This is a genomic window from Streptomyces sp. NPDC044002, assembly GCF_056434525.1.
The window spans coordinates 101,428-157,295 of sequence record NZ_JBWKEZ010000005.1; the positions used below are offsets into that span (position 1 = coordinate 101,428).

The 55,868-nt window shown below is 74.3% G+C and carries 51 protein-coding genes and 2 pseudogenes (2 of these 53 only partly in view); 27 read left to right on the top strand and 26 right to left on the bottom strand.

The genetic code is table 11. The features are described 5' to 3' along the window. Together AC07A6_RS05455 and AC07A6_RS05460 are read left to right on the top strand one after the other, a co-directional pair. Positions 1 to 298: the final stretch of a sensor histidine kinase gene (locus AC07A6_RS05455; protein ID WP_478776273.1), read on the top strand. The gene continues 2,228 nt to the left of window position 1, outside the view; 298 of the gene's 2,526 nt are visible here — the last part of the coding sequence; the start codon falls outside the window, past its left edge; the stop codon is at positions 296 to 298. 843 nt (positions 299 to 1,141) lie between these two features. Then, a complete protein-coding gene (locus AC07A6_RS05460; RefSeq protein ID WP_478776188.1) occupies positions 1,142 to 1,432 on the top strand; it encodes a hypothetical protein in 291 nt (96 codons plus the stop codon). A gap of 320 nt (positions 1,433 to 1,752) precedes the next feature. On the opposite strand, the gene AC07A6_RS05465 is transcribed toward AC07A6_RS05460, so the two are convergent. Continuing rightward, positions 1,753 to 2,358 (bottom strand): TetR/AcrR family transcriptional regulator, encoded by a 606-nt coding sequence (locus AC07A6_RS05465; protein WP_478776189.1) that lies wholly within the window; start codon positions 2,356 to 2,358, stop codon positions 1,753 to 1,755. A gap of 193 nt (positions 2,359 to 2,551) precedes the next feature. On the opposite strand from AC07A6_RS05465, the gene AC07A6_RS05470 reads away from it, so the two are divergent. Further along, positions 2,552 to 3,064, top strand: a complete 513-nt coding sequence (locus AC07A6_RS05470) for a hypothetical protein (protein ID WP_478776190.1) — start codon at positions 2,552 to 2,554, stop codon at positions 3,062 to 3,064. Between the two features lie 372 nt (positions 3,065 to 3,436). Here the strand turns inward: AC07A6_RS05470 and AC07A6_RS05475 are convergent, their stop codons facing one another. Further along, a complete protein-coding gene (locus AC07A6_RS05475) occupies positions 3,437 to 4,402 on the bottom strand; it encodes a pirin family protein (protein ID WP_478776191.1) in 966 nt (321 codons plus the stop codon). A 126-nt stretch (positions 4,403 to 4,528) separates the two neighbouring features. On the opposite strand from AC07A6_RS05475, the gene AC07A6_RS05480 reads away from it, so the two are divergent. The 6 genes from AC07A6_RS05480 to AC07A6_RS05505 all read left to right on the top strand — a co-directional run bounded on the left by AC07A6_RS05480 (position 4,529) and on the right by AC07A6_RS05505 (position 8,839). Further along, positions 4,529 to 5,722: a methyltransferase gene (locus tag AC07A6_RS05480; protein WP_362465019.1), complete on the top strand. Its 1,194-nt coding sequence runs from the start codon at positions 4,529 to 4,531 to the stop codon at positions 5,720 to 5,722. Positions 5,723 to 5,762: 40 nt separating this feature from the next. Next, entirely contained in the window at positions 5,763 to 6,560 is a 798-nt protein-coding gene (locus AC07A6_RS05485; protein WP_478776192.1) for a MerR family transcriptional regulator, read from the top strand. A gap of 106 nt (positions 6,561 to 6,666) precedes the next feature. Beyond that, positions 6,667 to 7,335, top strand: a complete 669-nt coding sequence (locus tag AC07A6_RS05490) for a DUF6230 family protein (RefSeq protein ID WP_478776193.1) — start codon at positions 6,667 to 6,669, stop codon at positions 7,333 to 7,335. Continuing rightward, complete coding sequence (locus AC07A6_RS05495; protein WP_478776194.1) at positions 7,326 to 7,763, top strand: DUF6114 domain-containing protein; 438 nt, start codon at positions 7,326 to 7,328, stop codon at positions 7,761 to 7,763. Before AC07A6_RS05490 ends, AC07A6_RS05495 begins: the two co-directional genes overlap by 10 nt. Then, positions 7,760 to 8,410, top strand: coding sequence for a hypothetical protein (locus tag AC07A6_RS05500; protein WP_362464856.1), 651 nt, complete (start codon positions 7,760 to 7,762; stop codon positions 8,408 to 8,410). Before AC07A6_RS05495 ends, AC07A6_RS05500 begins: the two co-directional genes overlap by 4 nt. A 93-nt stretch (positions 8,411 to 8,503) precedes the next feature. Continuing rightward, the gene (locus tag AC07A6_RS05505; RefSeq protein WP_386271971.1) at positions 8,504 to 8,839 is read left to right on the top strand and encodes a DUF2087 domain-containing protein; all 336 of its coding nucleotides are present in this window, start codon (positions 8,504 to 8,506) and stop codon (positions 8,837 to 8,839) included. Here AC07A6_RS05505 and AC07A6_RS05510 read toward each other — a convergent pair. Continuing rightward, a complete protein-coding gene (locus AC07A6_RS05510) occupies positions 8,812 to 9,576 on the bottom strand; it encodes a metallophosphoesterase (protein WP_362464861.1) in 765 nt (254 codons plus the stop codon). The genes AC07A6_RS05505 and AC07A6_RS05510 overlap by 28 nt on opposite strands. A 234-nt stretch (positions 9,577 to 9,810) precedes the next feature. Here AC07A6_RS05510 and AC07A6_RS05515 point away from each other — a divergent pair. Beyond that, positions 9,811 to 10,443: pseudogene (locus tag AC07A6_RS05515) on the top strand (phosphoribosyltransferase); the annotation flags it as partial. 20 nt (positions 10,444 to 10,463) lie between these two features. Here the strand turns inward: AC07A6_RS05515 and AC07A6_RS05520 are convergent. From AC07A6_RS05520 to AC07A6_RS05540, 5 genes are all read right to left on the bottom strand, one after another. Next, on the bottom strand, positions 10,464 to 11,900 hold the full coding sequence (locus AC07A6_RS05520; protein WP_478776195.1) for a dihydrolipoyl dehydrogenase family protein: 1,437 nt from the start codon (positions 11,898 to 11,900) through the stop codon (positions 10,464 to 10,466). 43 nt (positions 11,901 to 11,943) lie between these two features. After that, the gene (locus AC07A6_RS05525) at positions 11,944 to 12,336 is read right to left on the bottom strand and encodes a thioredoxin family protein (RefSeq protein WP_362464867.1); all 393 of its coding nucleotides are present in this window, start codon (positions 12,334 to 12,336) and stop codon (positions 11,944 to 11,946) included. An 82-nt stretch (positions 12,337 to 12,418) separates the two neighbouring features. Next, positions 12,419 to 13,858 (bottom strand): aldehyde dehydrogenase family protein, encoded by a 1,440-nt coding sequence (locus tag AC07A6_RS05530; protein WP_478776196.1) that lies wholly within the window; start codon positions 13,856 to 13,858, stop codon positions 12,419 to 12,421. Between the two features lie 173 nt (positions 13,859 to 14,031). Further along, on the bottom strand, positions 14,032 to 15,231 hold the full coding sequence (locus AC07A6_RS05535; protein ID WP_478776197.1) for a thiolase family protein: 1,200 nt from the start codon (positions 15,229 to 15,231) through the stop codon (positions 14,032 to 14,034). Positions 15,232 to 16,021: 790 nt separating this feature from the next. Beyond that, complete coding sequence (locus tag AC07A6_RS05540) at positions 16,022 to 17,080, bottom strand: LacI family DNA-binding transcriptional regulator (RefSeq protein WP_478776198.1); 1,059 nt, start codon at positions 17,078 to 17,080, stop codon at positions 16,022 to 16,024. Positions 17,081 to 17,290: 210 nt separating this feature from the next. On the opposite strand from AC07A6_RS05540, the gene AC07A6_RS05545 reads away from it, so the two are divergent. Both AC07A6_RS05545 and AC07A6_RS05550 read left to right on the top strand, forming a co-directional pair. Next, a complete protein-coding gene (locus AC07A6_RS05545; protein ID WP_478776279.1) occupies positions 17,291 to 17,641 on the top strand; it encodes a hypothetical protein in 351 nt (116 codons plus the stop codon). After that, positions 17,572 to 18,534, top strand: coding sequence for an MFS transporter (locus tag AC07A6_RS05550; RefSeq protein WP_478776274.1), 963 nt, complete (start codon positions 17,572 to 17,574; stop codon positions 18,532 to 18,534). Before AC07A6_RS05545 ends, AC07A6_RS05550 begins: the two co-directional genes overlap by 70 nt. Before the next feature lie 1,607 nt (positions 18,535 to 20,141). Here AC07A6_RS05550 and AC07A6_RS05555 read toward each other — a convergent pair. From AC07A6_RS05555 to AC07A6_RS05565, 3 genes are all read right to left on the bottom strand, one after another. Next, complete coding sequence (locus AC07A6_RS05555; RefSeq protein WP_478776199.1) at positions 20,142 to 21,719, bottom strand: sensor histidine kinase; 1,578 nt, start codon at positions 21,717 to 21,719, stop codon at positions 20,142 to 20,144. A 92-nt stretch (positions 21,720 to 21,811) separates the two neighbouring features. After that, positions 21,812 to 22,666, bottom strand: coding sequence for an ABC transporter permease (locus AC07A6_RS05560; RefSeq protein WP_478776200.1), 855 nt, complete (start codon positions 22,664 to 22,666; stop codon positions 21,812 to 21,814). After that, a complete protein-coding gene (locus AC07A6_RS05565; protein WP_362464891.1) occupies positions 22,663 to 23,601 on the bottom strand; it encodes an ATP-binding cassette domain-containing protein in 939 nt (312 codons plus the stop codon). Before AC07A6_RS05565 ends, AC07A6_RS05560 begins: the two co-directional genes overlap by 4 nt. Before the next feature lie 183 nt (positions 23,602 to 23,784). Here AC07A6_RS05565 and AC07A6_RS05570 point away from each other — a divergent pair, with 183 nt between their 5' ends. Then, on the top strand, positions 23,785 to 24,465 hold the full coding sequence (locus tag AC07A6_RS05570; protein WP_386271997.1) for a response regulator: 681 nt from the start codon (positions 23,785 to 23,787) through the stop codon (positions 24,463 to 24,465). 60 nt (positions 24,466 to 24,525) lie between these two features. Here the strand turns inward: AC07A6_RS05570 and AC07A6_RS05575 are convergent, their stop codons facing one another. Continuing rightward, complete coding sequence (locus AC07A6_RS05575) at positions 24,526 to 25,188, bottom strand: GOLPH3/VPS74 family protein (protein WP_478776201.1); 663 nt, start codon at positions 25,186 to 25,188, stop codon at positions 24,526 to 24,528. 232 nt (positions 25,189 to 25,420) lie between these two features. Here AC07A6_RS05575 and AC07A6_RS05580 point away from each other — a divergent pair, with 232 nt between their 5' ends. After that, positions 25,421 to 26,614 carry a cytochrome P450 gene (locus AC07A6_RS05580; protein ID WP_478776202.1) on the top strand — a complete coding sequence of 398 codons (1,194 nt, stop codon included), beginning with the start codon at positions 25,421 to 25,423 and terminating at the stop codon, positions 26,612 to 26,614. Here the strand turns inward: AC07A6_RS05580 and AC07A6_RS05585 are convergent. Next, positions 26,595 to 29,390: a hypothetical protein gene (locus AC07A6_RS05585; RefSeq protein ID WP_478776203.1), complete on the bottom strand. Its 2,796-nt coding sequence runs from the start codon at positions 29,388 to 29,390 to the stop codon at positions 26,595 to 26,597. The genes AC07A6_RS05580 and AC07A6_RS05585 overlap by 20 nt on opposite strands. Before the next feature lie 146 nt (positions 29,391 to 29,536). On the opposite strand from AC07A6_RS05585, the gene AC07A6_RS05590 reads away from it, so the two are divergent. Then, on the top strand, positions 29,537 to 30,001 hold the full coding sequence (locus tag AC07A6_RS05590; protein ID WP_478776204.1) for a type II toxin-antitoxin system PemK/MazF family toxin: 465 nt from the start codon (positions 29,537 to 29,539) through the stop codon (positions 29,999 to 30,001). A 4-nt stretch (positions 30,002 to 30,005) separates the two neighbouring features. On the opposite strand, the gene AC07A6_RS05595 is transcribed toward AC07A6_RS05590, so the two are convergent. Continuing rightward, positions 30,006 to 30,953 (bottom strand): helix-turn-helix transcriptional regulator, encoded by a 948-nt coding sequence (locus tag AC07A6_RS05595; protein ID WP_478776205.1) that lies wholly within the window; start codon positions 30,951 to 30,953, stop codon positions 30,006 to 30,008. 92 nt (positions 30,954 to 31,045) lie between these two features. Between AC07A6_RS05595 and AC07A6_RS05600 the strand changes: the two genes are divergently transcribed. Next, entirely contained in the window at positions 31,046 to 31,759 is a 714-nt protein-coding gene (locus tag AC07A6_RS05600; protein WP_362464912.1) for an NADPH-dependent F420 reductase, read from the top strand. A gap of 67 nt (positions 31,760 to 31,826) precedes the next feature. Here AC07A6_RS05600 and AC07A6_RS05605 read toward each other — a convergent pair whose 3' ends face one another. Further along, positions 31,827 to 32,642 carry a TIGR02452 family protein gene (locus tag AC07A6_RS05605; protein ID WP_478776206.1) on the bottom strand — a complete coding sequence of 272 codons (816 nt, stop codon included), beginning with the start codon at positions 32,640 to 32,642 and terminating at the stop codon, positions 31,827 to 31,829. A gap of 109 nt (positions 32,643 to 32,751) precedes the next feature. Between AC07A6_RS05605 and egtA the strand changes: the two genes are divergently transcribed. The 4 genes from egtA to egtD are packed head-to-tail and all read left to right on the top strand — an operon-like array spanning position 32,752 to position 37,227. Then, a complete protein-coding gene (gene egtA, locus AC07A6_RS05610) occupies positions 32,752 to 34,176 on the top strand; it encodes an ergothioneine biosynthesis glutamate--cysteine ligase EgtA (protein ID WP_478776207.1) in 1,425 nt (474 codons plus the stop codon). Beyond that, the gene (gene egtB / locus AC07A6_RS05615; RefSeq protein ID WP_478776208.1) at positions 34,173 to 35,507 is read left to right on the top strand and encodes an ergothioneine biosynthesis protein EgtB; all 1,335 of its coding nucleotides are present in this window, start codon (positions 34,173 to 34,175) and stop codon (positions 35,505 to 35,507) included. The genes egtA and egtB overlap by 4 nt, the downstream gene beginning before the upstream one ends. After that, positions 35,507 to 36,265: an ergothioneine biosynthesis protein EgtC gene (gene egtC / locus AC07A6_RS05620; protein WP_478776209.1), complete on the top strand. Its 759-nt coding sequence runs from the start codon at positions 35,507 to 35,509 to the stop codon at positions 36,263 to 36,265. The genes egtB and egtC overlap by 1 nt, the downstream gene beginning before the upstream one ends. Further along, positions 36,262 to 37,227 (top strand): L-histidine N(alpha)-methyltransferase, encoded by a 966-nt coding sequence (egtD, locus tag AC07A6_RS05625; protein ID WP_478776210.1) that lies wholly within the window; start codon positions 36,262 to 36,264, stop codon positions 37,225 to 37,227. The genes egtC and egtD overlap by 4 nt, the downstream gene beginning before the upstream one ends. Here the strand turns inward: egtD and AC07A6_RS05630 are convergent. From AC07A6_RS05630 to AC07A6_RS05640, 3 genes and pseudogenes are all read right to left on the bottom strand, one after another. Next, positions 37,119 to 38,081 (bottom strand): lysophospholipid acyltransferase family protein, encoded by a 963-nt coding sequence (locus tag AC07A6_RS05630; protein ID WP_478776211.1) that lies wholly within the window; start codon positions 38,079 to 38,081, stop codon positions 37,119 to 37,121. The genes egtD and AC07A6_RS05630 overlap by 109 nt on opposite strands. Beyond that, positions 38,078 to 38,877: pseudogene (locus AC07A6_RS05635) on the bottom strand (GNAT family N-acetyltransferase). The gene AC07A6_RS05630 and the pseudogene AC07A6_RS05635 overlap by 4 nt, the downstream one beginning before the upstream one ends. A 208-nt stretch (positions 38,878 to 39,085) precedes the next feature. Further along, complete coding sequence (locus tag AC07A6_RS05640) at positions 39,086 to 40,348, bottom strand: extracellular solute-binding protein (RefSeq protein WP_386271985.1); 1,263 nt, start codon at positions 40,346 to 40,348, stop codon at positions 39,086 to 39,088. 165 nt (positions 40,349 to 40,513) lie between these two features. Between AC07A6_RS05640 and AC07A6_RS05645 the strand changes: the two genes are divergently transcribed. Beyond that, on the top strand, positions 40,514 to 40,729 hold the full coding sequence (locus AC07A6_RS05645; protein WP_362464935.1) for a dodecin: 216 nt from the start codon (positions 40,514 to 40,516) through the stop codon (positions 40,727 to 40,729). 40 nt (positions 40,730 to 40,769) lie between these two features. On the opposite strand, the gene AC07A6_RS05650 is transcribed toward AC07A6_RS05645, so the two are convergent. Beyond that, positions 40,770 to 41,264: a phosphatase domain-containing protein gene (locus AC07A6_RS05650; RefSeq protein WP_362464938.1), complete on the bottom strand. Its 495-nt coding sequence runs from the start codon at positions 41,262 to 41,264 to the stop codon at positions 40,770 to 40,772. Between the two features lie 122 nt (positions 41,265 to 41,386). On the opposite strand from AC07A6_RS05650, the gene AC07A6_RS05655 reads away from it, so the two are divergent. Then, positions 41,387 to 42,385 (top strand): MsnO8 family LLM class oxidoreductase, encoded by a 999-nt coding sequence (locus tag AC07A6_RS05655; protein ID WP_386271984.1) that lies wholly within the window; start codon positions 41,387 to 41,389, stop codon positions 42,383 to 42,385. A 32-nt stretch (positions 42,386 to 42,417) separates the two neighbouring features. Then, entirely contained in the window at positions 42,418 to 44,880 is a 2,463-nt protein-coding gene (locus AC07A6_RS05660; protein WP_478776212.1) for an excinuclease ABC subunit UvrA, read from the top strand. Between the two features lie 15 nt (positions 44,881 to 44,895). Here AC07A6_RS05660 and AC07A6_RS05665 read toward each other — a convergent pair whose 3' ends face one another. From AC07A6_RS05665 to AC07A6_RS05680, 4 genes are all read right to left on the bottom strand, one after another. Then, a complete protein-coding gene (locus AC07A6_RS05665; protein WP_362464947.1) occupies positions 44,896 to 45,558 on the bottom strand; it encodes a hypothetical protein in 663 nt (220 codons plus the stop codon). Between the two features lie 168 nt (positions 45,559 to 45,726). Continuing rightward, on the bottom strand, positions 45,727 to 46,467 hold the full coding sequence (locus tag AC07A6_RS05670; RefSeq protein WP_478776213.1) for a succinate dehydrogenase/fumarate reductase iron-sulfur subunit: 741 nt from the start codon (positions 46,465 to 46,467) through the stop codon (positions 45,727 to 45,729). Beyond that, positions 46,464 to 48,425: a fumarate reductase/succinate dehydrogenase flavoprotein subunit gene (locus tag AC07A6_RS05675; protein ID WP_478776214.1), complete on the bottom strand. Its 1,962-nt coding sequence runs from the start codon at positions 48,423 to 48,425 to the stop codon at positions 46,464 to 46,466. The genes AC07A6_RS05670 and AC07A6_RS05675 overlap by 4 nt, the downstream gene beginning before the upstream one ends. A gap of 2 nt (positions 48,426 to 48,427) precedes the next feature. Beyond that, on the bottom strand, positions 48,428 to 49,132 hold the full coding sequence (locus AC07A6_RS05680) for a succinate dehydrogenase (RefSeq protein ID WP_478776215.1): 705 nt from the start codon (positions 49,130 to 49,132) through the stop codon (positions 48,428 to 48,430). Positions 49,133 to 49,227: 95 nt separating this feature from the next. Between AC07A6_RS05680 and AC07A6_RS05685 the strand changes: the two genes are divergently transcribed. From AC07A6_RS05685 to AC07A6_RS05695, 3 genes are all read left to right on the top strand, one after another. Then, entirely contained in the window at positions 49,228 to 50,109 is an 882-nt protein-coding gene (locus AC07A6_RS05685; RefSeq protein ID WP_478776216.1) for a LysR family transcriptional regulator, read from the top strand. Between the two features lie 93 nt (positions 50,110 to 50,202). Then, a complete protein-coding gene (locus AC07A6_RS05690) occupies positions 50,203 to 50,793 on the top strand; it encodes an SMI1/KNR4 family protein (protein WP_478776217.1) in 591 nt (196 codons plus the stop codon). A gap of 152 nt (positions 50,794 to 50,945) precedes the next feature. Next, entirely contained in the window at positions 50,946 to 51,143 is a 198-nt protein-coding gene (locus AC07A6_RS05695) for a hypothetical protein (RefSeq protein WP_478776218.1), read from the top strand. A 7-nt stretch (positions 51,144 to 51,150) separates the two neighbouring features. On the opposite strand, the gene AC07A6_RS05700 is transcribed toward AC07A6_RS05695, so the two are convergent. Further along, entirely contained in the window at positions 51,151 to 52,662 is a 1,512-nt protein-coding gene (locus AC07A6_RS05700) for a class I adenylate-forming enzyme family protein (RefSeq protein ID WP_478776219.1), read from the bottom strand. A 51-nt stretch (positions 52,663 to 52,713) separates the two neighbouring features. Continuing rightward, positions 52,714 to 53,373, bottom strand: a complete 660-nt coding sequence (locus AC07A6_RS05705) for a TetR/AcrR family transcriptional regulator (protein ID WP_478776220.1) — start codon at positions 53,371 to 53,373, stop codon at positions 52,714 to 52,716. A 119-nt stretch (positions 53,374 to 53,492) separates the two neighbouring features. Between AC07A6_RS05705 and AC07A6_RS05710 the strand changes: the two genes are divergently transcribed. Continuing rightward, positions 53,493 to 54,557, top strand: a complete 1,065-nt coding sequence (locus tag AC07A6_RS05710; RefSeq protein ID WP_362464967.1) for an FAD-dependent monooxygenase — start codon at positions 53,493 to 53,495, stop codon at positions 54,555 to 54,557. Between the two features lie 27 nt (positions 54,558 to 54,584). Here AC07A6_RS05710 and AC07A6_RS05715 read toward each other — a convergent pair whose 3' ends face one another. Then, positions 54,585 to 55,868, bottom strand: the 3' portion of a protein-coding gene (locus AC07A6_RS05715) for a putative bifunctional diguanylate cyclase/phosphodiesterase (protein ID WP_478776275.1). The gene runs 885 nt beyond the window's last position; only the last 1,284 of its 2,169 coding nucleotides appear in the window; its start codon lies off the right edge, out of view; the stop codon is at positions 54,585 to 54,587.

Below are 55,868 nucleotides of genomic sequence, written 5' to 3' on the forward strand. Positions count from 1 at the left end.
CGCCCCCGGGGACCGTCCCGTGCTGGTGACGGCGAGCGCCCTGGCCGGCCGGGTCGAGATCAGGATCGCCGACCGGGGCCCCGGGATCGCCGCCGACGACCGCGAGCGGGCCTTCGAGCCCTTCCAGCGCCTCGGCGACCGCGACAACACCGCCGGTCTCGGGCTCGGCCTCGCCCTGGCCCGCGGGCTCACCGAGGCCATGAACGGCACGCTCACCGCCGAGGACACCCCTGGCGGCGGTCTGACCATGGTCCTGTCCCTGCCCGTGGCGGCTGATGCGGCCGTGGGACCGCTCTGACCGGCATGGCCTCCGCACCGGGCAGCCCTGGCCCTGGACCACGGGAACGAACACGCCCTTGCCCCGAGGCACGGTGGTCTCCGAGAACCTTCGCCCTGAGGAGGAACCTGTGCGGTACGACGACGAGCCGGTCTTCAGACGGAGCAAGTGGGGTACGAACCGCTACCACTACAACCCCCACAACCCCGTCGGGCTCGCCCTCATCATCGTCACCCTGCTGTTCGTCGGCACGATGCTGACCTCATGGCGAACCGTGCCGGACCGTTCAAGCCCTCACCGGCCCCCGCACCGTGGAGCCCACCGCCGTACGACCACTCCCGGCCGCCGCCTCCGGTCGGCCCGACGAGCCCAGCCGAACAGGCGACAGCCTGACAATGCGCCGGCGCTGCCAGGTCAGTAGCCGGCCACCGCTGAGCACCGCCACACCAGAGGCAATACCCGGACCATTCCCGGACCAGCTCCCTCCAAGAAACCGAATAACTGCCGTTGTTCGAGGTCAGCGGGCCTGTTGCTGCTGTACCACCAGCAGACCAAGAATCTCCTGGTCAGCTGCTTTCCGAAGAGGCTCGGCTATTTCCAGGAGCATGAGAAACGGTTCCTGAACTGGGCTTTTGCCAGTCAGGCGCCGTTGGCTCGACCCGCTTCGAGTAGCTCATGGTCTACACGCGGCAGTTTCCAGTCACAGAAGCCCGAAAGCTGCTTCAGTTGGCTGAAGTCGCGGACCATAGCGGTGAGATCAGGCCTTTAGAACGCTTTACAGGTCCGGGAGTCACGTCGCCATAGAAGGCTGATTTGCGGGGGACTGCACGCCCGTAAGGGCTCTTCAACTGGGCAGCCACCTTCATGACCGCAGGGCTCCTCGCGCGGCACCTGCACGCGCGGACCAGCGGCTACCGCAGGCTCCTGCTGTTGCCGCTGGTCGGAGGAATCAGCGTGGCCTACCCCGCGTTCACCGCCTGGCCGAGCACACTCGGCCTCGGCATGGAAGTCTCCGCCCTTTGGGCAAACTTGCTCGCGCTGGCAAGCACACTGGCCATCCTCGGCACCCTTGACTCCGTCTTCCGGCTGCGCCTGACCGCTCCCGCCTCCCGGAGCCCGCACAGCGACTCACCCCGCACATCGACGACACCGTGAACGCCCGCCGGACGGCGCTCGACGGCGGACGAGGGCGGGACGTCCGCGTCCTGGCGGCATCCCGCCCCGGAGTCGCCTGTGGTCGTTGGAGACTCTGGTAGCCGAGGGCCACCCCGACCGGGCGGAACCGCCGATGGCCAGCACCGTCGCGATCGGGGTGGTCAGGCATGTTTCGGCGACCGCTCATCGAGCAGGGCCGGGGCGAATCCTCGATGGCTCCATCATGGCCGACACCGTCTGGCGTCTACTGCCGGCCTGACAGCCAGCTGGGCGCGCGGGTTGCGTACCGCGCGGAGGCCGTCGCGGGGCCGGGGGCCGAATCAGCCGGCAGCGTCCCGGGAGCGGGCGATGAGCCCGGCGGCGATCACCGAGGCGAGCTCGTCGAGCAGGGTCTCGTCCACCGGCAGGTGGAAGGCGAAAAGCGCGAGGAACAGTGGTCCGCCCAGCAGTAGATGAGCCACCGTCGGGTCCAGCGGCACGGGCAGTTCTCCCCGCTTCTCGGCCCGTTCCAGTATCGCCGCGAGGTCGCGTCGCTCCTGAGTGATGAAGGTGCCTTGGAAGCGGGCGACCAACGCGGGGTCGCGGGACATCTCGACCATGAGTGCGGGAGTCAGCATCCGGGCTGCGGGCGTCGAGAGGCGCTCAAGGGCGAGGCCCGCCATCGCGCGGACGTCGCCGCGCAGGGAGCCGGTGTCCGGTGGCGGCTCGATGTCCATACCGTGCACGGCCGAGGCGAAGAGCAGCTCCGCCTTGGAGCCGAACCTGCGGTAGATGGCCGCCTTGCCCACGCTCGCGCGGGCAGCGATCGCGTCCATGGTCACCCCGGCGTAGCCGACCTCTGCGAGCAGTTCGCGCGCGGATCGGAGCACCGTGCTGTCGATCTGGCTGTCCCTGGGGCGTCCCATTCGAGGTGTCGGATTCGGCATGACTCCAGTTTACGATACCCAAGTTCCGGAACTCGGGTATCGTAATTGCCGTTGGATGCTTGGCCGGTGCTCCGCACGCACCGCGAGTGGGACGAGAGGCGACGTCATGCGCGGTCACAAGACAGATACGAGGATGGCCAGTTGTGACAGCTGGCTGCCGCAGTACCAGTGGCGCACCCACCATGGTCGGAGCGTGCAGGCCGAACCCGGGGTGGTCGCGCGGGCAGTGCGCGAGGTGAAGCCCGCAGACATGTACGCGCTCAGGCCGCTGGTCTTCGTGCGCAGCATTCCGGCCCGCCTTACCTCTCCCGGCAAGGAGCGGTATCTGGACCGGGACGCGCGCGTCGTCGACGGTCTGTACGAGGGGGTGGGGGCCTTCCAACTCCAGGACGACCCGGGCGGAGACCTCGCCGTCGGCTTCGTGGGACAGCCGTGGTCCCTGCGGCAGAAGTGGCTCACGCTGACGCCCGACGAGTACCTGGAGTTCGACGAGCCGGGGCACATCAAAGGGCTGATGGCCTTCTCGGTCGCGACCCGGGGCGCCGGGACCCACCTGCACACCGAAACCAGGGTCTACGGGACCGATCAGGCTTCCGTACGCCGGTTCCGGCCCTATTGGCTGCTGATCGAGCCCTTCAGCAGCCTGATCCGCCACGACTGGCTGGCCGCGGCGGCGCGCAGAGCGGGGAGCCGGCCGCGGCAATGAGCGGCAGAGGGACGGAGAGACGGAGAGACGATGTCAGGCAGAACCAGGAACGGTACGCAGCGCGAGCAGCCCAGAATCCAGCTCCTGCCAGACTCGGGCATGGCTGGTCGGCGGGCCGGACGGGCCGCGAGCGGAGCGACACCATCAGCAGCTGACAGCTGCTTCCCGTCGAGGCTGATCAGCAATGCGACCAATCAGCTTCGGGTCAGCATCACCTTCCTCACACCTGATCGCGAATTACCACAGACGAGAATCACACAGAGGTTCCCCCGGATCCGAGAACTGCGATTGACGTGCATCGGATCTCTCAACGAGCCGAGACTCAGCCGACCGTGGCGCGGCACCCCGCGCCAGTCCCGAACTCGTACGCGGTCATCGCACACGACCCCGCGGTTTCAGGTGCGTCGGGGGAATCTCGGGGGCCGGGATCGGGGGTCCGTCGTAGCCTTTGACCTCGCCGAATCGGGTTCCGTTCATCCAGTCCTCACGGGCCTGGACGACCTCTTCATGACTCCTGGATACCCAGTTCCAGAACATCACGATCTCCTCCTCGAACGGCTCCCCTCCCAGCAGCATCAGGCCCGCGTCCGAGGAGGCGCGGAGCGGGAGTTCGGTGCGGCCGCAGCCCAGGTAGAGCATCGAGCCGGGGAGGACCGGTACTCCGTCCACGTGGGCCTCGCCCGACATGGAGAGGACCGCGTACTCGAAGTCCGGGTTCAGGGGGAGGCGGGTCTCGGTGCCGGCGGTCAGGGCGAGGTCCGCGCCGACGATGGGGGTGTACGCGGTGCCCGGGGAGGTCGCCGTGTCCAGGGTGCCCAGGATGACCGTCGCGTCCAGGCCGGGGGCCGTGACCCGCGGGAGGTCGGCGTGGTGCTGGAAGTGCGGGGCGACGTCGCGGTGGGCGTCGGGGAGGGCCACCCACAGCTGGGCGCCGTGCAGGAAGCGGGCGTGCGGGCGGGGGCTCTCCTCGGAGTGGCTGATGCCCCGGCCGGAGGTCATCAGGCCCAGCTCGCGCGGGCGGATCGTGGCGAGGCTGCCCGTGCTGTCGCGGTGCAGCACCTCGCCCTGGTGCAGCCAGCTCACCGTCTGGAGGCCCGCGTGCGGGTGCGGGGCGACCTGCATGCCGGGTTCGTCGGCGATGTCGTCCGGGCCGTAGTGGTCGACGAAGCACCAGGCGCCCACCATGCGGCGGCCCAGGTTCGGCAGGAGTCGGCGGACCTCGGTGGATTCCCCCAGCTTGACCGTGCGCGGGCTGAGGAGCTCGCGCACCGGCTCGGCCACGACGAAGCCGCGGCCGCCGCAGGCGGAGAGAGCGGGCTGGCGATCGAGATTGCTCATGCCGCACAACTTAGTGGCGCGGGGGCCGGCCGGCAGCGCCACTTTGCGGGGAATGTCAGGGCGCGGGGTGCGGCCGGGCACGGGTCCGGGGCCTCCTCGGCTAGCCTGGGTGCCAATATGAACCGCCTGACCACGCCTTTCGGCTCCTACGAACTCACCCGCTTCCCCGCCGACCCCCGCGACCGGCTCCGCGCCTGGGACGCCGCCGACGAGTACCTGCTGCGCCACCTCGACGCCGGTACCGGCGAGCGCGGCCCGGTCGACCTGGCGGGCGCCGGGCAGATCACGGTCGTCGGCGACCGCTGGGGGGCGCTGACCACGGCCCTGGCCGCCCACCGCCCCACCCAGATCACCGACTCCTCGCTGGCCCGCGCCGCGACCGAGGCGAACCTGGACCGGGCCGGGATCGGCACCTCCAAGTCCACGGTGACCCTGCTGACCACGCGGGACGCACCGCCCGCGCGGATCGACGTACTCCTCGTCCGGGTCCCGAAGAGCCTGGCGCTGCTGGAGGACCAGCTGCACCGGCTGGCCCCGCACGTGCACGAGGGCACCGTGGTCGTGGGCACCGGCATGGTCAAGGAGATCCACACCTCCACGCTGAACCTCTTCGAGAAGATCCTCGGGCCGACGCGCACCTCGCTGGCCGAGAAGAAGGCCCGGCTGATCTTCTGCACCCCCGACCCCGCGGTCCTGGCCGCCGCCGGCTCCTCGCCGTGGCCGGTGACGTACACGGTCGACGAGGACGGCGGCTCGGGCGCCGGGCTGGCCACGGTCAACCACGCCGGGATCTTCTGCGCGGACCGCCTGGACGTCGGCACCCGCTTCTTCCTCCAGAGCATCCCGACCAACACCGACGGCGCCCGCGTCGTGGACCTGGGCTGCGGCAACGGCGTCGTGGGCACGGCCGTGCAGGTGGCCGACCCGGACGCCGAGGTGGTCTTCACCGACGAGTCGTACCAGGCCGTCGCCTCGGCCCGGGCCACGTACGAGGCCAACGTCCGCCCCGGCCGGCGGACGGCGGAGTTCCTCGTCGGCGACGGGGTGGCCATGCTGGCGCCCTCCTCGGTGGACCTGATCCTCAACAACCCGCCGTTCCACTCCCACCAGGCGACGACCGACGCCACGGCGCTGCGCATGTTCGCGCAGTCCCGCAAGGCGCTGCGCCCGGGCGGGGAGCTGTGGGTGGTCGCCAACCGGCACATGGGCTACCACACGCACCTCCAGCGACTGTTCGGCAACTGTGAAGTCGCCGCGAGCGAGCCGAGGTTCGTGGTGCTGCGGGCGGTCAAGCGCGAGTCGCGGCCCCGCCCCATGTGACCTGCCGGTACACCCGCCGGTAGGTCCTACACTCGGCCGCGTGGGGAGCACCGGGGCACAGGCGGACGGCAGGGCGGACGGCACGGCGGGCAGCACGGCGGAGGCCGCCGGCGGTGAGCGGCGCTACCGCCGGGAGGACGTGGCCCGCGCGGCCGGGGTCAAGGTGCGCAACCTGCGCTACTACCAGGAGCGCGGGCTGCTGCCCCCGCCGCGCCGCGAGGGCCGGATCGCCTGGTACTCCGACGACCACCTGACCCGGCTGCGGCTGATCAGCGACCTGCTGGGGCGCGGGTACACGGTCAACGGCATCGGCGAGCTGCTGGCCGCCTGGGAGCACGGCGGCGGGCTGTCCCAACTGCTGGGCCTGGAACGGGAGATGACCCGGGACTGGGTGCAGGAGGAGCCGGTGACGATGACCCGGGCCGAGCTGCGCGAGCTGTTCGGCCCGGGGGCGACGGCCGAGCACACGCGGCGGGCGGCCGAGCTGGGCTACGTACTCCTGGACGGGGAGCGGGTCACCTATCCGAGCCGGCGGCTGCTGGAGGCGACGGTGGCGCTGGTGCGGCAGGGGGTGCCGCTCGGGGAGATCCTGGACGCGGGGGACTTCGTACAGGTCCAGGCGGCGGCGCTGGCGGACCGGTTCGTGGCGCTGTTCCGGCGGCACGTGATCGGCGCGGAGGGGCTGGGGCCGCTTTCGGCCAGTCAGCTGGATCATGTCCGGGAGGCGGTGGCGGCACTGCGGCCGGTGGCCGGCGAGGTGGTGGCCACGGAGTTCGCCCGGGCGATGGGCCGCCGGGTGGAGGCGGAGGTCGCCGAACTGCTGCGTACGGAGCAGTAGGAGTCGGCCTAAAGGGTGCTCTCGCACAACCTTGCCAACCACCATTGGCACTCTTACATTCAACTCGTCGGTAACAAAGGTGCACAGCCGAGATAAGGACCATCTCATGGCAGATTCACCGAACTTATCCGAATCCGGGCCCGGCGCCGGTGCCGAGCCGCCCGGCGAGGAGCTCGTCAGAGACGGCGGGCGGGTCCGCTGGCGCAGGTTCGTCCTCCTGACCGCCCCCGCCGTCGCGGTCACCGCCGGTCTCGGCATCGCCCTCGCCCAGGGCGCGCTCGCCGCCTCCTTCGCGGTGTCGGGCCAGCAGTTCAAGGTGTCGGCCAAGAGCCTGGAGGGCGAGGGCTTCGCCCAGTACGGCAGCGTCGACGTCAACGCCCGTCAGGAGCTGATCCCGGTGGCGGTCACCGCCGTCAGGGAGGCCAAACTGCACGACCTCTGCCAGTCGGTGGTCACCAGCCTCCCCGTCATCGGGGACATCTCGCTCAACCTGACGGCCGGCAAGAAGGCCCCCGTCGAGGCCTCCAACCTGTTCGTGGACGCCACCCAGCTCGCCGGCGACGCCGAGTTCACGAACATCGAGATCGGGCGCGACGCCTCCACCCTCGACAAGGGCCCGGCCGAGGCGCAGGGCATGCAGGACCTGTTCGCCCAGCAGGCGGACAAGGTCAGCATCAGCAGCCTCCAGCAGACGGCGTGGGCGACCAACGCCGGCACCTTCAAGCTGTCCGGGCTGAACATGAGCATCAGCAAGGGCAAGAAGGAATGCTTCTGAGCCGCTGGCGGCGGTGGCGGCGCGGCAGGCCCTTCTGGGGCGGGCTCTTCGCCGTCCTGGCCGGGGCGTGGATCAGCGTGCTGCCGCTGGCCCCGCTGAAGATCATGCTCCAGCAGGGGGTGGCGGGCATCCCGTCCGTCCTGATGGGCGTCGTCATGATCGTCCTCGGTCTCACCGGCTGGTTCTCCCCCGCACAGCGCACCCTCGCCGGGATCCTCACCACGCTCGTCGCCACCGCCGCGCTGGTCATGTCGAACCTCGGCGGGTTCCTGATCGGCACCCTGCTCGGCATCCTCGGCGGCGGGCTGATGTTCGCCTGGCAGCCGTACGCCGCCCCGCGCGCCGGGGGCTCCGCCGCCCCCGCCCGGCCCTCCCCCGCCGGGAACTCCCCCACTCCGCACCCCAATCCCCAAGGAGCACAGCCATGAGCCGTACGCGCACCGCGTTCGCCCTCGGCCTGGCCGCCGCGGCCGCACTGACGGCGGCCTCCGCCACCGCCACCGCCGCGCCGTTACCGGCGGCCGGGTCGACCACCGTCACCCCGGCCGGGCACGCCTTCAAGGCCACCCTCAGCGGGAAGGCCACCCTCAAGGCCGGTTCGGTCACGGTGACCTGCACGGTCTCCGTCTCCACCGGCTCGGTGCCGGCCGCCCCCGGCAACCAGAACCCGGCGGGTCCGGTCTCCTCGCCCATCTCCCCGCCGACCTACAGCTCCTGTACGACCAGCATGCCGGGCGTGAGCGCGACGGTGACCACCAGCGGGTCCTGGGCGGTGTCCATGCAGAACGGCTCCCCGATCACGGCGACCATGACGGTCCCGGCCGGCGGCCTCGTCGTGCAGACCTCGGGCCTGGCCTCCTGCACCGTCACCGCCGCGCCCGGCGGGGCCGCCAGCGCACCGGGCACCTGGACGAACGGCGCCCCGTCGAGCCTGACCTTCACCAACGCGACCGTCCCCGTGACCGTCACCGGCGGCTTCGGCTGCCCGACGAGCGCGACCACGTCCACCTTCAACGCCGTCTACAAGGTCACCGACACCACCGACCCGTCCCAGCAGATCACCGTCACCTCCTGACGGCTCCCGCTCCGCGTCCCCCGCTCCCCGGGCCGTCCCGGGGGCGGGGAAAACGCGTTGCACGGCCCGACGGGTGCGGGCGAAGCTCGGGGCATGTCACAGACCACCGATCAACACAGCACCGCCCGGCACGGCACCGACCAGCGGGAACCCGCGGACCGGCGGGAGCCGCGCGGGGTCGCCGACCTCTTCTCCGGCGGGCGCCTGATCGCCATCCCGCGCAAGGCCGCCCGGCGCGAACAGCTGCTGGAACACCTCACCGAGACCCTGTTCGCCCCGGACCGGGAGTACTCGGAGCCCGAGGTGAACGACGCGCTGCGGACCGTGCACGAGGACTGCTCCGCCCTGCGCCGCTACCTGATCACCTCGGGCCTGCTCACCCGGACCCGCGACGGCAGCAGCTACCGCCGGGCGACGACCACCCGGTAATGCGTCGTCAGCCGCCCGTCCGCGCCCAGCACGTGGAAGGCGACGGCCGGCGGCTCGTCCAGGTGGACGTGGTGATCGGGGTCCGTCTGCTCCTCCCACGGGAGCCGCAGGGTGGACACCACCCCGGGCGCCACCAGCAGCGGACGGCCCGCGAAGGTGGTCGCCGCCGCCGTGTGGGCGTGCCCGCACAGGAAGGCGCGCAGGTGGGGGTGGCGCAGGGCCAGCGCCTCCAGGCGCTCCTCGCCGAACTGCCGGATGCCGTCCACGTACGGGGTGTGCAGCTCGACCGGCGGGTGGTGGAAGGCGACGAGGACGGGCACCTCCTGCGGGGTGGCGGCCAGGACGCCGTCGAGCCACTCCAGGGTGGAGTCCTCCAGGTACCCGTGGTGCTCCCCCGGGACCGAGGAGTCGCACACCGCCAGGACGAAGCCCTCGCCCCGCAGCACCTGGTCGACCGGAGCGGCGGAGGGCTCCTCCTCGTCCAGCAGGCCCCGCCGGAAGGCGAGGCGCTCGTCGTGGTTGCCGGGGCAGATCACCAGCGGGTGCCGCGAGGTCAGCAGCTTGCGGGCCTCCTCGTACTCGCCGGGGGTCCCGTTGTCGGTGATGTCCCCGCTGACCAGCACGGCGGCGAGGTCGTACGGGAGGCCGTCCAGGTAGTCCAGCACGGCGCGGGTGCGCTCGGCGGCCCGGGGCCCGCCGTCGATGTGGACGTCACTGAGCTGGGCTATCACGATCACGGGCGGTGGCTCCTTCGTCGCGGGTCCGGACCTCCGGCGCGAAGGGTGACGGTCGGTCACCGCGTCGCCGGACGGGCTGCGTTCAACCTATCCGACGTGATCATCGGCGAGTGGGCGGCCGCACGCCCCGCCGGCCCCCGGTCCGGGTCCCGCGATCCCGGGGCCCGCTCCGGTTGCGGACGGGCCGGGGACGGTGTTCGTTCGAAGGGGACGCCCGGAACGGGGTGAGCGGCTGTGATCTTCACCGACCGTGCGGACGCGGGACGGCGTCTCGCCGACGCGCTGCACCACCTGCGGGGCGAGGACCCCGTCGTGCTCGGGCTGCCGCGCGGCGGGGTGCCCGTGGCCTTCGAGGTGGCGCGTGCACTGGACGCCGCCCTCGACGTGATCGTCGTCCGCAAGCTCGGCGTGCCGCACCACCGCGAGCTGGGTTTCGGCGCCATCGGCGAGGGCGGGGTGCGGATCATCAACGAGGACGTCGTCGGGCGCAGCCGCGCCTCGGCGCGGGAGCTGGCCGAGGTCGAGCACGAGGAGCAGGCGGAGCTGGAACGGCGGGCCCACCGGTTCCGCGAGGGCCGGGCCCGCGTGCCGCTCGACAGCCGGACGGTGATCGTGGTCGACGACGGGATCGCCACGGGCGCCACGGCCGCCGCCGCCTGCGAGATCGCCCGCGCGTCGGGCGCGGCGCGGGTGGTGCTGGCCGTTCCGGTGGCGCCTCCGGAGGCGGTCGCGTGGCTGCGCGGGGCGGCGGACGAGGTGGTGTGCCTGTCGTCGCCGCCCGCGTTCCGCGCGGTCGGCGAGTGGTACCGGGACTTCTCCCAGACCCCCGACGAGGAGGTCGTGGCCGTGCTCGCCGAGGCGGCGGCCCGGCGCGCGGACGGCGGGGGTCAGCCCCGGTAGGCCTCCAGGAGCCGCAGCCAGACCTCGCTGACGGTGGGGAAGGCGGGGACCGCGTGCCACAGCCGGTCGACCGGCACCTCCCCGGCCACGGCCACGGTCGCCGCGTGCAGCAGCTCGGCGGCGCCCGGGCCGACGAAGGTGGCGCCCAGCAGCACCTGCCGGTCGAGGTCCACGACCATGCGGGCCCGGCCCCGGTAGCCGTCGGCGTACAGGCCCGCGCCGGACACCTTGCCGAGGTCGAAGTCGACGGCTCGGACCCGGTGGCCCGCCCGTTCCGCCTCGGCGAGGGTGAGGCCGACCGCCACCGCCTCCGGGTCGGTGAAGACGGCCTGGGGCAGCGCCGCGGTGTCGGCGGTCGCCGCGTGCGCGCCCCAGCGGCCGGTGTCCGGGGCGGGGGCTCCCGGTCCGGCGGCCCGGGCGGCGATGGCGGCCCCGGCGATACGGGCCTGGTACTTGCCCTGGTGGGTGAGGAGCGCCCGGTGGTTGACGTCCCCGACGGCGTAGAGCCAGTCGTGGCCGGTGACCCGGCAGCTCTCGTCGACCCCGATCCAGTCCCCGGGCTTCAGCCCCACCGTGTCCAGCCCGATGTCCTCGGTGCGGGGCGCGCGGCCGGTCGCCATCAGCAGCTCGTCGCCCTCCAGCAGCTCGCCGCCCTCCAGGACCACCGTGACCGGGCCGGCCGGGCCGTCCCGTACGACCGCCTCCACCACCACCCCGGTACGGACCACCGCGCCGGCCACGGTCAGGGCCTCGGCGACCAGCTCCCCGGCGAAGGGCTCCATCCGGGGCAGCAGCCCGGAGCCGCGTACCAGGACGGTGACCCGCGAGCCGAGGGCCTGCCAGGCGGTGGCCATCTCGGCGGCCACCACCGAGCCGCCGACGATCAGCAGCCGGCCGGGCACCTCCCGGGCGGAGGTGGCCTCGCGGCTGGTCCACGCCCCGGCGCCGGCGAGGCCGGGCAGGTCCGGGACCACGGCCCGGCTGCCGGTGGCGACGACGACGGCGTGCCGGGCCGAGAGCACGTGGTGCACGCCCTCGGGGCTGGTCACGGCCACCTTGCGGACGCCGTAGAGGCGGCCGTGGCCCCGGTAGAGGTGGGCGCCGATGGAGTCGAGCCAGTCGAGCTGGCCGTCGTCCTTCCAGTGGCCCGTCCAGTAGTCGCGGTGCGCGAAGACGGCCTCGGCGTCCAGCGGCCCCCGGACGGCGTCCGCGAGCCCCGGCACGCGGCGGGCGTCCGCGCGGGCGAGGGCCGGGCGCAGCAGGGCCTTGCTGGGGATGCAGGCCCAGTACGAGCACTCCCCGCCGACGAGCTCGCTCTCCACCAGGGCCGTGCTCAGCCCGGCGGCGCGGGTCCGGTCGACGATGTTCTCGCCGGCCGGTCCCCCGCCGAGCACCACGACGTCGTACTCCACGGCTTCGGTCATGCGGTCCAGTGTCCCCGCAGCGGCCGGGCCGCGTCCGGCAATCTCAGGCCTCCGGCGTGCCGGTGGCGCCCTCCTCGGCCTGGGAGGCGGCGATCTTCGCCCGGACCTCGTCCATGTCGAGGGCGCGGGCCTGCCCGATGAGGTCCGTGAGGGCGGCCTCCGGCAGCGCCCCGGGCTGCGCGAAGATGGCGACCTGGTCGCGGACGATCATCAGCGTGGGGATCGAGGTGATCTGGAAGGCCGCGGCCAGCTCCTGCTGGGCCTCGGTGTCCACCTTGGCGAAGACCAGGTCGGGGTTGGCCTCCGCGGCCTTCTCGTAGACCGGCGCGAACTGGAGGCAGGGGCGGCACCAGCCGGCCCAGAAGTCGATCAGCACGAACGGGTTCTCGCTGACCGTCTCGTCGAAGTTCTCCTTGGTGAGCTCGACAGTAGCCACGGTTTCCAGACCTCCATGTATTGCGGGTGTCCTGAAGGAACGACCGGCCGCCCCGCCGCATTCCGCGACCGGGCGGGAACCGCTAGAAGGGGTGGCCGGGTGCGGTGGTGCGGGCCGTGGTCCAGCGCAGTTCGGTGAAGGCGTCGAGGTTGGCCTCCCCGCCGAACCGGGCGCCCGTGCCGGAGGCGCCGACACCGCCGAAGGGGGCCACCGCCTCGTCGTTCACCGTCTGGTCGTTGACGTGCGCGATCCCGGTCGGGATGCGGCCCGCCAGCTCCAGGCCGTGTCCCGCGTCGGCGGTGACGATGCCCAGGGAGAGCCCGTACGGGCCCGCCGAGGCCAGCTCCACCGCCTCGTCCTCGGTCGCGAAGGAGCGTACGGGCGCCACCGGGCCGAAGACCTCCTCGGCGTAGGCGGGGCTGTCGTCGGCCACGCCCGCCAGCACCGTCGGCCGGTAGAAGAGGTCCTGGTGGGTGCCGCCCGCGACGAGCTTGGCGCCCTGCTCGACGCTGGCCCCGACCAGGCCGTGGACCCGCTCCAGCTGCGTCCGGTCGAGCAGCGGGCCCAGGTGGACGCGCTCGCGGAAGGGGTCGCCGACGGCCAGGGCCTCGGCGCGGGCGGCGAGCCGCTCCACGTACTCGTCGTAGAGCGAGGTGTGCACGAGGTGGCGCCCGGCGGTCATGCAGATCTGGCCCTGGTGGAAGAAGGAGCCCCAGGAGGCCTGCGCGACGGCCGCCTCGACGTCGGCGTCGGCGAGCACGACGAGGGCCGAGTTGCCGCCCAGCTCCAGGTGTGCGCGCTTGAGGTGACGGCCCGCCAGTTCGCCGACGGCCCGGCCCGCCGCGGTGGACCCGGTGAACGAGACCACCCGCACCAGCGGGTCCTTGACCACCGCGGCGCCCGTGTCGGCCCCGCCCGGCAGTACGTGCAGCAGCCCGGCCGGCAGCCCCGCCGCCGCGAACACGGCGGCCAGGCAGAGCCCGCCGCTGACGGCGGTCCGGCGGTCGGGCTTGAGCAGGACGGCGTTGCCGAGCGCGAGGGCGGGGGCCACGGAGCGGATGGAGAGGATCAGCGGGGCGTTGAACGGCGCCACCACCCCGACCACCCCGGCCGGGACCCGGCGGGTGAAGGAGAGCCGGGGCGCCTCGCTCTGCAGCACCTGCCCGGCCGGGCGGGAGGCGAGCCCCGCGGCCTCGTAGCACTCCTGGGCGGCGACGTGCAGTTCGAAGTCGGCCTTGCCGGGTATGGAGCCCGACTCGCGGACCAGCCACTCGCGCAGCTCGTCCGCGTGGGCCGCGAACAGGTCCCCGGCGCGGCGCAGCACGGCCGCCCGCTCCAGGTGGGTGGCGCGCGCCCAGTCGAGCTGCGCGGCCCGGGCCCGTACGGCCGCCTCGGCGACGTCGGCGGGGGCGGCGAGGTCGACGGTGGCGAGGGTACGGCCGGTCGCGGGTTCGACGACCGGAGCGGTACCGCCGGTGAGCGTGGGTCCGTCCTGCCAGAGGGTCGGATCGAGCAGCGGCATGGCGCGGGGCCTCCGGGTGGGGGTGGGCGGGCGGGGCGGGGGGCGGCAGCAGGCGCCATCGTGCCAGACCGGGGGCGTCATCTCTGTTCAGTTATTGGGCAGTTGGCGGGACCCCGTGACCGGAAACGATCGACGGGGTCCCGTGGGGCGGTGCGGTACCGCTACGGCTACGGCTACCGCTCCAGGACCAGGGCGATGCCCTGGCCGACGCCGATGCACAGCGCCGCCATGCCGGTGCCGGAGCCGGCCGCCGCCAGCTGGTGCGCCACCGAGCCGGCCAGCCGGGCACCGGAGGCGCCGAGCGGGTGGCCGATGGCGATGGCGCCGCCGCGCGGGTTGACCACCGCCGGGTCCAGCTCCGGCCAGGCCGCGAGACAGCCCAGCGCCTGCGCGGCGAAGGCCTCGTTCAGCTCGAAGGCCGTCAGGCCGGACAGCGAACGGCCCGCCTTGCCGAGGGCCCGCTCCACGGCGTCGACCGGGCCGAGGCCGAACAGCTGCGGCTCGATCCCGGTGACGGCGGAGGCGCTGATCCGCGCGAGCGGCTCCCGGCCCGTCGCGGCGAGCCCCTCCTCGTCGGTGAGCAGCAGCGCGGCGGCGCCGTCGTTGAGGGGGGAGGCGTTGGCGGCCGTGACGGTACCCGAACCGTCCGTCCGGAACGCCGGCTTGAGGCGGGCCAGCGCCTCGGGGGTGGAGCCCTCGCGGATGCACTCGTCACGCGCGAGGTCCACGCCGGGGTACGGCACGACCTCGCCGTCGTACAGCCCGTCCGCCCAGGCGGCGGCGGCCTTGCGGTGGCTCTCCAGGGCGAAGGCGTCCTGCGCCTCGCGGGTGATGCCGTGCTTCTCGGCGACGAGTTCGGCACCCTCGCCGAGGGAGACCGTCCACTCGGCGGGCATCCGGGGGTTGGTCATGCGCCAGCCGAGGGTGGTGGACCACATCTGCTGGTGCCCGGCGGGGAAGGCGCGCTCGGGCTTCTGCACCACCCAGGGGGCGCGGGACATCGACTCGACGCCGCCGGCGATGGCGACGGACGCGTCGCCGAGCGCGATCGCGCGGGCCGCCTGGACGACGGCTTCGAGACCCGAACCGCAGAGCCGGTTGACGGTCACGCCGGGGACGGTCACCGGCAGCCCGGCCAGCAGCACCGCCATGCGGGCGACGTCGCGGTTGTCCTCGCCGGCGCCGTTGGCGTCACCGAAGACGACGTCGTCGATGCGGGCGGGGTCCAGGTCGGGCGTACGGTCCACCAGCGCGCGCACGACGTGCGCGGCGAGGTCGTCGGGGCGCGCCCCGGCGAGGGCTCCGCCGAACTTGCCGATCGGGGTGCGGACGGCGTCGACGACGTAGACGTCGCGGACGGTGCGGATGCTCATGGCGGCTCTCCTGGGCGGCTCCGTACGGTCGGCGGCGGCCCGGGTGCCGGCGTGGGCACCGGGACCCACCCCCGGGCACGCCCGGTGGGGCGCGCCCGCAGTCTCCGCCGAGGCGTCGGGGTGTGTCAACGGTTGCCCTTGCCCTGGCCGGGCGGGGTGCGGGGTGGGCCGTTGCCCTGGCCGGGCGGGATGCCGGTGCGGGTGCAGGCCGCTGCCCTGCCGGGCGGGGCCCGTTGCCCAGCCCGGCGGGGCGCGGGTGGACCGTTGCCCTGCCCGGCGGAGTGCGGGTGGACCGTTGCCCTGCCGGGCGGGGTGGTGGGTGGGTGGCTGCGGGGGTCGGGGGCGGTGCCGGGGTGGGGTGTCGTCCGGGACGGGCTTCGATGTTCGGCGCCCGATCCGGATCCGGATGTGCGGGGTGCCTCGCGCCGAATTCATCTCGTTTTAGTCCCGGACGACACCCCACCCCGTCCCCACCCCCGACCCGGCACCCCGGACTTCCCGGCCCGTTCAGTCCCGGCTGCCCCGCGCCCCGGCCGACAGATTCCAGCCTCGCCGGCGTTTGAGGCGCGGGGGTCTGGGGGCGGAGCCCCCAGAAGGGGTCCGGGCGCAGCCCGGGGAACGGTGGAAGGGTGGGTAGGGGACCTCGCCCCGCGCAGCGGCCCACCCAGCCGCAGACGACCCACCGGCCCAGCCACCGAAGCTGGCCCCGCCCCGGACCCGACGGCCGGAGGCCGGCGCAGCGGCGCGAAGCCGGGGAGGCCGCCCGCGGCCGAGCCGCGCGAGCGGCGCGTCAAGAAGGAGTGGAATCGCGGGGTACCGCAACCGCCCCCATCAGGTCGTGCCGCTGCGTGATCTCCGAAGGATCCCGCACCGCCGCATCCACCAGCCCCGCCAACCGCTCCCCCGTCGGCATCTCGATCCGCACCGTGCTCAGCCTCGGCCGCAGCAGCCGCCCGATCAGCAGGTCGTCCGCGCCGATCACCGCCGCGTCCTCGGGGATCCGCACCCCGGCGTCCTGCAGGGCCCGCATCAGCAGCATCGCGTACTCGTCGTTGTACGCGAAGACCCCGTCCAGCCCCAGCTCCCCCCACCGCGCGGCCAGCGCCGCCGCCGACTCCTCCGTGTAGGCCATCGGCAGGGCCCGTACGACTTCCGCGCCCGCCACCGATCCGGCGCCCGCCAGCCTGGGTGCGGAGAACAGTTCCAGGCCGTCCTCCCGCGGCACGACCACCCCGATCCGGCGGCGGCCGCGTTCCACGAGGTGCGCGGCGGCGCGGGCGCCCACCTCCGCCTGGTCCATCACGAGGGCGTGCGCGCCCGCGACCGTGTCGGGGCCCATCGTGATGACCGCACGCGCTCCGGCCCGTTTGAGGGTGGCGACGTTCCGCGGGGAGAGGGCGGTCTCGCCGAGGGAGATCACCGCCACGGGCCGCAGTTCGGCCCAGGCGCGGGCGGCCTCGTCGCCGCTGAGGCCGAGGCTGCCGTACTGGACCACGGTGTAGTCCCGGCGGCGCAGGGCCCATTGGAGTTCGTTGAGGAAGTTGCTGTAGAGCGGCCCGGCCGGCACGTGCGAGGTGGGCAGCAGCACGATGCGGGTGTGGCCTGCGCGCAGGCTGCGGGCGGCGGCGTGCGGTACGTAGCCCAGCTCCTCGGCGGCCTCTCGGACCCGGCGCCGGGTCGGCTCGCTGATGCGTACGGCTTCCGCGTTGTTCAGGACGTACGAGACCGTCGCGCGCGAGACGCCCGCCAGGCGGGCGACGTCGGCGCTGGTCGGCACGGGTGCCGCCGCGGGCGGGGACGGCGGGGCGGGCGGAGTGCGCCGGCCCGGCGGATTCGGTGAGTCAGACATGGCCCGGGCATCTTTCCAGACCGATTGCGCACGGGGGCTGGCGGTTGGCCGGAATCGGGTGCTAGACAGTGCTTACACGTTTCAGTGACACGTGTAACCCAATCTTCGCCGGCCCCCTCCCAGACGTGCCGCCGCCCCCTCGCACCCTGTCGTACCCGCCACCCGCGACGGGGCGGCGCGCACCCCTCCACCCCTGCCCAGGAGGGCACCATGGCTCTTTCCTCCCCCGGCACCGGCACCGCCGCCGCCACCCCCGGCAGACCCTCCCCCGGCCGCGGACTGCTGCCGCTGCTGCTGCTCGGCAACACCGCGATGTACGCCCTCTACGTCGGCGTCGCCGGCATCCTGCTCGCGCTCCAGGTGGAGCGGGTCGACCCGGCCGACAAGGTCGCCAACTTCGGCCTGATCGCGGGGGTTTCCGCGGTCTTCGCGACGGTGTTCAACCCCGTCGCGGTGCCCTGTCCGACCGCAACGGACGGCGCGACCCGTGGATCCTCGGCGGCGGGCTCGCCGCGGTGCCGGCGATGCTGCTGCTGGGCCTGGCCGACACGATCCTGCTGATCACCATCGCCTGGTGCCTCGGCCAGGCCGTGATGAACGTCTACCAGGCCGCCCTCACCTCCGTCGTCCCCGACCGGGTGCCGGTGAGCGCCCGCGGCAAGGCTTCGGCCGCGGTCGGGCTCGGCCTGCCCTTCGGGTCGGTGCTGGGTGCGCTGGCCGGGGCGGCCTTCGCGGACGACTTCCGTACCGGTTACCTCGTTTTCGGCGCGATCGTGGCGGGCGCGGCGGTCCTGTTCACCGCCTGCTCCCGTGAGCAGCGGCTCCCGGCGCGTGCCCCGCTGCCCGTCCGGGCGCAGCTCGCCGCCTTCGCCGGTGCCCTGCGCGACCACGACTTCCGCTGGGCGTTCATCGGGCGGGCGCTGCTCGTGCTCGGCTACTTCGCGGTGAGCGGGTACCAGCTGTACGTCCTCCAGGACCACACCGTGCTGCCCGAGGGGATGGAGCCGGAGGCGGCGGTGGCCCTGCTGATGCCGCTGACGAGCGTCGCGATGGTCGTCTCCACGGTGGCGGGCGGCTGGCTGTCGGACCGGCTGGACCGGCGCAAGCTGTTCGTGGGGGCCTCGGCGCTGCTGTCGGCGGTCGCGCTCGTCATCCCGGCCGTGTCGGCGAGCTGGACCGCGATGCTGGCCTTCTCCGTGGTGAACGGCCTGGCGTTCGGCAGCTACATGGCCGTGGACACGGCGCTGGTGACGATGGTCCTGCCGGCGGCGGAGGACGCGGCGCGCGACATGGGCGTGCTCAACATCGCGAACGCCGGTCCGCAGATCGTCGCCCCGTTCGTCGCCTCGGTGGTGGTCTCGGTGAGCGGCGGCTACACCGCGCTGTTCGTCGTCGCCGCCGTGCTGGCGGTGGCGGGGGCGCTGGCGGTACGCCCGATCCGCGGCGTCCGCTGACCCGTCGTGTTCGACGGACATCCCGCCTCGCCGGCTTCACGGCCTCGTCGGAGGGCTGGGTCCGACGCTCAGAAGGGCGGGAGGTCGCTGTAGCCCCAGGGGTCGGCGGGGGGACTTCGGGGAGGGGGGTGCGCAGGAGGGTGACGGCCTCCTCCGCGCGGCCCAGGTCCACCAGGAGCGGAGCGAGGTCCTGGCGGTGCCGGATGCGGTCCGGCTCCAGGAGGGCCACGGCGTCCTCCGGGCGGCCGGATGCGGCCAGGAGGTGGGCCAGGTCCTCGACCGCGTACCAGTTCGCGCCCTCGGGGTGCGCGCGGGTCTGCGCCACCGCCTCGTCCAGGCGGCCGCAGGCCGCCAGGAGGGGGCCGCGCAGGCGGAACAGCTCGTATTCCTCCTCGCCCCGGCGGGACTTGAGGGCGTCCAGGTGGGCGAGGCCCTCCTCGGCCCGGCCCTCGGCGGCGAACAGCCCGCACAGCACGATGAGGTGGTGGTCGTCGTGGGTGTCGTGCGCCCGCATCAGCTCGACGGCCTCGCCGCCCCGGCCGTGCCGGGCGAGGAGCTCCGCGAGCAGGGTCCGGGCGTGCCCGGAGTCCTGTCGGGCGTGCGGCCGGTAGGACTCCACCGCGCCCGCCACGTCCCCCCGTTCCTCCAGGTGCTCCGCCAGGCGGCGGACGGCCGACGGGTGCTCGCCATCGGCGGCGTAGGCGCGGAGTTCATCGATCCGGCCGTGCTTCACGAGGAGTTCGGCGAGCGGGTCCCGGTTGTTGACCAGGGTGGGGCCGTGCGCGTGGAGGACCGCGAGCGCTTCCTCCGTACGGCCCTGCCGGTCGCGGATGGACGCGATGAGGTTGACGGCGTTGAACGGTTCGGGGCCGCGCCCCGCGCATTCCGGGCCGCCGCACCGCTCGCACGGGCGGCCGGGCGCGGTCCGGGCGGCGAGCAGCTCCGCGACCTCGTCGCCCCGGCCCAGTACGAGCGCCACGTCGGCCAGCCGTTCGGCGAGGTGCCAGTCCGCGATGTGCGGGACGAGCAGTGCGTACGCCTCCTCGGCCCGGCCGTGGCGGGCCAGCAGCGGCGCCAGCTCCCGCAGCGCGGACCGCTCCCCGTCCGCCGCGAAGGGGCGCAGCAGCCGGACGGCCTCCTCGCCCCGGCCCGCCGCGTCGAGCAGCCGGGCGGCCTCCGCCGCCGCGGTGAACCAGCCCGTCGCGCTGTAGCGGGCGACCACGGCGAGGGCGTCGTCCGTGCGGCCCTGCCCGGCCAGCCGGCGCGCCCAGGCGCGGGCGCAGAACCAGTCGCCGTCCTCCGCGAGGGCCTGCGCGCGCACGAGACCGGCGTGCCCGAGGCCGAGGAGCCGCTCGACGAGGTCGGGCGGCACGCAGTCCTGGTGCGTGCGGTTCCGGTGGTCGAGTGCGGCGGCGTCCATGCCCTGAACCCTAGGGGGTGTCCGCGAAGTGGCTCCGTCCGCCCGGAGGGCGGGCCCCGCGGGGTCCGGTGCGTGCTCTCGGCGTGCCGGGCGGAAGGCCTCGTACTGGACGTACTCGGTCTTTCGCCCGGTGCGGCGAGAGCGCGTGCCGGGCGTCGCGGGGCAGGCGCTACTTCGCGGACACCCCCTAGGTGGCCTTCAGGGTGTCCTTGGAGACCAGGACGCCGTCCGACCAGCAGAGCCGGTAGAGGTCGACCTGGGCCAGCAGGTCCCGGCCGGAGCGGTAGAACTCGCAGTCGGCGCCCGCTGGGCGGGGTGCCGAGCGGAGGTGGTCGGGCGGGTACGGGAAGGCGCGGGCCGGGAGCAGGCCGGCGAGGTCGGTGCGGGAGGCTCCCGGCTCCAGCCCGGCGAAGCGGGACGGCGGCAGCACGCCCGTCGTCAGCTGCCAGGCCAGGCAGACGGCGGCCGGGACGAAGAAGGCCGCCGCGGCGGCCGGCGCCGCGAAGGCGGCCAGCGCGCGGCGGCGGGCGGCGCGGCGCACCTCGGCGTGCCGTTCGGCGGACTCCGGGGCGGGGCCGGCCGCCCCGGTGGTGCCGGGGCGCCGGGCCTGGCGGGGCGGGGCCTGGTGCGGGAGGACGGCGGTGACGCGGAAGCCGTCCTGGTACGGCCCGGTCCGCAGGGTGCCGCCGAGGACCGTCACCCGTTCCCGGAGCCCGGTCAGCCCCCGGCCGCTGCCGGCACCGGCGCCCGTGGCGGCGGGTTCGCCGTCCCGCGCCGCGGCGTTGACGACGCTCACGCGGGTGCGGTCGGGTCCGTGGTCGATGCCGACCCTGACCCGCCCGCCGGGGGCGTGCTTCACGGCGTTGGTGAGGGCCTCCTGCACCACCCGGTACGTCCCGCGTTCGACCAGCGGCGGCAGCGTCCCGGTGAACGTCCCGCGCCGCTCCCACCGCACCGGCACACCGGAGGCCACCGCCCGGCCGAGGAGGTCCTCGACCGTGTCCGGCTCCGGCCCCTGCTCCCCCGGTTCGTGCAGCACGGCCACGGTCTCCCGCAGCCGCTCGACGGCGTCCGCGATCGTCCCGCGCAGCTCGGCCACGTCGGCCCGGTCGCGGTCGGTGAGGTCCGGGGAGAGTTCCAGGGCTCCCGCGCGCAGGGCGACCAGGCTCAGCACGTGGCCGAGGGAGTCGTGCATGTCGGCCGCGATGTCCGCCCGTTCGGCCAGCCGGGCGCGCTCCGCGACCAGGTGCTGGCGTTCCTCCAGGCTGCCGGCCAACCGCCAGCCCTCCCGTACGAGTTCGCGCCGGCCGCGCCAGTGGCGTCCGGCCAGCCAGGGCAGCAGCAGGGCGGTGGGCAGCACGGTCAGGGCGTAGAACCACCACACGGCCGGTACTCCCAGGACGGCGCACGCCGCGAGGTCGGCCGCGAGGGACGCGGCGAGCACGGCGAGGGGGCCCCGGGCGCGGGCCGTCCGGGCGCCGAGCAGGCAGCTCAGCGCGGCCAGCGACAGGACGTGGGCGTTGGCGGGGGTCGCGGAGTCGGCCAGGCCCGCCGCGCACAGGCCGTTGACGAGGAACACGGCGGCGCCGGGCCGGAGGCGGGACAGCGGGACGGCCACGGCCAGCACGGCCAGCGGGAGCAGCAGGTCCAGGACCGGCGAGTCCCCGCCCGCGTCACGGAACCCGTAGCCGGTGGCGGCCGCGAGCACGGTCCACAGCGCCGTGTCGGTGAGCACGTGCCTGGTTCGGATGTGCGGTTGCCGCATGGTGCGTGGGGGTCCTTCCCGGTGCGCGTCGTGTCCTTCGGAGTTCCGATTCTGCGGGAGGCGGCGGGGCGGGTGCCTGGGCCGACTCGGTGTCAGGCGTCCCTGCGCCGCAGCACGTACAGGCCGGCCCCGTACGCCGCCGCCGTCCACGCGGCCACGATCAGCACGGCCGTCACCGAGGAGTACGGGGCCGCGGCGCCGGCCCGCATGAAGTGGTCGCCCGCCCCGTACGGCATGCGGTCGTTGACGGCGGCGAGGGTGTCGCCGCCCAGCCCGAGGAACACGCTCGGCAGCGCCCAGAGCAGTGCGGCGAGGATCGACAGGGCGCCGGCCGGGTGCCGCGTCGCGAGGGCCACGCCGACGGTGAGCACGGCCACGAGCCCCTGGTAGACCCCGACGGCCAGGATCTGCCCGAGGGTCGTGCCCGCCGCGAAGGAGGCCCGCCCCTCGAACGCCCCCCAGGCGACGGCCGTCCCCACGGCGGCGAACACGGTGCCGCCGAGGCACGCGACCGTGCCCACGACGAGGGCCTTCGCCGCCTGGACCCGGTGCCGGCGCGGCACCCACAGCAGCGTGGCCCGGACGGTGCCCGTGGAGTACTCGGAGGTGACGGCGACGGTGGCCATGACGACGAAGGCGAACTGGGTGACGACGGCGGAGGCCGCCGCCGCGTTCCCGACGGGCTGGACGGGCAGTCCGTTGATGCGTGCGATCGAGGCGTAGTAGAAGGTGAACACCCCGGTGATGACGAGGCCCGCGAGCAGGGCCAGGTAGGGGGCTCGGACGGACCGGAGCTTCGTCCACTCGGAGGCGAGTTCCCCGGCGAAGCCGCCGGGCGGACGCCGGCCGGGAACGCCGTCGGTGCTCCGCGCCGTGTCCGTCCGCCGCCCGTCCCGCGCGGTCCCGGTCCCGGTCGCGCTCGTGCTCGTGCTCGTGCTCGTGTTCACTGCCGTGCTCCTTCCGGCGTGGTGCCGGTCGTGTACTCGACGCTGCTCGCGGTGAGGTCCATGTACGCCTGCTCCAGCGACACGCCCACGTCGCCCAGGGCGTGCAGCCGTACCCCGCAGCGGTGGGCGATGTCGCCGACCTCGGCGGCGGTCCTGCCGCCGACGGTGACCACGCCGTCCGCTCCCGCTTCGACGGCCACGCCGTCGGCGGCTGCCAGCCGCCGGACCAGCGCGGACCGCTCCCCGGGATCGGGCACGGTGGCGCGCGCCGTCGCGGGAGAGGCGGCGGCCAGGAACTCCGTCATCGTGGTGTCGCTGAGCAGCCGGCCCCGCCCGATGACGACGAGGTGGTCGGCCGTCACCTGCATCTCGCTCATGAGGTGGCTGGAGAGGAAGACGGTGCGGCCTTCCGCCGCCTGGTCCCGTACGAGCCCGCGGATCCACCGCACCCCGTCCGGGTCGAGGCCGTTGACCGGTTCGTCGAGGATCAGTACGGGCGGGTCGCCGAGCAGGGCGCCCGCCACTCCGAGCCGCCCGCTCATGCCCAGCGAGTACGTGCCGGCCGGCCGGCGGGCCGCCTTGGCCAGGCCGACCGTCTCCAGCACCTCGTCCACCCGGCGTGCCGGGATGGCGTTGGCGCGGGCCTGGGCGAGCAGGTGCGCGCGGCCGGAGCGGGCGGGGTGGACGGCTCGGGCGTCGAGCATCGCTCCCACGGCCCGCAGCGGGCTGCGCAGGTCCGCGTAGGGCCGGCCGGCGATCAGGGCGCGTCCCCGGGTGGGGTGGTCGAGGCCCAGGATCATGCGCATGGTGGTGGACTTCCCGGCCCCGTTGGGGCCGAGGAAGCCGGTCACCCGGCCGGCTCGGACGTCGAACGTCAGGTCGTCCACGGCGAGGGTGCCGCCGTAGCGTTTCGTCAGTCCTCGGAGGCTGATCACGAGAGTTCCTTCGCTGTCGGTCGCGTTCTGCGGACGGCGTCGACGCTAGGGGCGTGCGGGGCCCGCGCCCATGCGACGAAGGGAAGGGACCTCGTGCCTTTCGTCGGGGGAACTCCCCGACCCTGGAGGGATCTTGCGGCCGTTCCGTCAGGCCGACGGCGGGCCGGTCGTAGGCTCGTCCGCGTGGAAGAGACGACAGCGAGCGGCCGGCCGGTCCGGGTCCTGGTGGCCGACGACGAGGCGATGGTGCGGGCCGGCGTACGCGCCATCCTGGCCCGGGACCCGCACGTCGAGGTGGTCGCGGAGGCGGGCGACGGGCACGAGGCCCTCGCGCTCGCCGGCCGCCACCGGCCGGACGTGGTCCTGCTGGACATCCAGATGCCCGGCCTGGACGGCCTGACGGCGGTGGGGCGGTTCCGCCGGGAGCTGCCGGCGGTCGGGGTGATCATGCTGACGACCTTCGGCCAGGACGACCACATCGCCCGGGCGCTGGAGGAGGGCGCGGACGGCTTCCTGCTGAAGGCGGACGACCCGAGGGAACTGCTGGGCGGCGTAAGGGCGGTGGGCGCCGGCGGGGCGTACCTGTCGCCGCGGGTCGCCGGACGGGTCATCGCCGGGATGCGCGCCCACCGGTCGGCTCACCCGCACCGCTCCCTGGACCGGCTGACGGAGCGGGAGCGCGACGTGCTGGCCGGTCTCGGCGCCGGGCTGTCCAACGCGGAGATCGCGGGCCGGCTCCACCTGGTCGAGGGCACGGTGAAGGCGCACGTCAGCGCCGTGCTGGCGAAGCTGGGCGCGCGCAACCGGGTGGAGGCGGCCATCGCCGCGCACGAGTCCGGCCTGATCCCGCCGCGCGGCGCCTGACCGCCCGACCGACCGCCCGACCGACCGACCGGGCCGGATCGGCCCGGACCGGACCGGCCCTCAGATGAGGATCGTGGTCGTCGTCACCACCGTGACCGCGGTCATCGCCGCCTGCGTGTCGCGGATCGCGGTGCGGACGCTCTCGGCCGCCCACTGTCCGTCGGCTATCTCCGCCATCCGCGCTTCCACCTCCTTGCGAGGGCCCTCGGGGAAGGCCAGGCCGTGCAGTTTCGCGGAGTGGATCAGCGCGATGAGGCCGGCCGTCCGGGTGTCCGGTTCCGTGCCGTCCAGCACGACGGCGGCGAGGCGGGCGCGCAGCTCGCGTTCGACCGTGCCGTCCGCTTCCGGGTAGCGGCGCACCGGGAACATCCCGAGCACCTTGCGCTTCTCCTCCACGACCACCCCGCGCTCGCAGAGCCGCTCCACGGCCGCGGTGACGGCCCTGGGCTGGTCCCTCGTCAGCCAGTCAGCCGCCCGGTGCCGGCCGCGTCCCCGCAGCCAGGCCGCGATCAGCTCCGCGCGGCCGTCGAGCAGCGGCTCCCCGGTCGGGCTCGGGTCCGTGACGACGACTGCGTCGCCGTTGACGGAGACCCGTTCGGCCAGGACCAGTTCGAGCAGGAACCCCCCGGCGACGGCCCAGCCGGCCGCCTGCCGCTGCTGCGCCGAGCCGGACTCGTCGTCCAGCGAGAGCAGCACGATCTCCTCCGCCAGTGTGATCGCCATACCGCTACCCCCGCACGCTCCGTGATCGTCCTCTCGACAGGTGAGACGCCGGACGACCGACAGGAGTTCCCGAGCGGCGCCGGCCGGCGGCGGCGGGGTGGTCGCCGGCGGTCACCCAGCGGCGCCGACGGTCTCGGAACGGCCGTCGGCCACGGGGCCGTAAAGCGTCGTTGACCGCTCCGGCGGCCCGTCCTACGTTGCAGGCATCCCGCTTGCGACCTTGGAGGTCGACGTGACGGCCACCGGTTCCACTCCCCTCTCCTACCCCTTCAACACGGCCGAAGGACTCCGGCTCGCCGAGGAGTACGAGCGCGTCCGCGACCGGCCCGGCCTGTTACGCGTGCAGATGCCGTACGGCGAGGAGGCCTGGCTGGTCACCCGGTACGCGGACGCCCGCCTCGTGCTCGGTGACGCGCGGTTCAGCCGCGCGGCGGCGGCCGGCCGCGACGAGCCCCGGCAGTCCGAGGGCCGCGGCGCGTCCGGCATCCTCGGCATGGACCCGCCGGACCACACCCGGCTGCGGTCCCTGGTGGCCAAGGCGTTCACCGTCCGGCAGGTCGAGGGGCTCCGGCCCCAGGTGCGCGCGCTCACCGCGGCGCTGCTCGACGAGCTGGAGGCGGCCGGACCCCCGGTCGACCTCGTCGACCGCTTCGCACTGCCCATCCCGGTGGCCGTGATCTGCCGGCTGCTGGGCGTGCCGGTCGAGGACCGGCCGCGCTTTCGGGTGTGGAGCGACGCGGCGCTCTCGACCAGCTCGCTGACGGCGGAGGAGTTCGCCGCCAACCTCCAGGAACTGCGCGGCTACATGGCCGGACTGATCGAGCTGCACCGCCGGGAGCCGCGGGACGACCTGATGACGGCGCTCATCGAGGCCCGTGACGGCGGCGACGACCGGCTGTCCGAGCCGGAGCTCGTCGACCTGTGCGTCGGGGTCCTGGTCGCCGGGCACGAGACGACGGCCTCCCAGATCCCCAACTTCGTCCTCACCCTGCTGGACCACCCCGACCAGCTCGCGCTGCTGCGCCGCGACCCCGGCCTGATCGCGCAGGCCGTGGAGGAGCTCCTGCGGTTCGTACCGCTGGGCCGCGGGGCGAGCCAGGCCCGCTACGCCACCGAGGACGTCGAGGTCGGCGGCACCCTCGTCAGGGCCGGGGAGCCGGTGCTCGTCGCGACGGGCGCCGCGAACCGTGACGCGCTGCGCTTCACCGCCCCCGGGGTCCTCGACATCCGGCGCACCTCCAACCAGCACCTCGGCTTCGGCCACGGCGTCCACCACTGCCTGGGCGCCCAGCTGGCCCGCATGGAACTCCAGGAGGCGCTGGGGGCGCTGCTGGCTCGGTTCCCCGGGCTGAAGGTCGTCGGGGACGTCGTCTGGAAGTCCGAGATGCTGGTGCGCGGGGCGCGCGTCATGCCGGTCGGCTGGTGAGCGCCGCGTCCAGCTCCTGCGCCGAGCGCAGGCGGGCGGCACGGGCGAACAGCTCCCGGACGTCCTGGTGCTGCGCGTACGGGTAGCGGACGTTCCAGTGCGCGGCGACGTACTCCAGCAGGTCGAACCGTCCCGCGCGGGCGATCGTCGACGCGGCCACCAGGCTCTGCCGGACGTCGAGCTGGGTCATCGGCGGATCGACCCGGTCGGGCTTGCGCACCGCCATCAGGGCCTGCATCGCCAGGACGGGCTCGGGCGAGGTGTAGAGGTAGGGGTTCCGGGTCCATTCCGGCAGTTCGGTGCCGGAGTCGGGGGTCCAGCCGGCGAAGTCGGCGTACAGGGCGGGGAGCACCTGGACGGGCTGCTGCGCCGGGCCGAAGGGCCGTCCCGCGAGCACGGCGCTGATGCGTGCGGCGTTCTCCTCGCGGTCCCGGGCGAACTCCTCCCGCACGAGACGGGCGTTGAGCCAGGGGTCGTCCTGGGCGAGCAGCTCCGGTATCAGGACCTCCTCCCGCAGTCCGGCGTACGGCCGCGGGTACGGCGGGTCGGACGGCAGGGGCACCCGGGGGACGTCCAGCAGCGCGTCCCACACCTGCCGGTCCCGGCTGCGGGCCAGGGCGCGCAGCGTACCGGGGTCCCGGGTGGTACGGACGAGGACGAGGAGGGCCGGCACGTCGAGGCGGCTCACCACGGCGTCGGCCAGCCCGGCGGGGGCGAGTCCGAGGAGGGCGGCCGCCGCGCCCTGGAGGAGGCGCGCGGGGCCTGGCTCGGCGGGCGGCTGCGCGTCGGCCGCACCGGCCGCGCCCGCCGCACCCGCTGCACCGGCCGCGCCCGCCGCGCCGAGCAGTTCGGGCAGCGTGCCGTCGAAGCCGGCGGCCAGCAGCCGTACGGCGTGCGCCCAGGGGCCGGGCGCGGCTCCCAGCCGGTCGCGGACCAGTCCGGCGGCCTCTTCCCGGCCGGGGCCGACGAGGAAGTCGGCGGCGGGCACGACGTCGAGCGGGCTGCCGTCGTCCCCGAGCCGGGCGGCGGTGCGCAGGAGTCGCGGCAGGGGGCCCGCGAAGTACGGGGTGAGGCGGCGCAGTCCGAGCCACATCCGTGCCTCGGCCGCCGGGGTGCCGATGCCCTCCTGCGCGAGGAACCCGGCGACGGCGCGGGCGATCGTGTCCTGGGGAACGCCGTGGAGCAGGCCGTGGACGGGGTGCGCGTGGCGCAGGACGTCCTCGGTGGTCACCGCGGGCTCCCAGCCGGGCGCGGGGCGGGCGGCGGACACGACCGCCGTGCCGCAGTACCAGCGCTCCCCCGGGACACCGGTGTTCGTACGGGTCAGCGTGGTGACGGCGGTGTCCCGGTCGGCGTACAGCCGCAGCAGGTCGAGGCCGCCGGGCAGGGGGTGGGCGAGGGCGGCCACGACGTCGGGCGGGCAGTCGGCTCGGGCCAGCAGGACCCCGTGGCGTTCGCGGGTCCGCTGCCGGTGGTGGCGTGCCCCGGGGTCGGCGAGGCGGCTGCGGACGAGGTCCCAGTCCACCCGGTACCAGCGGTCGCCGGTGACAGCCCGGCTCGCGGCTGCGAGTTCGGCCTGGTCGTAGCACCCGAGCGCGCGGGAGTCGACGGCCGCCGGCAGGCGCAGGCCCCACACGGCGAGCGCCTCGTCCAGGTGGGCGTCGGCGTCCTCCCGGAGCACCGACGCGGCGTCGTGCAGGGGCTGTACGGAACCGCCGGCCCGTGCCGCGCCGAAGGCTTCGCGTACGCGCGGGTCGCGGATGCCGGGGGCTTTGGAGGCCCGTTCGAGGAGCGTGCGCAGTCCTTCGGAGCGGCCCGAGCCCCACAGTCGTATCGCCGCGACCAACTGCTGGTAGGGCGTGAGCAGTTCCCCGTCGCTGCCGAGGGAGGCGTGCAGGGCGTGGGCGGCGAGGGCCGGTTCGCGGGAGTCGTAGCAGATCCGCAGCAGGTCCGGCTCCCAGGGGGCGTGGGCGCCGTCGATCAGGGCGTGGACGGCCGGGGTGCGCGGGAGCGGGTCGGCGGCGCCGGCCCCGAACGGGCGGCCTTCCAGGAGGGCCAGCCGGGTGGAGGGGGCCAGTCGGTACCTGCGGTGGGGCAGCCCGCCGTCGAGGCCGGTGAGCAGCCATTCGTTGACTTCCGGGTCGTCCTGCGTCAGGAAGAGGCGTTCGAACACCGCGTCCTTGTCGTCCCAGCGCCCCCTCCCCTCGTACATCGATCCGAGGAGCCGCTGCCAGACCGTGCGGTCGCGGGTGTCGACCAGGGCCTGCGCGAGGGGTGACCCGGGCATGCCGCGGAACGCGAACGCGCGCAGGTGCCCTTCCGCCAGTCGCCGGAGCAGGGGGAGCCGTACGGCCTCGGGCGCGATCGGGATCATCCAGCTCACGGGCGTGCTCGGTTCGATGGGGCGGTTCGGGTCCCGGCCGGCCGTCTCGTGGCGCGCGGCTGCGTCGAGCAGAGCCTCCATGTCGCCCTTGAAACCTGACGCGAGCAGCTCGAACGCGCTCTGCCAGGCCTGTTCGTCGTCGCCCAGCCGGGTCCGGAACCGCCGCTGGACCTCGGGCAGCGGACCGGACGTCCAGGTGTCGCGCGCGAAGTCACCGGCGCGCGGGGCACTCCACTGCTTCTCGACGGCCTCGGCCGCCTCCGCCTCCACCTCCGCTTCCGACCGCTCCTGCGGCGGGAGGGCCGAGGCGACCAGGGCCGCGGCCTCGGCTCCGGCGTGCGCGAACAGGCGGCGGAACGTGCTGTCGGACCCTGGGACTTCTGGCGTGCTCATATCACCCCACGCTACCCGCCCGCCGATCGGCCGCGTGAGCGTGGTGGCGGGGGTCGCCGGGAGCGGGCGGAACGCGTGACGACGACGGGTTCGCGCGCCGCGCCAAGGCGCACGGCGGGGCCTCGAAACCTAGTAATCTCCGCGAAATGACGGCACTTTCGCACCACGGCAGCAGCCACGTCGAGCAGCCCGGCCGGGACGGCCCGACCGCCACCACCGAGGCCGATCCCCGCGCCCTCGGCCCGGTCCGCACCGAGTACGCCCCCGACCCGGACGGGGATCCGGACCCGGGTGAGATCGTGTGGACCTTCGTCCCGTTCGAGGAGAACGACGGGCGGGGCAAGGACCGCCCGGTGCTCGTGGTGGCGCGGGAGGCGGGCGGGGCCACGCTGCTCGCCGTCCAGCTCTCCAGCAAGCGGCACGACCGCGACCGGGAGTGGGTGGCGATCGGCTCGGGTCCCTGGGACGGCGCGGGCCGGGAGTCCTGGGTGGACCTGGACCGGGTGCTGCGGGTCCACGAGGCGGGCATGCGCCGCGAGGCCTGTGCGCTGGACCTGCCCCGATTCCGCCTGGTGGTGGACCGGCTGCGCGACCTGTACGGCTGGCAGTAGTCCCTCAGCCGGCCCCGGCGAGCATCCGGTGCGCCGCCGCCCGGAGGTGGGCGAGGACCGCCGGGTCGGCATCGAGGGTGTAGTCCGCGCCCAGGCCCGCCAGGGTCGCGGCGATGCGGGGCAGGAAGTCGTCCGAGGCGTCGACGCGGCAGGTGGCGGCGGTGACCGGGCGGACGCGGGTGCCCAGGTGGCGCAGGGTGTCCGCCGGGGCGTCGACGGCCGCGACGGCCCGGTACCGCGTCGGGGCGGCCTTCAGGCGCTCGGCGGCGAACGCGGCCGGGTCGCCGCCGGGGACCTCTCGCGCCGGGACGCGCCGCCCGGTGGCGGTGGGGTCGGTGATGCGGTCGAGGCGGAAGAGGCGCCAGTCGTCCTTGGCGGTGTCGTGGGCGATGAGGTACCAGAGGCCGCCGGAGGCGACCAGGTGGCAGGGCTCGGCCCTGCGGTGCGCGGCCGGCCCCTGGCGGGTGGTGTAGGTGAAGGTGAGCACCTCGTGGTCGCGGCAGGCGACGGCGAGGGTGGTCAGCAGGGCCGGGTCGACCCGGGGCCCGCGGTCCTCCCAGGTGATGCCGGACAGGGTGGACTGGAGCGCGCCGACCCGGCCGCGCAGGCGGCGCGGGAGGACCTGTTCCAGCTTGGCCAGTGCCCGCAGGGCGGTCTCCTCCATGCCGGTGAGGCTGCCCGCGGCGGTGCGCAGGGCGACCGTGACCGCGACGGCCTCCTCGTCGTCCAGGAGCAGCGGAGGCAGGTCGGTTCCAGCTGCCAGGCGGTAGCCGCCGGCGTGGCCGCGGGTGCCGTCGACGGGGTAGCCCAGCTGCCGCAGCCGGTCGATGTCGCGGCGGACGGTGCGGACGGTGACCTCCAGCCGGTCCGCCAGGTCGGTGCCGGGCCATTCCCGCCGGGTCTGCAGCAGGGACAGCAGCCGGAGCATCCGTACGGTCATGTCACTCGTCATACGTTCCACTGTGCCCGGGTCAAAGGACACGGGCTGTCCTGAAGTCCTCCTACCTTGGACCTGTCCAAACGGAACGAAACAGGAGGAACCCTATGAAGATCGCCGTTCTCGGTACCGGCGGCGGCGCCCGCGCCCACACCGCCAGGCTGCTGGAGCTCGGGCACGAGGTGTACGTCGGCACCCGCGACGTCGAGGCCACCATGGCCCGCACCGAGCCCGACATGATGGGCAACGCGCCCTACCCGGCCTTCCTCGCCGAGCACCCCGGTGTCACCCTGCTGACCTTCGGCGGGGCCGCGGCCGCCGCCGACGACCTCGTCGTCAACGGCATCGACGGGCACAACGCCGTCGCCGCGCTGTCCGCGATCGCGGACGACCTGGCGGGCAAGACCCTGGTCGACTACGCCGTGCCGTACGTGTACGGGCACGAGAGCGAGCACCCGTGGCCCACGCCGTGGGGCGTGATGCCGAAGTTCGACCCGTGCGACACCGACAGCCTCGGCGAGCAGATCCAGCGGGCCCTGCCGCGCACGAAGGTCGTCAAGTCCTTCGTCACCCAGGAGCAGGAGACCGTGGCCCGTCCGGGCGCCGTCAACGGCGGGGACCACACGATGTTCGTCGCCGGCGCGGACGCGGGCGCCAAGCAGCGGGTCACCGAGCTGCTGAGGGAGTACGGCTGGAGCGACGTCCTCGACCTCGGCCCGCTCGTGTCCGCGCGCGGCATGGAGATGTACGCCCACCTGCACAGCGCGATCGGCTTCGCCCTCGGCTTCGGGACCCCCTTCGGGATCAAGGTCGTACGCTGACCCGCGCGCCCGGGGCCGGCATACCCGGGGCCCGCACGCCCGGGGCCCGCACGCCGGGCCGCGCCGGTCAGCGGCCGGCGAAGGCCGCGGCGAAGGTCTCGCGGGTGCGGGGGTCGCGGTCCAGGATCCCGAACGCGACCCGCTCGAAGGTCCCCTCGAAGCGGCCGGTCAGGGCCGCCCGGAAGGCCTCCGCCACCTGCGCCGGGTCGTTGCGGAACACCCCGCACCCCCACGCGCCCAGCACCAGCCGCCGGTATCCGTGCACTGCGGCCACCTCCAGGACCAGCCCAGCGCGCCGGGCCAGGGCGGCCGGGATCTCGTGCGCGCGCTCCGGCTCCTGGCGGCGGATGGTGCCGGCGTTCGGGGCCGGGGAGGTGAGGAAGCCGGCCCGGAACGGGGTGTCCAGCAGTTCGCCCCGGTCGTCGCGGAACACCGGCACCCCGGGAGAGTGAATCACCCGGTCGGTGTAGAAGGTGCTCTTTCCCGCACGGTGGACCTCGTAGTACTCCGGGGCCTCCAGCAGGGTCTCGTACAGGGCCGAGGCGCGGCACAGCGCCTCCTCCTGGGCCTTGGCCCCGCGGACGTACCCGCCCCCGGGATTGCGGGCCGATGCGAAGTTCAGGACCGCCACACCGCCCTCCCCCGCGAGGCGGCGGGCGGCGACCGTGCTGCTCTCCCCGGTGACTTCGAAGACCGTCGCACGGCCTCCCCCGACGGGCTCTTCGCCCGGTATGACCGGATTCGGCCCGTATATCCTGGTTCCGGCCTTGGCTTCCGCCAGGTCGGCGGCGAGGGAGACCCGCCGCCCCGACCGCGTCCGGTACTCCCCGGACGCCGCGATCAGTGCGTTCTCCCGCGCGATCTCGCGCAATCTGCTGCTCACGCCGGAATCCTCGGCCCCCGGGACCCGGGAAGGCAAAGGAATTAGCGCTCCGATGAGGGGTAGGGCACGGGTGACATCACGGCCGACGACAGGAGACGAGGTTCCGGTCATGCCCGAGGACTCGCCCGCTCCATTCGCCCTGAACTCCGAACAGACCCCCCTGACCGAAGCGGCCGCCGAGGAGCTCGTCCACGGCATCTGCTTCAAGACCGGACCGCCCCGCCTCCTCGGCGCCGAGCTCGAATGGCTCGTCCTGGACGCCGAGCGGCCCTGGCTGCCGCTGCCCCCCGAGAGGCTGACCGCCGCCCACGCGGCCGCCCGCGCACTGCCCCTGAACTCCCGGCTCACCGTCGAGCCCGGCGGCCAGCTGGAACTCAGCTCGGCCCCCGCCGACTCCCTCACCGCCTGCCTGGACGGCCTGCGGGCCGACCTCACCGCGGTCCGCGGCGCCCTGCACGGCCAGGGCCTCGTCCTGCGGGGCCTCGGCCAGGACCCCCGGACACCGCTCGACCGGCTGCTGGCCAGCCCGCGTTACGACGCGATGGAGACCTACTTCGACCGGACCGGCCCCGCCGGGCGCGCCATGATGCGCTCCTCCGCCTCCGTGCAGGTCTGCGTGGACGCCGGCCACGAGGAGCCCGGCCCGCTCGGGCACGACCGGCGCTGGCACCTCGCCCACCTGCTGGGCGCCGTCCTGGTCGCCGTCTTCGCCAACTCCCCCGGCCGCCGCGACGGCCCCTACCGGGGCTGGCGGTGCGCCCGGCAGGGCATCTGGAGCGACATCGACCCGCGGCGCGCGCTCGCCCCGCCCCTGGCGGCCGAGCCCCGGGCCGGCTGGGTCCGGCACGCGCTGGACACCGAGGTGATGTGCGTACGCGCGCCCGGAGACGGCCCCTGGACGGTGCCGAGCGGGCTGAGCTTCCGCGACTGGCTGCGCACGGGGCCGCGTACGGGCGCCGGACGGCGGCCCACCGCCGAGGACCTCGAATACCACCTCACCACCCTCTTCCCGCCGGTCCGGCCGCGCGGCCACCTGGAGCTGCGCATGATCGACGCGCAGCCGGGCGAGGACGGCTGGCTGGTCCCGGTCGCGCTCGTGCACGCGCTCTTCGACGACCCCGGGGCCGCCGAGACCGCCTGCCGGGCGGTGAAGGCGCTGGCCGACGCGTACGGCTCCCAGTGCGCGCCGCGCAACCCGCTGTGGCGGACCGCCGCCCGGTCGGGGCTCGCCGATCCGGAGCTGCGCACGGCCGCCGCCGTGTGCTTCCGGGCCGCGGCCGAGGCGCTGCCCCGGCTCGGGGCGGGCAGGGAGGTCCAGGACGCGGTGGGCGCCTTCGCGGAGCGCTACGTGCGGCGCGGGCGCTGCCCGGCCGACGACGCCGAGGCCGAGGCCGGAGCAGGGGGCGGAGCCGGATCCGGGGCCGCGGGCAGAACCGTCAAGGCCCACGCCACCGCCCACGCCACCGCCACCGCCGGAGCCGGCGCGGGGGAACACCGGCGCCGGCCGACCGCCGCGAAGGGACCCCGCCAGTGACCGCCGAGACCCGCCCCGGAATCCACTCCGGGATCCACCCCGAGCTGCTGCGCGAGCGCGCCGCCGCCGCCCTGACCGCCGCCCGGGCCCGTACCGCGGCACTGACCGACGCGGTCAGCGACCGGGACCTGACCGCGCAGCACTCCCCCCTGATGTCCCCGCTGGTCTGGGACCTGGCGCACATCGGGAACCAGGAGGAGCTGTGGCTGCTGGGCCGGGTGGCCGGCCGGGAGTCCATGCACCCGGAGATCAACTCCCTGTACGACGCCTTCGAGCACCCCCGCTCCGAACGGCCGAAGCTGCCCCTGCTGGGCCCGGAGGCCGCCCGCCGGTACGCGGCGGAGGTGCGCGGCCGCGTCTTCGCGCTGCTGGAGCGGACTCCACTGGAGGGCACGGCGCTGCTCGACGAGGGCTTCGTGTTCGGGATGATCGCCCAACACGAGCAGCAGCACGACGAGACGATGCTGATCACCCATCAACTGCGGTCCGGCGCGCCGGTGCTGGCCGCCCCGGACCCGGACCCGCCGCAGGGCCCGCCGCCACCGGCGGCCGAAGTCCTCGTCCCGGCGGGCCCGTTCACCATGGGCACCTCCACCGAGCCCTGGGCGCTGGACAACGAACGGCCCGCACACGTGCGGGAGGTGGCCTCCTTCCGGATCGACACGGTCCCGGTGACCAACGCCGCCTACCAGGCCTTCATCGCAGACGGCGGCTACCGGGAGCCCCGCTGGTGGGCCCCCGAGGGCTGGGAGCAGATCCGGGCGCACGACATCGGGGCCCCGCTGTTCTGGCACCGCGAGGGCGGCCAGTGGCTGCGCCGCCGCTTCGGGGTGACCGAGCCCGTACCCGGTGAAGAACCGGTTCTGCACGTCAGCTGGTACGAGGCCGACGCGTACGCCCGCTGGGCGGGCCGCCGGCTGCCCACCGAGGCGGAGTGGGAGAAGGCCGCCCGCCACGACCCGGCCTCCGGCCGCTCCCGCCGCTACCCCTGGGGCGACGCCGACCCCACCCCCGCCCACGCCAACCTGGGCCAGCGCCACCTGCGCCCCTCCGCGGCGGGCGGCTACCCGGCCGGGGCCTCCCCGCTGGGGGTGCGCCAGCTGATCGGCGACGTGTGGGAGTGGACGGCCTCGGACTTCCTGCCCTACCCGGGCTTCCGCGCCTTCCCCTACCGGGAGTACTCGGAGGTGTTCTTCGGCCCGGCGCACAAGGTGCTGCGCGGCGGCTCCTTCGCCGTGGACCCGGTGGCCTGCCGGGGCACCTTCCGCAACTGGGACCTGCCCGTGCGGCGGCAGATCTTCTCCGGCTTCCGCACCGCGAGGGACGCCTGATGTGCCGCCACCTCGCCTACCTGGGGCCGGCCGTGGCGCTGGAGCGGCTGCTGAGCGAGCCCGGGCACGCCCTGGTCCGCCAGTCCTGGCAGCCGCGCCGCCAGCGGTTCGGCACCGTCAACGCGGACGGCTTCGGCGTCGGCTGGTACGCCGAGGGCGACCCGGTCCCGGCCCGCTACCGGCGCGCCGGGCCCGTCTGGGGCGACCTCACCTTCGCCGACCTCGCCCGCGTGGTGCGCAGCGGCGCGTTCCTGGCCGCCGTGCGGGACGCCACGCTGCCGGGCGCGGACGGGGAGGCCGCCGCGGCGCCCTTCGCCTCGGGGCCGTGGCTGTTCAGCCACAACGGGGCCGTGCGGGACTGGCCCGACGCGGCGGGTCCGCTGGCCGCCGCCCTGCCGCCGCGGGAGCTGCTCCAGCTGGCGGCGCGCACGGATTCGGCGCTGGTCTGGGCGCTGGTGCTGCGCCGGCTGCGGGAGGGCGACGACATCGGCACCGCCCTGGCGGAGCCGGTCCGCGAGCTGTCCACGGCGGCCCCGGGCTCCCGGCTGAACCTGCTGCTGACCGACGGCGCCACGATCGCGGCGACCGCCTGGGGCGACTCCCTCTGGTACCTGGCCGAACCGGCGGCGGGGCGCGTGGTCGTGGCGTCCGAGCCGTATGACGACGACGCCCGCTGGTGCGAGGTGCCCGACCGGACCCTGCTGACCGCCACCCGCACGCGGGTCGCCCTGACCCCCCTCAAGGAGACCTCCCCGTGAGCGATTTCCAGTTGACCCGGACCCTGGACGAGCACGCCGCCGACAAGGCGCTGCGCGCCGACGTCCAGGGCGGCCTGACCCGCTTCCCCAAGGAGCTGCCGCCGAAGTGGTTCTACGACACCCGGGGCAGTGAGCTCTTCGAGGAGATCACCCGGTTGCCGGAGTACTACCCGACCCGCGCCGAGCGGGAGATCCTGCTGGAGCGGGCCGGGGAGATCGCCGCGGTGAGCGGGTCGCGCACCCTGGTGGAGCTGGGCTCCGGCTCCTCGGAGAAGACCCGGCACCTGATCGAGGCGATGCCCGCGCTGCGGACCTACGTCCCGGTGGACGTGAGCGAGAGCGCCCTCACCGGCGCGGGCGAGCTGCTCCTGGCGCAGCATCCGGGCCTGCGGGTGCACGCCCTGCTGGCCGACTTCACGAAGCCGCTGCACCTGCCGGACTCGGAGGGGCCCCGGCTGGTGGTGTTCCTGGGCGGCACGATCGGCAACCTGCTGCCGCCGGAACGGGCGCTGTTCCTGGCGTCCGTACGGGCGATGCTGTCGCCCGGGGACGCGCTGCTGCTCGGCACCGACCTGGTGAAGGACGAGGCCGTGCTGGTGGCCGCGTACGACGACGCGCGGGGGGTGACCGCCGAGTTCAACAAGAACGTGCTGGCGGTCATCGACCGCGAGCTGGGCGCGGACTTCCACACCGCCGACTTCGACCACGTGGCGGTGTGGAACCGGGAGCACGAGTGGATCGAGATGCGCCTGCGGGCCCGGCAGGCGGTGACGGTCAAGGTCCGGGCGCTGGACCTGCTGGTGCCGTTCGAGGCGGGCGAGGACATCCTGACGGAGGTCTCCGCGAAGTTCCGTCAGGACGGGGTGCGCAAGGAGCTGGCGGAAGCGGGCCTCGAACTGACGCACTGGTGGACGGACGCGGCGGGCCGCTTCGCGCTGTCCCTGTCGGTGGCCGAGGGCTGATCCGGCTCCCCGCCGGGCCGCTGCTGCGCGGGTATGCCCGTCAGCAGCGGCAGCTCCCGCCCGGTGGTGCCGAGTACGGCCTCCCGCGCGGCCGCCGCCAGTGCGCGGCGGTCGGCGTGGCGGCCCACCGGGATGCGGGGCAGCAGCCGTACCTCCGCCCGTACCCCGCGCGCGCGGGCGATCCGCCACAGGGAGGCGGTCAGCGGGTCGTCCCCGACGAAGGCGGGCGCTCCGGCGAGCGATCCGTCCGCCAGCCGGTACGCGATCCGCAGGGGCTGTACGGGTACCCGTGCGTCCAGCGCCGACTGGAACGCGGCCCGCCGGAAGGGCCCCTGGGCGCGCCCGCACCAGGTGGAGCCCTCGGGGAAGACGGTGACCCGGTCGCCGGCCCGCATCGCCCCGGCGAGGGCCGCGACCGTGCGGGGCAGGGCCCGGATCCGGTCGCGTTCGATGAACAGGGTGCCCGCCCGGGCGGCGAGCGGGCCGAGCACCGGCCAGGCGCCGATCTCGCTCTTGGCCAGCATCCGGCCGGGCAGGACGGCGGCGACGAGCGGTACGTCCAGCCAGGAGATGTGGTTGGCGACGATCAGGCTGCCCCCGCCCGGCCCCGGGGTGCCGTGCACGGTGATCCGTATCCCCATCGACCGTACGAGCGCGGCGGACCAGGCCCGGACCAGGGCGTGCCGGGGCCGGGCGGGGAGCAGCCGGACCGGAGGGGCGGCCGGGACGGCGAGCAGGACCAGGGCGAGGGCGAGGGCGAGCCGCAGCACCGCCCGGACCGCACCCGCGGGCCTCCCCGGCTGGTACGCGCAGGCCCCGGGGGTACAGGGCGAGGTGGGCAGCCAGGTGTTCATGCGCCCGGGGCGAGCGAGAGGAAGTGGTTCAGGTAGCGCGGGTTGGTCCGGCGCAGGGAGAGCAGCACGTACAGGTCGGCGCAGCCGAACTCGGCGTCGAAGGCGGGTTCCCCGCAGACCCAGGCGCCGAGGCGGATGTAGCCGCGCAGCAGGGGAGGCAGCTCCGTGCGGCCGGGGACGGTGATCTGACCGGGGCTCCAGGGCAGGTGCGGGGTGACGCGGTACTCCTGCGGGGCGAGGTTGCGGGTGAGGACGGTCTCGCGCGTGGCGGCGGCCAGCACCCCGCCGTCGGCCAGCGGTATCGAGCAGCACCCGGCGAGCCAGTTGTGGCCGGTGCGCTCCATGTAGCGGGCCAGGCCGGCCCAGATCAGGGCGATGACGGCGCCGTTGCGGTGGTCGGGGTGGACGCAGGACCGGCCGACCTCGACCAGGTCGGGGCGGATCGGGCGAGGGCGGAGAGGTCGAACTCGCCCTCGGAGTAGAGGCGTCCGGCGACGGCGGCGCGCTCCGGCGGCAGCAGCCGGTAGGTGCCGACGACCTGCCCGGTCTCCTCGTCGAGGACGAGGAGGTGGTCGCAGTACGCGTCGAAGGCGTCGGCGTCCAGGCCGGGCTCGGGGCCGTCGAGGCGGGCGCCGAGCTCTCCGGCGAAGACCTGGTGGCGCAGCCGCTGGGCGGCGCGGACCTCGTCCTCGTCGCGGGCGAGGCGGACGGTGTAGCGGGGGGCGGCGGGGGCCGTGGGGGCGGCGGCCGGGGCTGGGTGTGCGAGGGGGGACGGGGACAGGGGGGCGATGGTCATGGCTGCTCCTGATCCGGGCACGGGGAGCCGGGTCCGCAGGTGGCGGGCCCGGCTCCTCTACTTCTTCCGTGACCGGCTGGATTCGACATGACCGACCGGCGGCCCCCGGATGTGCGGAGGCTGAACTCGGCGGTCGCCGTCCCCGGCGGGTTCCCCGGCCGCGGGGTCAGCGGTCGGGGGTCAGCGGTCGGGGGTCAGCGGTCGGGGGTCAGCGGTCGGAGTTGAGGACCCGGCTCATGGTGTCGGAGGCCGCCTTCGCCGCCTGGCGGGGGTCCTGGCCGCTGAGCACGGCCGTCATGTACGGCTTGATCGGGTTGGCGGCCTCGACCTCGGCCCAGCGCGCGGACTTCGGGGTGGCGCGCCCCTGGGCGGCGCCGGGGGCCATGGCGGCGGCGCCGTCGTTGCCCTCGACCACGCGGGCGAGGGTGGTCTTGTTGGGGACGTAGCTCATGGTGCGGGCGAGTTCGGTCTGCCACTTCTCGCTGACCAGGGCGGTGATCACGTCCACGGCGCGGGCCCGGTGGGCGGTCTTCTCGGGGATGATCAGGTCGGATCCGCCGGTGAAGACGGCGCCGGCCTTGTCGGCGGTCTTGCCGGGGATGGGGAAGAAGCCGAGCTTGCCCTTGAGGGCCGGGTTGGCGGCCTCGATCTGGGCGACCTGGCCGGGGGTGGCGATGATCTGGGCGACCTGCCCGCGGGCGAAGACCTCGGACTGCGGGGGCGTCTCCTCGTCGCCGCCCTTGGGCCCGTCGCCGAGGGCCTGGAGCTGCTTGTAGAAGTCCATTCCGGCGAGGGCCTTCTCGTCGTCGAGGGAGCCGACCCACTGGCCGCTGGTCTCGACGGCGAGCTCGCCGCCCTCGTCCCAGACGAACCCGGCGAGGACGTACCAGTTCTGGCCGGGCAGGTAGATGCCCTGCTGGTCGCCCTTGTCGAGCTTCTGGGTGGCGGCGATCCAGTCCTGGCGGTTCCTGGGCGGGGTCTTGATCCCGGCGGCCGCGAAGAGGTCCTTGTTGTAGATGACCACCCGGTTGGCGGCGTACCAGGGGACGCCGTACTGGGCCCCGTTGACGCTTCCCGGGTCGGAGAGGCCCTTGAGCCAGTCCTTGCTGCCCCATTCGCGCAGGCCTTCGAGGGTGACCTCGGAGACGCCGCCGGTCTCGACGTACTGGGCGACCTGGGTGTTGCCGACCTCGATGACGTCGGCGCGGTCCTTGGACTTGCCGCCGAGGACGGCGTTGACCTTGTCGCCGATCCCCTTCCACTCCTGGATCTTCACTTCCAGGTCGACGCCGGGGTGCTGCTTCTCGAAGTCTGCGGTGAACTTCGCGATGAAGTCCTCGGAGGCGCTGCCCTTCATCAGCCACAGGGTCACCTTGTCGGAGCCTCCGTCGGATCCCGCCGACTGGCCGCAACCGGTCAGGGCGGTCGCGGCCGCGAGGGCCGTGCACACGGCGAGGAAGCGCATCTTCACGAGGGGTCACCTTCTGGGGATGGATCTCAGATGGCTTGAAATTGGCATAGACCAATGGAGGGGTCAACCCCCTTTCGCCCGGGATTGTTCACGCATAGTTCGCGGACCGGGGCTTACTGGGGCACCGTGGAACAAGGCAACAGCGACGACTGGCGGGAGACCCCCATGTCCAACCACACCTACCGGGTGACCGAGATCGTCGGCACCTCCACCGAGGGCATCGATCAGGCCATCCGGAACGGGATCACGCGCGCGGGGCAGACCCTGCGCAACCTGGACTGGTTCGAGGTCACGCAGGTGCGCGGACACATCGAGAACGGGCAGGTGGCGCACTACCAGGTCGGACTGAAGGTGGGCTTCCGCCTCGACGGCGAGGACTGAGGACCGAGGGCCCGGGCCGCCGCGGACGGGCCACGGGCCGTCAGGTGCGGCCCTCGCCCTCCTGCGCCTGCTTCAGCTCCGGCGCGTCCGCCGCCCAGTCGGCCAGCAGCACCCGGAAGCCGGCCGCACGGGCGGCATCACAGACGAGTTCGTCGTCGTCGACCAGCACCCGCACCTCGCGCCCCCGGGCGATGCGCCGGAGCACCTCCAGCTTCGTCACCCGGGCCGGGCGCCGGTCCTGGTTGCCGCGCATCCACACCCGGCCCTCCGGCAGCCCGTGCCGGGCCAGCCAGTCGGCGGTGTCGGCCCGGCACCGCTCGGGCCGCCCGGTCAGGTACACCACCTCGCAGTCGGCCGCGCTCTCCACCGCCAGCGCCACGCCCCGGGCGAGCGGCGGATCCGCCGGCGCCGCGCCGAAGAACCCCGCCCAGTCACGGGGGCGGCCCTCCAGGAAGTGCTGGCGGTGACCGGTGTCCGCGAGGGTGTTGTCGATGTCGAAGACGGCCAGTGGACGGCGGGAAGGCGTGTCTGTCATGTCCGCAGCCTAGGCGGCCGGTACGACACCCCCGACGGCAACGGCAACGGCCCCACAGCCGGCCGGGTCGGGACCACAGCCGGGCCGGGGAATGACCGCGCCCGCCGCGCGTTGAGACGGGTGTGATCCGAAAAGTCTCCATCCTCGACCGGTCCCGCACCCGCGAGGGGCGCCCCGCCCCCGAGGCGCTGCGCGACACCGTGGAGCTGGCCCGCGCGGCGGACCGGCTGGGCTACCACCGCTTCTGGGTGTCGGAGCACCACAGCGTGCCCGGCGTCGCCGGCTCCGCGCCCACCGTGCTCGCCGCCGCCGTCGCCGCCGCCACCCGGCGGATCCGGGTCGGGACCGGCGGGGTGATGCTGCCCAACCACCAGCCCCTCGTCGTCGCCGAGCAGTTCGGCGTCCTGGAGGCCCTGTTCCCCGGCCGGATCGACATGGGCCTGGGCCGCTCCGTCGGCTTCACCGGCGGCATCCGCCGCGCCCTGGGCCGGGACACCGCCGACGCCGACCGCTTCGAGGAGCAGCTGGCCGAGCTCCTCGGGTGGATCGACGGAACCCAGCAGGCCCACCCCGAGGTGCACGCCCGGCCCGCCGAGGGGCTGCGGATCCCGCCCTTCGTGCTGGCCACCGGCGAGGGCGCGGGGATCGCCGCCCGGGCCGGGCTCCCGGTGGTGGTCGGCGACCTGCGGGGCCGCGCCAGGGTCGCGGAGGCGGTGCGCCGGTACCGGGAGGAGTTCCGGCCGTCACCGTGGGCGGCGGAGCCGTACGTGGTGGTCGCCGGGACGGTCGCGGTCGCCGCCACCGAGGAGGCCGCCCGGCGCATGCTGCTCCCCGAGGCCTGGGCCCTCGCCCGCTCCCGGACCCGGGGCAGCTTCCCGCCCCTGCGCCCGGCGGAGGAGGTCGCGGCGCTGGAGATGACCCCGAAGGAGCGGGAGCTGTACGAGGGCGGCCTCGCCGGGCACATCGCCGGCACGGAGGAGCAGGTGGCCGCCGCCCTGGCCGGGGTCGCCGAGGCCACCGGGGCGGACGAGCTGCTGGTCACCACCTCCACGTACGACCGCACGGCCCTGCTGGACTCCTTCACCCGGCTGGCCCGGATCACCGGGCCGGGCCGGACCTGACCCGGGGGACCCGGGGCTCTAAACTGGGGCGAATGCACCACTCCCCCGCCGCCCCGGCCGCGCCCGGCACCCCCGCCGGACCCGGCACCCCGGCCGACCCCGGCAACCCCGCCGAGCCCGGCCGGCCGGACGCCCCCGATCCCTGCGTACGGGTCCGCGGTGCCCGGGAGCACAACCTGCGCGGGGTGGACGTGGACATCCCGCGCGACACCCTGACCGTCTTCACCGGGGTCTCCGGCTCCGGCAAGAGCAGCCTGGCCTTCGGCACCCTCTACGCCGAGGCGCAGCGCCGGTACTTCGAGTCGGTGGCCCCCTACGCGCGGCGGCTGATCCACCAGATCGGCGCCCCGAAGGTGGACTCGGTGACCGGGCTGCCGCCCGCGGTCTCCCTGGAGCAGCGCCGTTCCGCCCCGGGGTCGCGGTCCTCGGTGGGGACGGTCACGCTGCTCTCCAACTCCCTGCGGATGCTGTTCTCGCGGGCCGGCACCTACCCGCCGGGCGCCGAGCGGCTCGACTCGGACGCCTTCTCCCCCAACACGGCCGCGGGCGCCTGCCCTTCCTGCCACGGGCTGGGCCGGATCCACCGCACCAGCGAGGAACTCCTCGTACCCGATCCGGACCTGTCGATCCGTCAGGGCGCCATCGCCGCCTGGCCCGGCGCCTGGCAGGGCAAGAACCTGCGCGACATCCTCGACGTGCTCGGCCACGACGTGGACCGGCCCTGGCGGGAGCTGCCGGCCGCGGACCGCGAGTGGATCCTGTTCACCGAGGAGCAGCCCGTGGTCACCGTGCACCCGGTGCGCGAGGCCGACCGGATCCAACGGCCCTACCAGGGCACGTACATGAGCGCCCACCGCTATGTGATGCGGACGTTCTCCGACACCAGGAGCGCCACGCTGAGGGCGCGCGCGGAGAAGTTCCTCACCGACGCCCCGTGCCCGGTGTGCGAGGGGCGCCGGCTGCGGCCGGAGGCGCTGGCCGTGACCTTCGCGGGCCGCACGATCGCGGAGCTGGCGGCGCTGCCGCTGGCCGACCTGGACGGCGTACTGGCCGCCGCGCCACTGGCGGACGAGGCGGCGCGGGTGCTGGCCGGGGACCTGCGGGCGCGGATCGGGCCGGTGGCGGAGCTCGGGCTCGGCTACCTGAGCCTGGACCGGACCGCGCCGAGCCTGTCGGCGGGCGAGCTCCAGCGGCTGCGCCTGGCCACCCAGCTGCGGTCGGGGCTGTTCGGGGTGGTGTACGTACTGGACGAGCCGTCGGCGGGGCTGCACCCTGCGGACACCGAGGCGCTGCTCGGCGTACTGGAGCGGCTGAAGCGGGCTGGGAACACCGTCTTCGTCGTGGAGCACCACCTGGACGTGGTGCGCCGCGCCGACTGGGTGGTGGACGTGGGGCCGCTGGCCGGCGAGCACGGCGGGCGGGTGCTGTACAGCGGGCCCCCGGCGGAGCTGGCCGCCGTCTCGGAGTCGGCGACGGCACGGCACCTGTTCGCGCCGCCGCAGTCCGGCCGCGGGAGGACCCCGCGCGCGGCCACCGGCGGGATCCGGCTGTCGGGCGTGGAGCGGCACAACCTGCGGGGCGTGGACGTGGAGTTCCCGCTCGGGGTGTTCACGGCGGTGACGGGGGTGTCCGGTTCGGGGAAGTCCACGCTGGTGGGGCAGGCGCTGGCGGGTGAGGTTTCCGGGCGGCTGGCCGAACCGGGCTTTCCGGTACGGCGGTTGGTGGAGGTGGACCAGAAGCCGATCGGGCGGACCCCGCGTTCGAACCTGGCGACGTACACGGGCCTGTTCGACGTGGTCCGCAAGCTGTTCACGGCGGCGCCCGAGGCGCGGGCGCGCGGCTGGAAGGCGGGCCGGTTCTCCTTCAACGTGCCGGGCGGGCGCTGCGAGACCTGCCAGGGCGAGGGCTTCGTCTCGGTGGAGCTGCTGTTCCTGCCCAGTACGTACGCCCCGTGCCCGGGTTGCGGGGGCGCCCGGTACAACGCCGAGACGCTTCAGGTGCGTTACGCGGGGCTGACCATCGCGGAGGTGCTGGGCCTGACCGTGGAGGCGGCGGCCGGCTTCTTCGCGGAGGTCCCGGCGGCGGCGCGCAGCCTGCGGGCGCTGGAGGAGATCGGGCTGGGCTACCTGCGGCTGGGGCAGCCTGCGACGGAGCTGTCGGGCGGCGAGGCGCAGCGCATCAAGCTGGCGACGGAGCTCCAGCGGCTGCGCCGCGACCACACCCTGTACCTGCTGGACGAGCCGACGACGGGGCTGCACCCGGCCGATGTGCGGGTGCTGCTGCGGCAGTTGCACGGGCTGGTGGACGCGGGGCACTCGGTGGTGGTCGTGGAGCACGACATGGAGGTGGTGGCGGGCGCCGACTGGGTCGTGGACCTGGGTCCGGGCGGCGGGGCGGAGGGCGGCCGGATCACGGCCGCTGGCCCGCCGTCGGCGGTGGCGGCCTCCCCGGATTCCCGCACGGCCCCCTACCTGGCGCGGGCGCTGGGGCTGTAGCCCCCGGCGGGCGGCTCAGGCGTCGCCGGGCAGCAGTTCCTGCGGGAGTTCGCGGAATGCCCACTCGCCGCGCGTACGGGTGAGCGTCCAGACGAGGTCGTAGCGGTCGGGCCAGGCGGCGGGGACGCCGATGACGCGGTGGGCGCCGAGGGCGTGGACCAGGCGGGGGATCCCGGCGGCCTCCCAGCACACGAGTACGGGCGTCCGGGCCTCCAGTACGGCCCGGGCCAGGCCGGCTTCGGCTCCGAGCGCGAACTGCGTGCGTACGGGGACCCGCAGGGCGGCGGCCAGGGGCGCCAGGGTCTGCCTGGACCGGGCGGGGGCGGTGCGCGGCCCGCCGGTCGCGAACAGCGCGGCGGGCCGGGGCAGCCGGGCACTGTGGGCCGGTCCGAAGAGCCGGGCCAGCTCTTCCGCGCGGCGGCGGCCCCGGCCGGCCAGGAAGCCGGGGTCCTCGTTGCCCTCGTCGTCCTCGCCGGTGGCTCCGGCGGCGGGCTTCTCCGCGTGCCGGATCACCATGACGAGGGCGTCCTTGTCGGCGGGCCGGCCGGGGGCGGGGCCGGGCGGCCTCCTGCGGGTCGCGGTGTCCTCGGCCGTGCAGCCGGCCGCGGCCAGGCAGGCGAGGGCGGCGGCCAGCGCGGTGCGGCGGCACGGTCCGGACCCGGCGGGGGCTTGGGGCATGGGGTCCACTGAACCCCACGCACCGGACCGGGCCGGGGCACGGCGCGGCGTACGGCCCGTACGAGCGCCCGGTCGGCGGATCGGGTCAGCCGATCGGCCCAGGCAGGGGGCCGGGGGCGGCCCGTACGGGGGTGCGGGGGACGGCACCCGGGCGGGGCGCCTCGGTGGTCAGGCCTTGCGCAGGGCCCGCAGCCACTCCTTGTTCATCGCGGCGATCGACGGCAGCGGGATCCCCTTGGGGCAGGCGGTCGCGCACTCGCCGGTCAGGGTGCAGCCGCCGAAGCCCTCTTCGTCCATCCGCGCCACCATGTCCAGCACCCGCGTCTCGCGCTCGGGCGAGCCCTGCGGGAGCACGTTCAGGTGGTTGATCTTGGCGGAGGTGAACAGCATCGCGGAGCCGTTGGGGCAGGCCGCGACGCAGGCGCCGCAGCCGATGCACTCGGCGTGTTCGAAGGCGGAGTCGGCGGCCGGCTTGGGCACGGCGGTGGCGTGCGCCTCGGGGGCGGATCCGGTCGGGGCGGTGATGTAGCCGCCGGCCTGGATGATGCGGTCGAAGGCGCTGCGGTCCACTACGAGGTCCTTGACCACGGGGAAGGCCGAGGCCCGCCACGGTTCGACGTCGATGGTGTCGCCGTCCGCGAAGGAGCGCATGTGGAGCTGGCAGGTGGTGGTGCGTTCGGGGCCGTGGGCGTCGCCGTTGATGACGAGGCTGCACGCGCCGCAGATGCCCTCGCGGCAGTCGTGGTCGAAGGCGACCGGGTCCTCGCCGCGCAGGATGAGGTCCTCGTTGAGGGTGTCGAGCATCTCCAGGAAGGACATGTCCTTCGATATGCCGTCGACCTCGTAGGAGGCCATGGCGCCGGGGGCGTCGGGGTTCTGCTGGCGCCAGACGCGCAGGGTGAGCTTCATGCGTAGCTCCGCTGGGTGGGGTGGACGTACTCGAAGACGAGGTCTTCCTTGTGCAGGACGGGGGCGGCACCGGTGCCCTGGTACTCCCAGGCGGCGGCGTAGCCGAACTCCTCGTCGCGGCGGGCGGCTTCGCCGTCCGGGGTCTGGGACTCCTCGCGGAAGTGGCCTCCGCAGGACTCGGCGCGGTGGAGGGCGTCGAGGCACATCAGCTCGGCGAGTTCCAGGTAGTCGACGATGCGGTTGGCCTTCTCCAGCGACTGGTTGAACTCTTCGCCGCTGCCGGGGACCTTGATCCGCCGCCAGAACTCCTCGCGGATCTCGGGGATCCGGGCGAGGGCCTTGCGCAGGCCCTCCTCGGTGCGGGACATGCCGCAGTACTCCCACATGAGTTCGCCGATCTCACGGTGGAAGGAGTCGGGGGTGCGGTCGCCGTCGACGGCGAGGAGCTTGGCGAGGCAGTCGCGGGTCTCGCGGACCGCGGCGGCGGCCTCCGGGTGGCTGTCGTCGACGGGTTCCGGGTGCGGGTGGCGGGCGAGGTAGTCGTTGATGGTGGAGGGGAGGACGAAGTAGCCGTCGCCGAGGCCCTGCATCAGGGCGGAGGCGCCGAGGCGGTTGGCACCGTGGTCGGAGAAGTTGGCCTCGCCGATCGCGAACAGGCCGGGGACGGTGGTCTGGAGGTCGTAGTCGACCCACAGTCCGCCCATCGTGTAGTGGACGGCCGGGTAGATCCGCATCGGGACCTCGTACGGGTCCTCGGCGGTGATCCGCTCGTACATCTCGAAGAGGTTTCCGTACTTCTCGGCGACCTTGTCGCGGCCCATGCGGCGGATGGCGTCGGCGAAGTCGAGGTAGACGCCCTGGCCGCCGGGGCCGACGCCGCGCCCCTCGTCGCAGACGTTCTTCGCGGCGCGGGAGGCGATGTCGCGGGGGACGAGGTTGCCGAAGGAGGGGTAGATCCGCTCCAGGTAGTAGTCCCGCTCGTCCTCGGGGATCTCGGCGGCGGGGCGGGTGTCGCCCTTGGCCTTGGGGACCCAGATGCGGCCGTCGTTGCGCAGGGACTCGCTCATCAGGGTCAGCTTGGACTGGTGGTCGCCGGTGCGCGGGATGCAGGTGGGGTGGATCTGGGTGAAGCAGGGGTTGGCGAAGTACGCGCCGCGCCGGTGCGCCCGCCACACGGCGGTCGCGTTGGAGTTCATGGCGTTGGTGGAGAGGTAGAAGACGTTGCCGTAGCCGCCGCTGGCCAGGACCACGGCGTCGGCGTAGTACGTGTCGATGCTGCCGGTGATCAGGTCGCGGGCGACGATGCCGCGGGCCACCCCGTCGACGGTGATCAGGTCGAGCATCTCGGTGCGGGCGTGCAGCTCGACGTTGCCGGCGGCGATCTGCCGGGACAGCGCCTGGTAGGCGCCGAGCAGCAGCTGCTGGCCGGTCTGGCCGCGGGCGTAGAAGGTGCGGGAGACCTGGACGCCGCCGAAGGAGCGGGTGTCGAGGAGGCCGCCGTACTCGCGGGCGAAGGGGACGCCCTGGGCCACGCACTGGTCGATGATCTCCACGGAGATCTGGGCGAGGCGGTGGACGTTGGACTCCCGGGCGCGGAAGTCGCCGCCCTTGACGGTGTCGTAGAAGAGCCGGTGTACGGAGTCCCCGTCGTTGCGGTAGTTCTTGGCGGCGTTGATGCCGCCCTGGGCGGCGATGGAGTGGGCGCGGCGCGGGGAGTCGCTGAAGCAGAACTGGACCACGTGGTAGCCCTGCTCGGCGAGGGTCGCGCCGGCGGCACCGCCCGCCAGGCCGGTGCCGACGACGATCACGGTGTGCTTGCGGCGGTTGGCCGGGTTGACCAGCTTGGCCTCGAAGCGGCGGCGGTCCCAGCGTTCGGCGATCGGGCCCTCGGGGGCCTTGGTGTCGCGGACGGGCTCGCCGGTGGTGTAGGTGGTGTAGGTGGTGTACTCGGTGCTCATGGTCAGCTCACCACTCCGGTCATGACGGCGACGGGGACGGACACGAAGCCCGCGAAGAGGACGAGGGCCAGGGCGTTGGCCAGGGACTTCAGGGTCCGGTCGCGCCGGGCGTTGCCCGCGCCGAGGGTCTGGGCGGCGCTCCAGAAGCCGTGGCGGACGTGCAGGCCGAGGGCGGCCATGGCCACGATGTAGACCGTGTTCCCGTACCAGGTGGAGAAGGTCGCCAGGACGTTCTCGTAGGGGTGGCCGGCCCAGGCGCGCTCGTTGACGGTGAGGGTGGTCAGGTCGAGGAGGTGCCAGACGATGAAGAGGCCGAGGATGACGCCGCCCCAGCGCATGGTGCGGGTGGCGTAGCCGGCGCGGCGGCGCTTGCGGGCGTACTTGACCGGGCGGGCCCTGATGTCGCGGCGGCTGAGCTGGTAGGCGCAGACGGCGTGGGCGACGACGGCGGCGACGAGGACGACGCGGACGATCCACAGGGCCCACTCGTGGTGCAGGAAGGGGGCGCCGAGGGTGCGCAGCCAGTGGGCGTAGCCGTTGAACTCGTCCGCCCCGAAGAAGATCTTCAGGTTTCCGAGCATGTGCACGACGAGGTAGCCGAGCATCACCAGGCCTGATGCGGCCATCACGGACTTCTTGCCGACGGTGGAGTCCCAGAGCGTGCGCGTGGTGGACGGCCGTCGATCCGTCCGCGTTGCCAGAGCCATGCCGTCGACGGTAAGGACCAAGGTCCCGAGAGGTCCAAGACATGGTGGAGCTGATCGCGATAGGCAGAACCTATGGAGGGCGCTAGCGTGGGGGCATGCAGTTCCAGCAGCTGGTCTATTTCGTGGCCGTCGCCGAGACCCGTCACTTCACGCGCGCCGCGGAGCGGGAGCACGTGGCGCAGCCTTCGCTGTCCCAGCAGATCAAGGCGCTCGAACGGGAGCTGGGCGCCGAACTGTTCAGCCGGGCGCGGGGGAACATCGCACTGACGGACGCGGGTGAGGCGCTGCTGCCGCTGGCGCGGCGGATCCTCGCGGACGCGGACACGGCGCGGCTGGAGGTGCAGGAGCTGGCGCAGCTGCGGCGCGGCCGGGTGCGGCTGGGGGCGACCCCGAGCGTGTGCACCGGCCTGCTGCCGGGGGTGCTGCGCGCCTTCCACACGGCACACCCGGGCATCGAGCTGCTGATCGAGGAGAGCGGCTCGCTGGACCTCGTACGGGAACTCGCGCGCGGGGTGCTGGACCTGGCCCTGATCGCGCTGCCGCTGCCGCCGTCCGCGCCCGCGCTGACCACGGTGGAGCTGCTGACGGAGGACCTGGTGGTGGTCTCGTCCGCGGACCTCCCGCCCCCGGCGGGCGGCGGGGAGCCGGCCATCGCCGACCTGCGCGAGGAGCCGATGGTGATGTTCCGCCACGGCTACGACCTGCGGGACCTGACGGTGGCGGCGTGCCGGGCGGCCGGGTTCGAGCCGGTGTTCACGGTGGAGGGCGGGGAGATGGACGCCGTACTGGGCTTCGTCCGGGCCGGGCTGGGCATCGCGGTGGTCCCGGCCATGGTGGTCGAGCACGCCGGCCCGGGCCTGCGCGCCACCCGCCTCGCGGGCTCCCCGCTGCGCCGCACCATCGCCCTGGCCCACCGCACGGACGTGGCACCCCCACGGGCGGCGCGCGAGCTGAAGCGCATGCTGGTCGGCGACTGATCCGGACCTCGGCCCTGCCTGCCGCTCCGGCCAGACCCGGAGGTCGGGCCGGCCGACCGGACCCGGGGGCCCGGCCCGTCGCCCTGCTCTTGCATGATGGCCGGCATGAACACGGAAACCGCCGACCCCGCCGAGCTCGCCGCCCTCCGGGAGATCTTCGCCACCCGCCCCGGGGCCGTGCCGCCGGCCGGCTGGGAGGCGGTGCGCTCCTTCGAGGCGGAACACGGCGTCGTGCTCCCGGAGCCCTACCGCACGTTCGTGGCGGAGATCTGCGACGGCCTGCGCGCCGGACCGCCCTACTACGGCCTGCTGCCGCTCGCCCAGACGCCCCCGGACTGGGGCACCGACCGCCCCGAACGCCTGCTCGCCGAGCCCTTCCCGCTCACGGCGGCCTGGCTGTGGGAGGCGGAGGACGACGAGGCCGAACTGTCGGAGGGGGAGTTCGAGGCCCTGACGGACCCGGTGTTCGACCACGGCTCGCTGCTGCTGGGCACCGACGGCTGCGGCATGTACTGGCACCTGATCGTCACCGGCCCCCAGCGCGGCCACGTCTGGCAGATCGCGGGCGAGGGCGCCATGCCCTTCGGCCCCGACTCCCCCGACGCCGTGATGCCGGGCACCCCCGGCTTCACGGGCTGGGCGTCCCACTGGGCGGCGGGCCGCTCCTGGTTCCCGGACGCCTAGGCAGTCCCTTCCGGATCTTGCCGGTCAAGCCCGCACCTCCCCCAGCGGTGGCCGGGGGAGCCAGATCCGGAAGAGACGGCCCGGTGCTGCGACAGCGGGGTCCTAGACTCCCCCGAGGTGATCAGCTTGACCCGACAGGGAGGAAACAACTCATGGCATTCCGCGCGTGGTTCCCGACCTCCTACAACCGTCGGGACCAGCTGGAGATGACCGTCATCACGGCCCGGCCGGACTCGGTCGAGGTCATCCCCGGATCCATCGGCTCGTACCTCTTCACCTCTGAGGAACTCGACGTGCCGGCGTGGACGAGCTGGCTGGACGACTTCTGCCGCCCGCGCTGGTCCGCGTAGGACCGGTTCAGGGTGCCGGACGCGGCGGGGTGCCGGACGCGGCGCGCCTGCGCAGGCGGCGCTTGTCCGGCTTGCCGCGGCCGGTCAGCGGGATCTCCCGTTCCCAGAACACGGCTGTCGGGCGGTGGGCCGGGGCCAGTTCCCGCTCCACCAGGTCACAGGCGTCGGAGGCCGCGGCGCGGCTCGGCTCGCAGCCGGGGGCCGGTACGAGGAAGGCGCAGACCTCCTCGCCGGTGAGCGCGCTGGGGCGGCCGACGACCACCGCCTGGGCCACGGCGGGGTGCCGTGCGAGTGACGCCTCGACCGGCAGGCAGTAGATGTTGGCGCCGTTGACGATCACGATGTCCTTGACCCGGTCGTCGAGGTAGAGGTACCCGCCGTCACCGACGTGCCCGACGTCCCCGGTGCGCAGCCATCCTCCGCGCAGCACTTCGGCCGTCAGGGCGGGCTGGTTCCAGTAGCCGGACATGACCGTCTCCGAGCGGACCCACACCTCGCCCGCGCGGCCGGCGGGCAGTACGGCGCCGCTGTCGTCCCGCACCTGGATCTCCACCCCGGCCGCGGGACGGCCCGCCGATGCCAGCAGCTCGGGGCGGCCGGCCACGGCGGCGTCGTGGTCGTCGGGGGTGAGCCGGCAGATCACGGCGGCCTCGTTCATCCCGTAGCCCTGCCGCCAGCGCACGCCCCACCGGGTCACGGCCTCGCCCAGACGCTCGGGGAGGACGGGCGAGGCGCCGTACGAGACGGCCTCCAGGCCCGGGATCCCCTCAGCGGTCGCCGGGTCGTCCAGCAGCCGGTAGAGCATCGGGGGCGTCAGGTACGTGGACACCCGGCCCAGGCGCCGGCAGGCGGCGGCGAACTCCCGCGGCGCGAAGGGGTCGAGGATCTCCACCCTGCCGCCGGCCCGCAGCTGTTCCAGGCACCGGCCGCCGGAACGCTGGGCCAGGGTGGTGACCGAGAGGTACGCCGATTCCGTCCAGCGGGCTCCGCGCCCGGTGTCGCGCGCCGCCAGGGCTCCGAAGGTCGAGGCCACCCCCTTGGGCCGTCCCGTGGTCCCGCCGGTGTACATGACGCGGGCGACGTCCTGCTCCCGTGCCCGCACCGGTACTTCCGCGGGCTCGCGTTCGGCCGCCGCCGCGAGCAGCGCGGCCAGGCCGAGCCGGGGCGCACCGGTCTCCGGCACCGGAACGTCGTGCACCACCAGGCCGGGGCGGCAGTCCCGCAGGATGAACTCCACGCCGTGGACGGCCGGTCCGCCCACGACCTGGGTCAGCCGCGCGCCCAGCACGTGCGCGGCGAGCCGCACCAGCAGGGCTTCCGGCGGGTTGCCGCCCGTCACGCAGGCCAGCCCCGTGCCCCGCCGGACGCCGGCGTCGTCCAGCGCCCCGGCCAGCCGGTACACGGCGTCCAGCACCTCACGGAACCGCAGGACCCCGGCGCCGGGGCCGGCGCCGAGCGCCGGCCGTTCGCCGTGCTGCTCCAACGCCCCGACCAGTTCGGTGACATACCTGGCGATCATGCGCTCACCCGCCTCCGCGACCCGGCTTCCCGGCCGTCACTTCCGCCGGTGTCAGGAGGGTATGAGCGGCCCGAGGGTCCGGTCGAGTCCGTCGGCCAGCATGGCGAAGGCCCCGTCGGCTTCGGCGACGGCGGCGGGGTAGGCCGCGTCGGCGCTCTGGCCGGCGGAGATCCGGCGCCAGTTCTCCCGGCCCAGCTCGTGGCGGACGGTCACCAGGTGCAGCGCCGCCAGCCGCGCGGTGAACGGGGGGACTCCCTCCGCCTCCAGGGCGGCCGCGAGCACTTCCACCTCGCCGGCCGTGTAGTGGGCGATCCGCGTCTGCAGGCTCGCGGTGGAGTACAGCAGTTCCTGGAAGGCGAGCACGTCCGGATGGTCGCAGAGACCGGTGATGGGGTCCCGCTCGGCGAGCGCCGCCAGGAAGTGCTCGTGGACCGCCCGCACCGGGGTCAGGCCCCCGGGCCGGTCGCGCACGATCCGGGCCGCCTCGTCCTGATGGTCGGCGAACCGGTCGAGGACCAGGTCCTCCTTGCTCGGGAAGTAGCGGAACAGGGTGGGCTTGGACACCTCGGCCGCGGCGGCGACGTCGGCCACCGACACGGCGTCGAAGCCGCGTTCGAGGAAGAGTTCGAGCGCGGTGGCGGCCAGCTGCTGCCGCGTACGCGCCTTCTTGCTCTCGCGCAGTCCCGTGCGCGAACCCGTGGTGTTCTCCATGCCCCCACCGTACCACGAAAACAATGACCAGGTTAATTTCGTTACCGGGTTGCTTTTTTGCCCGGGTCGCGCTTTCCTTGGGTCATCGAGCGATTCGGCACCGACGAGAGGACACTCCGATGAGCGACGTACTGATCGTGGGCTCCGGGCCCACCGGACTCACGCTGGCCTGCGACCTCGCCCGCCGGGGCATCCCGGTCCGCGTCCTCGACCAGCGGCCCGGTCCGCACCGCGAGTCCCGCGGCAAGAGCCTCAACCGGGACGGCCTCGACGCGATGGCGGACCTCGGCGTGCTCGGCCGGATCTCCGAGGTGGGCCGGGAGCTGGTGCTGCGCAAGTACTTCGACGGCGCGCACGTCAACGACACGCGCCTGACGGACATCCTGTTCATGGGGCAGTGGCAGATCGAGGACGTCCTGCGCGAACACCTCGCCTCCCTCGGCGTCCGGGTGGAGCACGGTGCCCGGGTCACCGGGATCGAGCAGGACCCGCAGGGGGTGACCGCGCGGCTGGCGGACGGCGGCGCGGTCCGCGCCGGGTACCTCGCCGGGTGCGACGGCGGCCGGAGCACGACCCGCAGGCTCCTCGGGATCGCCTTCGAGGGGACCACGGAGGAGAGCGAGACGATGGTGCTGGGCGACGTGACGGCCCCGGACCTGAGCCGGGACGTCTGGCACCAGTGGTTCACCTCGGACGGCGGGGCCATGATGCTCTGTCCGATACCGGGGACGCCGGTGTTCCAGCTCCAGGCCTCACCCGAGCCGGGCGCCGACGGCGAACCGGTGCCGCCCTCGCTGGAGGGCTTCCAGCGGCTCTTCGACCGGCACGCCCGGATGGAGGGGATACGGCTCGCCGGGGCGGCCTGGCTCTCCACCTGGCGGGTCAACGTCCGCATGGCCGCCCGGATGCGCGAGGGCCGGGCCTTCCTCGCCGGGGACGCGGCCCATGTCCACTCGGTGGCCGGCGGGCTCGGGATGAACACCGGCATCCAGGACGCTATGGCCCTCGGCCGGACGCTGGGCGCGGCCCTGACCGGGAAGGCCGGGGCGCAGGTGCTCGACGGGTACGAGGCCGAGCGGCTGCCGGCGGCCGCGCGGGTGCTGGCCGACACCTCCGAGCGGCACCGGCGGGTCCTGGCCGCGGTGCGCGAGCCCGGCCGGGGGACGGAGGCCGGCCTGGGCTGACCACTCCGGGACCCGGCCGGGGGCGGCTCAGGGGGTGGGCACCGCGTCCGAGAGGGAGAGGGCGTGGATCCGGTCCGGGGCGCCGGGCCGGGCGTAGTACCAGCCCTGGGCGGTGTCACAGCCGAGGGCGCGGAGCTGGGCCGCCTGGGCGCCGGTCTCCACCCCCTCCACGGTCACCGCCAGTTCCAGGCTGTGGGCCAGGGAGACGATGCCCTCCACGATCTTGACGTCGACGGGGTCGGCCGGCTGCTGCTGCATCCCCTGGGTGAAGGAGCGGTCCAGCTTCAGGACGCTGACCGGGAGGCGGCGCAGGTTGGCCAGGTTCGAGTAGCCGGTGCCGAAGTCGTCGAGGGCGATGTCCACGCCGAGCGCGGCGAGCCGGCGCAGCGGTTCGAGGAGCTCGTCGTCGGCCCCGATCAGCGCCGACTCGGTGACCTCCAGGCACAGGGCGCCCGGGGCGAGCCCGGAGGCCTCCAGCACCCGGACGGTGTCGGCGACCAGGCCGGGGTGGTGGAGCTGGGTCGGCGAGAGGTTGACGTTGACGCGCAGGGCGGCCCCACCGTGCTGGCGCTGCCAGTTGCGGGCCTGGCGGACGGACTCCTCGAGCACCCACCGCCCGAGCGGCACGATCAGCCCGGTCCGCTCGGCGAGCGGGATGAAACGGTCCGGTCCGAGCACCCCGTACTGGGGGTGCGACCAGCGCACCAGCGCCTCCGCACCGTGCACGCTGCCGTCGTGCATGTGCACCAGGGGCTGGTACTCGATGAAGAACTCGCCACGCTCCAGCGCCGCCGGCAGGGCGTTGGTCAGGCCGTGGCGGGTGATCGCGCGGGCGTCGGCCTCCGCATCGGCGAACTCGAAGCGGTTGCCGCCGGCCGCTTTGGCCCGGTACATGGTGATGTCGGCGCTGCGCAGCACCTCCGCCGGGGTGCGCTCCCCCGCGCGGCCCTCGACGATGCCGATGCTGCCGCGCACCGACAGCTCCCGGCCCTCCAGCCGGATCGGGGTGGAGAGCGCGGACAGGATGCGCACCGCGAGGTCGGTCACCTTCTCGCCGGGTTCCTCGCCGGTGTCGGCGGCGGGGCCGGTGGTGAGGGCGACGAACTCGTCGCCGCCGAGGCGGGCCACGACCTCGCCGGGGCCGGTGGCGCAGCTCTGCAGCCGGTCGGCCACCTCGACGAGGAGCCGGTCCCCCGCCGAGTGGCCGAGGCTGTCGTTGACCGTCTTGAAGCCGTCCAGGTCGAGGTAGCACAGGCCGAAGCGGCTGCCGGGGGCGCCGCCCAGGGCCTTCTCCAGCCGCTCGAAGAACAG

Coding starts and splice junctions, on each gene's coding strand:
- AC07A6_RS05690 (WP_478776217.1), top strand. CDS start 50,203: ATGATGGCCGGCATGAACACGGAAACCGCCGACCCCGCCGAGCTCGCC.
- AC07A6_RS05585 (WP_478776203.1), bottom strand. CDS start 29,390: ATGAGCACGCCAGAAGTCCCAGGGTCCGACAGCACGTTCCGCCGCCTG.
- AC07A6_RS05600 (WP_362464912.1), top strand. CDS start 31,046: ATGAAGATCGCCGTTCTCGGTACCGGCGGCGGCGCCCGCGCCCACACC.
- AC07A6_RS05670 (WP_478776213.1), bottom strand. CDS start 46,467: ATGAAGCTCACCCTGCGCGTCTGGCGCCAGCAGAACCCCGACGCCCCC.
- AC07A6_RS05660 (WP_478776212.1), top strand. CDS start 42,418: ATGCACCACTCCCCCGCCGCCCCGGCCGCGCCCGGCACCCCCGCCGGA.
- AC07A6_RS05695 (WP_478776218.1), top strand. CDS start 50,946: ATGGCATTCCGCGCGTGGTTCCCGACCTCCTACAACCGTCGGGACCAG.
- AC07A6_RS05685 (WP_478776216.1), top strand. CDS start 49,228: ATGCAGTTCCAGCAGCTGGTCTATTTCGTGGCCGTCGCCGAGACCCGT.
- AC07A6_RS05645 (WP_362464935.1), top strand. CDS start 40,514: ATGTCCAACCACACCTACCGGGTGACCGAGATCGTCGGCACCTCCACC.
- AC07A6_RS05475 (WP_478776191.1), bottom strand. CDS start 4,402: ATGAGCAATCTCGATCGCCAGCCCGCTCTCTCCGCCTGCGGCGGCCGC.
- AC07A6_RS05665 (WP_362464947.1), bottom strand. CDS start 45,558: ATGCCCCAAGCCCCCGCCGGGTCCGGACCGTGCCGCCGCACCGCGCTG.
- egtA (WP_478776207.1), top strand. CDS start 32,752: ATGCCCGAGGACTCGCCCGCTCCATTCGCCCTGAACTCCGAACAGACC.
- AC07A6_RS05465 (WP_478776189.1), bottom strand. CDS start 2,358: ATGCCGAATCCGACACCTCGAATGGGACGCCCCAGGGACAGCCAGATC.
- AC07A6_RS05490 (WP_478776193.1), top strand. CDS start 6,667: ATGGCAGATTCACCGAACTTATCCGAATCCGGGCCCGGCGCCGGTGCC.
- AC07A6_RS05630 (WP_478776211.1), bottom strand. CDS start 38,081: ATGAACACCTGGCTGCCCACCTCGCCCTGTACCCCCGGGGCCTGCGCG.
- AC07A6_RS05700 (WP_478776219.1), bottom strand. CDS start 52,662: ATGATCGCCAGGTATGTCACCGAACTGGTCGGGGCGTTGGAGCAGCAC.
- egtC (WP_478776209.1), top strand. CDS start 35,507: ATGTGCCGCCACCTCGCCTACCTGGGGCCGGCCGTGGCGCTGGAGCGG.
- AC07A6_RS05705 (WP_478776220.1), bottom strand. CDS start 53,373: ATGGAGAACACCACGGGTTCGCGCACGGGACTGCGCGAGAGCAAGAAG.
- AC07A6_RS05505 (WP_386271971.1), top strand. CDS start 8,504: ATGTCACAGACCACCGATCAACACAGCACCGCCCGGCACGGCACCGAC.
- AC07A6_RS05520 (WP_478776195.1), bottom strand. CDS start 11,900: ATGACCGAAGCCGTGGAGTACGACGTCGTGGTGCTCGGCGGGGGACCG.
- AC07A6_RS05540 (WP_478776198.1), bottom strand. CDS start 17,080: ATGTCTGACTCACCGAATCCGCCGGGCCGGCGCACTCCGCCCGCCCCG.
- AC07A6_RS05530 (WP_478776196.1), bottom strand. CDS start 13,858: ATGCCGCTGCTCGATCCGACCCTCTGGCAGGACGGACCCACGCTCACC.
- AC07A6_RS05675 (WP_478776214.1), bottom strand. CDS start 48,425: ATGAGCACCGAGTACACCACCTACACCACCTACACCACCGGCGAGCCC.
- AC07A6_RS05590 (WP_478776204.1), top strand. CDS start 29,537: ATGACGGCACTTTCGCACCACGGCAGCAGCCACGTCGAGCAGCCCGGC.
- AC07A6_RS05555 (WP_478776199.1), bottom strand. CDS start 21,719: ATGCGGCAACCGCACATCCGAACCAGGCACGTGCTCACCGACACGGCG.
- AC07A6_RS05545 (WP_478776279.1), top strand. CDS start 17,291: ATGGCTCTTTCCTCCCCCGGCACCGGCACCGCCGCCGCCACCCCCGGC.
- AC07A6_RS05710 (WP_362464967.1), top strand. CDS start 53,493: ATGAGCGACGTACTGATCGTGGGCTCCGGGCCCACCGGACTCACGCTG.
- AC07A6_RS05680 (WP_478776215.1), bottom strand. CDS start 49,132: ATGGCTCTGGCAACGCGGACGGATCGACGGCCGTCCACCACGCGCACG.
- AC07A6_RS05460 (WP_478776188.1), top strand. CDS start 1,142: ATGACCGCAGGGCTCCTCGCGCGGCACCTGCACGCGCGGACCAGCGGC.
- AC07A6_RS05500 (WP_362464856.1), top strand. CDS start 7,760: ATGAGCCGTACGCGCACCGCGTTCGCCCTCGGCCTGGCCGCCGCGGCC.
- AC07A6_RS05650 (WP_362464938.1), bottom strand. CDS start 41,264: ATGACAGACACGCCTTCCCGCCGTCCACTGGCCGTCTTCGACATCGAC.
- AC07A6_RS05535 (WP_478776197.1), bottom strand. CDS start 15,231: ATGAGCATCCGCACCGTCCGCGACGTCTACGTCGTCGACGCCGTCCGC.
- AC07A6_RS05495 (WP_478776194.1), top strand. CDS start 7,326: ATGCTTCTGAGCCGCTGGCGGCGGTGGCGGCGCGGCAGGCCCTTCTGG.
- AC07A6_RS05575 (WP_478776201.1), bottom strand. CDS start 25,188: ATGGCGATCACACTGGCGGAGGAGATCGTGCTGCTCTCGCTGGACGAC.
- AC07A6_RS05595 (WP_478776205.1), bottom strand. CDS start 30,953: ATGACGAGTGACATGACCGTACGGATGCTCCGGCTGCTGTCCCTGCTG.